The 41,467-nt window shown below is 38.5% G+C and carries 38 protein-coding genes, 3 tRNA genes and 1 pseudogene; 24 read left to right on the top strand and 18 right to left on the bottom strand.

What is annotated here, in order from left to right; genetic code table 11:
• Window positions 1-142 precede the first annotated feature (142 nt).
• The 3 genes from I6F42_RS18500 to I6F42_RS18510 all read left to right on the top strand — a co-directional run bounded on the left by I6F42_RS18500 (window position 143) and on the right by I6F42_RS18510 (window position 4,047).
• Entirely contained in the window at window positions 143-418 is a 276-nt protein-coding gene (locus I6F42_RS18500) for a hypothetical protein (RefSeq protein ID WP_197153016.1), read from the top strand.
• Between the two features lie 211 nt (window positions 419-629).
• The gene (locus tag I6F42_RS18505; protein ID WP_197153017.1) at window positions 630-2,372 is read left to right on the top strand and encodes a hypothetical protein; all 1,743 of its coding nucleotides are present in this window, start codon (window positions 630-632) and stop codon (window positions 2,370-2,372) included.
• On the top strand, window positions 2,356-4,047 hold the full coding sequence (locus I6F42_RS18510) for a hypothetical protein (RefSeq protein ID WP_138489630.1): 1,692 nt from the start codon (window positions 2,356-2,358) through the stop codon (window positions 4,045-4,047). Before I6F42_RS18505 ends, I6F42_RS18510 begins: the two co-directional genes overlap by 17 nt.
• A 93-nt stretch (window positions 4,048-4,140) precedes the next feature.
• On the opposite strand, the pseudogene I6F42_RS18515 reads toward I6F42_RS18510, so the two are convergent.
• The 3 genes and pseudogenes from I6F42_RS18515 to I6F42_RS18525 all read right to left on the bottom strand — a co-directional run.
• Window positions 4,141-4,761: pseudogene (locus I6F42_RS18515) on the bottom strand (hypothetical protein); the annotation flags it as partial.
• Complete coding sequence (locus tag I6F42_RS18520) at window positions 4,748-5,356, bottom strand: sigma-70 family RNA polymerase sigma factor (protein WP_231616402.1); 609 nt, start codon at window positions 5,354-5,356, stop codon at window positions 4,748-4,750. The pseudogene I6F42_RS18515 and the gene I6F42_RS18520, both read right to left, overlap by 14 nt.
• 14 nt (window positions 5,357-5,370) lie before the next feature.
• Entirely contained in the window at window positions 5,371-6,006 is a 636-nt protein-coding gene (locus I6F42_RS18525) for an energy transducer TonB (protein WP_197153018.1), read from the bottom strand.
• A 156-nt stretch (window positions 6,007-6,162) separates the two neighbouring features.
• Here I6F42_RS18525 and I6F42_RS18530 point away from each other — a divergent pair, with 156 nt between their 5' ends.
• The 3 genes from I6F42_RS18530 (at window position 6,163) to I6F42_RS18540 (ending at window position 7,773) form a co-directional block, all read left to right on the top strand.
• Window positions 6,163-6,669, top strand: coding sequence for a DUF3087 domain-containing protein (locus tag I6F42_RS18530; protein ID WP_010555494.1), 507 nt, complete (start codon window positions 6,163-6,165; stop codon window positions 6,667-6,669).
• A gap of 45 nt (window positions 6,670-6,714) precedes the next feature.
• Entirely contained in the window at window positions 6,715-7,164 is a 450-nt protein-coding gene (locus tag I6F42_RS18535; RefSeq protein ID WP_010555493.1) for a low molecular weight protein-tyrosine-phosphatase, read from the top strand.
• 99 nt (window positions 7,165-7,263) lie between these two features.
• Complete coding sequence (locus I6F42_RS18540; protein ID WP_010555492.1) at window positions 7,264-7,773, top strand: hypothetical protein; 510 nt, start codon at window positions 7,264-7,266, stop codon at window positions 7,771-7,773.
• 65 nt (window positions 7,774-7,838) lie between these two features.
• Here the strand turns inward: I6F42_RS18540 and I6F42_RS18545 are convergent, their stop codons facing one another.
• Together I6F42_RS18545 and I6F42_RS18550 are read right to left on the bottom strand one after the other, a co-directional pair.
• Window positions 7,839-8,954 (bottom strand): TonB family protein, encoded by a 1,116-nt coding sequence (locus I6F42_RS18545; RefSeq protein ID WP_197153019.1) that lies wholly within the window; start codon window positions 8,952-8,954, stop codon window positions 7,839-7,841.
• 94 nt (window positions 8,955-9,048) lie between these two features.
• Window positions 9,049-10,161, bottom strand: coding sequence for a TonB family protein (locus tag I6F42_RS18550; protein WP_197153020.1), 1,113 nt, complete (start codon window positions 10,159-10,161; stop codon window positions 9,049-9,051).
• 251 nt (window positions 10,162-10,412) lie between these two features.
• On the opposite strand from I6F42_RS18550, the gene ribA reads away from it, so the two are divergent.
• From ribA to csrA, 6 genes are all read left to right on the top strand, one after another.
• The gene (gene ribA, locus I6F42_RS18555) at window positions 10,413-11,036 is read left to right on the top strand and encodes a GTP cyclohydrolase II (protein ID WP_007583803.1); all 624 of its coding nucleotides are present in this window, start codon (window positions 10,413-10,415) and stop codon (window positions 11,034-11,036) included.
• A gap of 81 nt (window positions 11,037-11,117) precedes the next feature.
• The gene (locus tag I6F42_RS18560; RefSeq protein ID WP_007378958.1) at window positions 11,118-11,906 is read left to right on the top strand and encodes a BPSS1780 family membrane protein; all 789 of its coding nucleotides are present in this window, start codon (window positions 11,118-11,120) and stop codon (window positions 11,904-11,906) included.
• Window positions 11,906-12,358 carry a regulatory protein RecX gene (locus tag I6F42_RS18565; protein WP_007583805.1) on the top strand — a complete coding sequence of 151 codons (453 nt, stop codon included), beginning with the start codon at window positions 11,906-11,908 and terminating at the stop codon, window positions 12,356-12,358. Before I6F42_RS18560 ends, I6F42_RS18565 begins: the two co-directional genes overlap by 1 nt.
• A gap of 19 nt (window positions 12,359-12,377) precedes the next feature.
• Window positions 12,378-14,978, top strand: a complete 2,601-nt coding sequence (gene alaS, locus I6F42_RS18570) for an alanine--tRNA ligase (protein WP_197153022.1) — start codon at window positions 12,378-12,380, stop codon at window positions 14,976-14,978.
• 6 nt (window positions 14,979-14,984) lie between these two features.
• Window positions 14,985-16,202: an aspartate kinase gene (locus I6F42_RS18575; protein ID WP_197153024.1), complete on the top strand. Its 1,218-nt coding sequence runs from the start codon at window positions 14,985-14,987 to the stop codon at window positions 16,200-16,202.
• A 91-nt stretch (window positions 16,203-16,293) separates the two neighbouring features.
• A complete protein-coding gene (csrA, locus tag I6F42_RS18580) occupies window positions 16,294-16,485 on the top strand; it encodes a carbon storage regulator CsrA (RefSeq protein ID WP_004587515.1) in 192 nt (63 codons plus the stop codon).
• A gap of 50 nt (window positions 16,486-16,535) precedes the next feature.
• On the opposite strand, the gene I6F42_RS18585 is transcribed toward csrA, so the two are convergent.
• The 3 genes from I6F42_RS18585 to I6F42_RS18595 form a co-directional block, all read right to left on the bottom strand.
• Window positions 16,536-17,003 (bottom strand): YcxB family protein, encoded by a 468-nt coding sequence (locus I6F42_RS18585; RefSeq protein WP_024608368.1) that lies wholly within the window; start codon window positions 17,001-17,003, stop codon window positions 16,536-16,538.
• Window positions 17,004-17,135: 132 nt separating this feature from the next.
• The gene (locus I6F42_RS18590; RefSeq protein ID WP_007378921.1) at window positions 17,136-17,327 is read right to left on the bottom strand and encodes a hypothetical protein; all 192 of its coding nucleotides are present in this window, start codon (window positions 17,325-17,327) and stop codon (window positions 17,136-17,138) included.
• Between the two features lie 58 nt (window positions 17,328-17,385).
• Window positions 17,386-17,559, bottom strand: a complete 174-nt coding sequence (locus tag I6F42_RS18595; protein ID WP_002961939.1) for a DUF1328 domain-containing protein — start codon at window positions 17,557-17,559, stop codon at window positions 17,386-17,388.
• 519 nt (window positions 17,560-18,078) lie between these two features.
• Here I6F42_RS18595 and I6F42_RS18600 point away from each other — a divergent pair.
• From I6F42_RS18600 to I6F42_RS18620, 5 genes are all read left to right on the top strand, one after another.
• Complete coding sequence (locus I6F42_RS18600; RefSeq protein WP_007583814.1) at window positions 18,079-18,321, top strand: OadG family protein; 243 nt, start codon at window positions 18,079-18,081, stop codon at window positions 18,319-18,321.
• Window positions 18,322-18,332: 11 nt separating this feature from the next.
• Window positions 18,333-20,114, top strand: coding sequence for a sodium-extruding oxaloacetate decarboxylase subunit alpha (gene oadA, locus I6F42_RS18605; RefSeq protein ID WP_024594514.1), 1,782 nt, complete (start codon window positions 18,333-18,335; stop codon window positions 20,112-20,114).
• Between the two features lie 13 nt (window positions 20,115-20,127).
• Window positions 20,128-21,258 carry a sodium ion-translocating decarboxylase subunit beta gene (locus I6F42_RS18610; RefSeq protein ID WP_197153026.1) on the top strand — a complete coding sequence of 377 codons (1,131 nt, stop codon included), beginning with the start codon at window positions 20,128-20,130 and terminating at the stop codon, window positions 21,256-21,258.
• A gap of 142 nt (window positions 21,259-21,400) precedes the next feature.
• A complete protein-coding gene (locus I6F42_RS18615; protein ID WP_197153028.1) occupies window positions 21,401-22,372 on the top strand; it encodes an aldo/keto reductase family oxidoreductase in 972 nt (323 codons plus the stop codon).
• A 13-nt stretch (window positions 22,373-22,385) separates the two neighbouring features.
• On the top strand, window positions 22,386-22,562 hold the full coding sequence (locus tag I6F42_RS18620) for a hypothetical protein (protein ID WP_007583822.1): 177 nt from the start codon (window positions 22,386-22,388) through the stop codon (window positions 22,560-22,562).
• Window positions 22,563-22,644: 82 nt separating this feature from the next.
• Here I6F42_RS18620 and I6F42_RS18625 read toward each other — a convergent pair whose 3' ends face one another.
• Window positions 22,645-23,958, bottom strand: coding sequence for a peptidoglycan DD-metalloendopeptidase family protein (locus tag I6F42_RS18625; protein ID WP_007585425.1), 1,314 nt, complete (start codon window positions 23,956-23,958; stop codon window positions 22,645-22,647).
• Window positions 23,959-24,280: 322 nt separating this feature from the next.
• Between I6F42_RS18625 and tyrS the strand changes: the two genes are divergently transcribed.
• The gene (tyrS, locus tag I6F42_RS18630) at window positions 24,281-25,480 is read left to right on the top strand and encodes a tyrosine--tRNA ligase (protein WP_007585427.1); all 1,200 of its coding nucleotides are present in this window, start codon (window positions 24,281-24,283) and stop codon (window positions 25,478-25,480) included.
• Window positions 25,481-25,575: 95 nt separating this feature from the next.
• On the opposite strand, the gene I6F42_RS18635 is transcribed toward tyrS, so the two are convergent.
• From I6F42_RS18635 to folE2, 4 genes are all read right to left on the bottom strand, one after another.
• Window positions 25,576-26,520: a regulatory signaling modulator protein AmpE gene (locus I6F42_RS18635; RefSeq protein WP_024594516.1), complete on the bottom strand. Its 945-nt coding sequence runs from the start codon at window positions 26,518-26,520 to the stop codon at window positions 25,576-25,578.
• A complete protein-coding gene (gene mtnN / locus I6F42_RS18640; RefSeq protein ID WP_197153030.1) occupies window positions 26,521-27,228 on the bottom strand; it encodes a 5'-methylthioadenosine/S-adenosylhomocysteine nucleosidase in 708 nt (235 codons plus the stop codon).
• 122 nt (window positions 27,229-27,350) lie between these two features.
• Complete coding sequence (locus tag I6F42_RS18645; RefSeq protein ID WP_007582968.1) at window positions 27,351-27,947, bottom strand: DUF2726 domain-containing protein; 597 nt, start codon at window positions 27,945-27,947, stop codon at window positions 27,351-27,353.
• A gap of 116 nt (window positions 27,948-28,063) precedes the next feature.
• Window positions 28,064-28,984, bottom strand: coding sequence for a GTP cyclohydrolase FolE2 (folE2, locus tag I6F42_RS18650; protein ID WP_024589695.1), 921 nt, complete (start codon window positions 28,982-28,984; stop codon window positions 28,064-28,066).
• Between the two features lie 232 nt (window positions 28,985-29,216).
• On the opposite strand from folE2, the gene arcB reads away from it, so the two are divergent.
• A complete protein-coding gene (arcB, locus tag I6F42_RS18655) occupies window positions 29,217-31,535 on the top strand; it encodes an aerobic respiration two-component sensor histidine kinase ArcB (protein ID WP_197153031.1) in 2,319 nt (772 codons plus the stop codon).
• Window positions 31,536-31,551: 16 nt separating this feature from the next.
• Here arcB and arcA read toward each other — a convergent pair whose 3' ends face one another.
• From arcA to trmB, 4 genes are all read right to left on the bottom strand, one after another.
• A complete protein-coding gene (arcA, locus tag I6F42_RS18660) occupies window positions 31,552-32,268 on the bottom strand; it encodes a two-component system response regulator ArcA (protein WP_002962549.1) in 717 nt (238 codons plus the stop codon).
• 490 nt (window positions 32,269-32,758) lie between these two features.
• Window positions 32,759-34,363 carry a sensor histidine kinase gene (locus I6F42_RS18665; protein WP_010554907.1) on the bottom strand — a complete coding sequence of 535 codons (1,605 nt, stop codon included), beginning with the start codon at window positions 34,361-34,363 and terminating at the stop codon, window positions 32,759-32,761.
• Between the two features lie 151 nt (window positions 34,364-34,514).
• The gene (locus I6F42_RS18670) at window positions 34,515-35,540 is read right to left on the bottom strand and encodes a methyltransferase (protein WP_165722087.1); all 1,026 of its coding nucleotides are present in this window, start codon (window positions 35,538-35,540) and stop codon (window positions 34,515-34,517) included.
• 66 nt (window positions 35,541-35,606) lie between these two features.
• Window positions 35,607-36,332: a tRNA (guanosine(46)-N7)-methyltransferase TrmB gene (gene trmB / locus I6F42_RS18675; protein WP_007582957.1), complete on the bottom strand. Its 726-nt coding sequence runs from the start codon at window positions 36,330-36,332 to the stop codon at window positions 35,607-35,609.
• Window positions 36,333-36,493: 161 nt separating this feature from the next.
• Between trmB and mutY the strand changes: the two genes are divergently transcribed.
• Complete coding sequence (gene mutY, locus I6F42_RS18680; RefSeq protein WP_101217454.1) at window positions 36,494-37,555, top strand: A/G-specific adenine glycosylase; 1,062 nt, start codon at window positions 36,494-36,496, stop codon at window positions 37,553-37,555.
• A 35-nt stretch (window positions 37,556-37,590) separates the two neighbouring features.
• The gene (locus tag I6F42_RS18685; protein WP_007582954.1) at window positions 37,591-37,863 is read left to right on the top strand and encodes an oxidative damage protection protein; all 273 of its coding nucleotides are present in this window, start codon (window positions 37,591-37,593) and stop codon (window positions 37,861-37,863) included.
• A gap of 52 nt (window positions 37,864-37,915) precedes the next feature.
• On the opposite strand, the gene I6F42_RS18690 is transcribed toward I6F42_RS18685, so the two are convergent.
• On the bottom strand, window positions 37,916-40,693 hold the full coding sequence (locus I6F42_RS18690) for an ATP-binding protein (protein WP_197153032.1): 2,778 nt from the start codon (window positions 40,691-40,693) through the stop codon (window positions 37,916-37,918).
• A gap of 339 nt (window positions 40,694-41,032) precedes the next feature.
• Between I6F42_RS18690 and I6F42_RS18695 the strand changes: the two genes are divergently transcribed.
• The 3 genes from I6F42_RS18695 to I6F42_RS18705 all read left to right on the top strand — a co-directional run bounded on the left by I6F42_RS18695 (window position 41,033) and on the right by I6F42_RS18705 (window position 41,382).
• Window positions 41,033-41,108, top strand: a tRNA-Phe gene (locus I6F42_RS18695).
• 71 nt (window positions 41,109-41,179) lie between these two features.
• Window positions 41,180-41,255, top strand: a tRNA-Thr gene (locus I6F42_RS18700).
• 51 nt (window positions 41,256-41,306) lie between these two features.
• Window positions 41,307-41,382: transfer RNA gene (locus I6F42_RS18705), tRNA-Phe, on the top strand.
• Window positions 41,383-41,467: the final 85 nt, after the last annotated feature.

Consider the following 41,467-nt stretch of genomic DNA (forward strand, 5'->3'; position numbering starts at 1 on the left):
GGTTGGGTACGAGCTCACTGTCTTCCCGATGTGACAAGTGCTAGCTAAACACTCATCAAGAAGAGATACAAGGTTGGGTTGAGTGACACGAAACCCAACTGTTCGCCAATGCAATGAGCACACCAAAAGCTAGTTATATGTAGTGTTTATTGTAGGCGAACAGCTTGCTGGCGCGCCGGGCGGTAGCCTGAAAGTTAAATACAACATAAAACCTCATTCAGGTTTTTATCGTGCTGGCGACAGCGGCAAAGGTATACTGACGCTTATATCCCCTGAGCTTTCCCTGTACCACCGAGCATCACATTACTCCCTTCAAATATTGATAGATGTGAAAGTAAATGGTGAAGATAAGATACCAATGCGTGAAATTACTCATCAACTACCTATTTTCATGTCGCGATGTCGGGAAAATTGTTAAACGTGAAATTTATGTTTTAGTTTGGCAAGAAATAAGACCTGACTCTGAGGGATGGGATGCAAAATCTAGCCCAGCAGGTTTTGCAAATTAAATAAATAAGCGCTAACTCAGAAGCTTAGTTTAGAATGATGATATTTCTCCTCAATTGACTTGTGGTATCTGTCAATTTAAAGTGGGATTAAATACTATCCCTTAATTCAAAGGTTCTGCAATGGAACAGGCGGAAATAAAAGCGACTCTAGAGGATGCGGTAAAAAACGATACCTTACTTAAGGTTTTAAATGACTTGGATTTCAGAGATATTCGTAATAAAGATAGTTTAATAGCTGAAGAGTTGGCGTATCTCCACAATAATCAAATCTTGGATCTGAATGAGCAATTACTAAAGCTAACAAATCAAGAAAATAATTATAACTCTTCAAGTCTGACATTTGCCTATTGTTCTGTATTGCCCAAACTTGATACTACTGTGATTGATGTTGTTAATGTATTCGTTCACTTAAAAGATGAAGAATTAGTTTATGGCGATTATGAACAAGCCTATTTTTTGTTTTGCCAGCAAAATTTAGATCGTTGTAAAGCTGGTTTAAGTTTTATATTAGAGCAACCGGAAAATAGTTATCCTTTATTAGCTAATACAATAATGGCTGCTGCGAAACTCGACTCTTCATGGGTAATAGAACAACTTTCGACGTTGATCAAGCACGAAAGTGCGGGTATACGATTACAGATATATTCGGCTATAGGTCGGGTCTCATTGAATGATTTAGATATGCCATCAGTTCGTCTAAAGCTATTAGAAAGCGCTTTAAATATTGAAACAGGTAGTTCTGAAAAATCTGAAATTTTTCGCTCAGCTTTTCTTATTGCGAAACAAACTCCCATATTATGGCCTCAAGCCCAGTTATTGTTTGAACAATGTCTTCAGAAATATGAACACTTGGTAATACAAGAAGCTTCATACCTAGCAGCTTTTAATGGACAAGATCTTCCTGATAACGTCGTTACATTTCTAATACCTTATTTCAAAAATACAACGCCAGCTCAATCTAAAACACTAGATCACTTGTCCTATTTTATTAGAAATGAAATTAATGGTGAGAAATGTTCTTTAGTAGAAGATTTACTTGAAACCCTACTTATAAAAAATAATGAGCTTAAAGTTAGTGATTTTCAGCACCTAGATCATGAGCTTGTGAATGAGCGAAATTCAGATTTTTTAAATAGAATAGTTACAAAATGGCTTTTAATAGGAGATGTTCAACTGTGTTGTGCGTTGCATGATGTAATTACTAAAGGTGATAGATACTTGATTGAACTCTCAATTGATGAATCAGTTTTACCGCTTACAGATAGTGAGTTTTTATTTATGATTAAAAAAGCTGTTGGCTGGCTTTTTTATAGTCCAATCGCTGTTGTCAGCTTTTTACTCTCAATTATTTCCCATACGACGGCGGATACAAAAAAACAAATAATTAGATTGATTTATGATCCATTACTTCTAAGTTATACGGAAAAAGTAAAAGAATTTCTGACAAAAATACAAGAGAGTGCGGACAGCGATATTTTGGTTGTTATCGACCAACTTTTATCTGAATTAGATAGCTATAATGCAAATTTTAAAGGCATAAATAAGATCAAAGAATTAAAAGCGCCTCAAAAAGAAGTTCACCTTTACTGGCGAGATTTTGAAGTGAAAATGTCTCAAAGTATGAATGAAGCACGGAAAGGTTCTATAGTTAATTTAATTGCTACAACACAAACTATTTTATATGGTAATGACGTAGTCACACCTTCAATTTTAGGAAGTAAAAGTCAACGAATGAAGAATACGCTGCACTCGTTTTCGCAAAAAATAGACATTCCCAAAATGACTGTAGTTGATCCTGAAGGTTTAGAAATGATGCTAAGGGTGTTTCGTTATGAGAGGTTCATAAATGAAAAAGATGCTTAAGGAGTATTTAGCTTCATTAAAGGAAAGAGATGAACTTGATGTTATTTTACCTGATTTGTTGAGTCAGATGGGTTTAAATGTATTTATAAAGCCTTCTCGAGGGTTCAAAGAATACGGCGTAGATATCGCTGCTGTAGGTAGTATAAATGGTGACGTTGATAAAGTTTATCTATTCTCAGTTAAAGAAAAAAACCTAACACGCAGTACTTGGATAGGTGATTCACCGCAATCGCTGCGTTGGTCACTAGATGAAATACAAGACTCGTTTATAGAAAGCCGAATTCCTCTTGAACACAAGGCTAAGCCTGTTGTTATTTGCTTGTGCTTTGGTGGTCATATCATTACAGGTGTAAGGCAGGACGTTACAGGTTATATTAGAAAACATACAAATGAAGATCTATCTTTTGAAGAATGGAATGGCGATAAGTTATCAAGCCTAATTCTTGAATATATGTTCACTGAAGCACTCCTCCCCGTTGGTTGGCAGCCTTTACTTCATAAGTCAATTGCGCTTATTGATGAACCAGTAGAATCTAGAAAATACTTCAGTATATTACTGCAATTTATTTTTGATAAAGATAAGAAACAAGCCTCCACTATTAAATCCATCAATCAAGTGAATTTAGCTTTGTGGTTGATATTTAGTCAACATAGAGAACAAGATAGCTTAGAGGCTTCTTATCAACTAGCAGAATACTCTTTACTTGTCACATGGGACTCAATTAAAGATAACCTTAATCAAAAGTCCATCCGTAATGCATTTGAAGGGCTTTTACATACCTATCATACGATCACCGAGGCGTATTTTGAAAAAGTGATATTTCCATTTGTAGATAAAAGACATGCAATATCACATTTAATCTCTGCACCATGTTCAATAAGCATTAATCTAAAATTATTTGATATTTTAGGTCGCTTAGCTCTTAGGGGGCAATGGTTGTTATTTAATCTGACGGAATTGTATAAAAAAGATATCTCGAAAAAATACGAGAGTGAAGAATTTGAAATACTGCAAAACAAACTAAGTAAAGTAAAAAGAGCAATAAATCATTTAGTTGTTAATAACCCTTTATTGCTTTCACCCTATAAAGATGATCAGGCGATAGACTTGGTATTAGCTCTTCACCTTTTATACCAAAGCAGTCAAGATGATGTCTTCGCAAAAAGTTGGTTGGATGCCATCATTGATCGTGTTACTTACTCTTATGAGTTTAATGGTATGTATCCCACAAACCTGCATGCATATGAGCAATTACTAGAGCATCGTAATAAAGAAAAAATGGATATTGTTTATAAAGAGTCAATGACAAAAGCGAGTATTCTTTATCCCGCTTTAACTTTGTTCTGCAATTTGTACGATATGCCTGACTTAGCAGAAATATTAGAAGAGTTTTGCAATAAAAGCTTGAAGCACTGTACTCTTCAATATTGGTATCCAAATGAAACTTCTGAGGAGTATTTTTTTTCAGGTACTAACCAGCATGGAGTGGCAACGACTAACTTTCCAATAAATGGTGTGGCTGCTGTAAAGCACGTAAAAGAAGAGTGTAAGCATTCTAATTTTTTTTGGGAGCTTTCAGCCGTAAAGCAGGGCTATACACCATTGGCTTTAGTCGCTTGTCGACATTATCGCTACCCTACGCCATTTAATTTATTATTTCCTGAGATGAAATAAATCTACATTTGCGAGCCTCTTCTGTATAGCGTGAATTCTCTTTAAGCTAGGTGATAATTTACTATTTAAATTATCACCATCCCAAACCACCCAAGCCCCACACTGTCTAACCCCAGCACCCGCATGTTTAAGTGCAATAATCTGCCCTTTGCCGTTATGCGCCATAGCGAGCATATCACCCGTATTTATATTACTTTCAACCGCGTGTTTACCTTTTAAATCATTCAACAGTGACTGCTTAATTTGCACGAGCATTTCATCATTACAGCTGGCTATGTACCAGTCGTTATCTACCTTCACTAGAGTGCCGTATTCTATGTGGCGTTGTTGGTGGCGGCGTAAATCGTTAGCTAATTGACTATCAAGTGCGTGTTTTTGCTCGTTTATGGAGCTTGCGTAGCTACCTGCTTGATTTATTTCGTGTGTTTTTATAAATGAATAGTCGTGAATGTCTATAGTGTTAAATACGCTGTTAAGCACGGTTTTAGGCGTGGTATTTATGCTGTTGTTATTATCAAACACAATAAAGGCGAACACACCCAGTGCGCAGGCAAGGCTGGTTAGCTGTAGCGTAAAGCCGAACTTTTTAGGCTTTGTGTGCGTGGCTTTATTAAGTAGCGCTTTTTGCTGATCGCTTGTAAGTGTTGTGCGCGCTTTTCGCTCTTTGTAGTGTTGTGTGAGCTTTTGATCAAACGGCTCATCAGGCTTGTTCATTGTTTGCTCCTAATAAACGTTTAAGGTTTTGCTTGGCATAGCGCAGCCTTGTTTTAATGGTCTCAAGGCTGCTTTGCGTTATAAGTTCTATGTCGGTGAGCGAAAAGCCTTCTTGTTGTAATGTAATGGCTTCGCGCTGTACAAAGCTGAGTTGTTTTAGGGCGGCGTCGAACGCTTTATAACTTATGTTTGAGCTGCCTATATTCAAGTTATCTATATGCGAGTTTCCACTAGTTAAGTCGTTTTCGCTTTTATCATTTTGTGCTGCTAAATGCGTGTTTTCGTCAAGCTCTACAAAGTGCTGTTGCCTGCGGTATTCGTCAATGAGTGTGTTGCGGGCAAGTTTAAATAACCACGCTTTGGGTGTGGTTTGCGCTTGGTAAAGGTGGCGTTTTTCGATTACTTTTAGCCATGTTTGTTGGCTTACGTCGTATGCTAAATGGGTATTAGATTGCGTAACAAGGTAGTGGTATAAGTCGTTACTGTAGAGGGCAATAAGCTGCTCTAAGTAACGATTGTCGCCACTTTTTGCATAACTTGCCATGCAGTCCTTGCTTGGCGTTTCAAATAACCATGACTTAATACTTAGTAGCATAGGCGTTTAGTCCGTTAAATAGAGTTATCTAATTTAAAATCGAGCTGTACAGTTTGACCTGTTTGTAATTGTGCCACACCTTCAATTACTTTGGGGCGATATTTCCAGCGTTTAATTGCTCTTATTGCTTCGCGATCAAAGGTACGTTTTGGCTCGGCGTTAATAACTACTGGGTCGATTACTTCCCCCGTTGGCGAAATACTAAAGCTTAGTTGCACCCAACCTTCAATACCATCGCGCGCTGCTGTGGTTGGGTATTTAGGGTTAATGCGCACTATGGGTGTTGCATCCCCTGTTGGGCGATTAATGGTGTTGTTAATGTCGCCACCAAAATCGTCAATTGTAATCGGCGTAAAGTCGCTAATTGCCAACACAGGATCGGCTGATGTATCAAGCGGTGGAGCTTTTTGCGGCACTTTAGGGATTGGCGGTGGCGGCTGTATTTTTTGTATATGCCTTAGCTTTGAATCCTCAGGGAGGTGAAAAATCTCTACTATAATATCGTCCCCTGGTTTAACCGGTGCGCGTTGCTCGCCACTTATTAAGTATTGCATAAACGCAAAAGCTGCAAAGGTCATTGCGGCGCCGCCGATAACGGCAGTCGATGTTTTAATAAATACTGGGTTGTTAGGTACTTCAAGTGTGTGCATAAGCCGCTCCAAGTTTTATTGACCACTACAATTAGGGTGTTTCCAAAGCTATAACGGGTGGCAAATCAAAAAGGGGTGAAATAATTTTATAAAAAATGTGGGGTTTAGTTACAATAGCCATTCGCATTCTTTTACTTATTAACTTTTTAGGCTGTTATGCAACTCATTGAAATAAATAAAGCACGTTACCGTAAACATTTAAACCGTGTTATTGCAGGATGTGGTATTGGTTTGGCGGTAGGCAGCTTGGCTATATCGCAAACGCTGATTGCTTTATTTCCTGATGAAAGTGGTAGCCACTTTCATTGGAACTTAATAGGCGTTGCTATTACTAGCGTTGGGCTTGCGTGGTTACTTCATAAATATCGTACACATACGTTTATGACAGAAGTTGTTTATGTGTGGGAGCTTAAAAAAGCACTTAATAAAATAACCCGTAAAATGGCTAAGTTAAAAGCCGCTGGCCGTGAAGGTAATGCCGATGCGTTATTAGCGATTCATTATAGCTACGCGGGCTCTCGGTTATTGTGGCAGTTAGACGATAACCTAATCACTATGGACGATTTAGCCATTAAACAAGCTGAGCTTGAATCTGTTGCAGCGCAACATAACGTAACGCTTAACGTTGAAGATTACGAAGAAAGTATTTTAAAACAGTTTTAAAACAGTTTTAAAACATAGGTTTTTAAATTAGTTAGAGGAGCCTTAATGAAAAAAGTACTCATAGTTTGTTTAGGTAATATTTGCCGCTCGCCAACTGCAGAGGCGGTATTAAAAGCCCGTGCTAAAAAGCTAGGCGTTAACGTTAAAGTGGATTCGGCAGGGACTATTGGTTACCACGAAGGTAAAACGCCTGATAGTCGCTCAATGGCTGCAGGCGAAAAACGTGGTTATAGCTTTAAAGGTATTTATTCGCGTAAAGTACGTACAAGCGACTTTACTGAGTTTGATTTAATTTTAGCGGCCGATACGCAAAATTTAGCTGATTTAACAGCGCAATGCCCTGAGCATTTACGCTATAAGCTGGCGCTATTTTTAGAATATGGCGAGCAAGCCCAAAGCGCTATTCCCGATCCTTATTACGGCGGCGATGATGGCTTTGAAAATGTGCTCGATTTAATAGAAGCGGCTAGCGATAAAATACTCGCTAAAATTTAATCCCTATTTTATTACTAAAGCTAAATTTAACGAGCTTTTTGTCGTATTGCATGATGTTCCTAAAGTAAGTACATTTTATGCTTACTCAAAGGGAACTTTATGAAAATAAAAATATTACTACTCACTTTATCTATCGCTTCTTGTTCTACTTTTGCTAACGATGTTAGTTTTTCGATTGGGGGTGGCTACCCTTACTTAGTTATTCCTGAAGTGTCTTTGTCGGCTAACGACGACACACAACGCTGGTATGCAAACTATAAACTAGGCCTTGATGATGGATTTTCTGCCGGTTTTGAACAAGCAGTAAGCGATAATAAAAAGCATGCATTTGGCGTACTTGTGGGCGCTATTGGTGCAAGAGATACAGACCAAGAGTGTGAAAGTTCAACTAATGATGTAGCAACTGACTTTGCGAATACGCTAGGTTGTGTAATTGGCGGTATTTTTGATGAAGAAACAACAAACGGCATAGGGCTTACGTACAGTTATAACTTTAACGGGTTGAACAGTGCTGGTTTTAGATTAGAGCTAGATGTGGGCTATGGCAAAACAAGCGACAGCAACGAAGAAAGAGCTGATGGCGGTATTAGCGTAAGTTATGAATTTTAACTACGTGAGTTTTGTATTAGTTAGTTTTAAAAAAGGCGCAAAGCGCCTTTTTTAATGAGCCGCTTTTAGTGACGGTTAATTTTAAAGTCGAGTTGTACCTGAGAAATAGCGCTAACGGGTTTACCATTTTCGAACTTTGGTGCGTAACGCCATTGCTCAACAGCTGCTTGGGCTGACTTTTCAAATGCGTTGCCACCTTCAGAACTAAGCACTTTTAGGTTTTTTACAAAGCCTGCGGTGTCTACCTCAAACTCCATAACAACGCTACCATCGGTACTAAATCGGGCTTTATGCGCTGGATATTTAGGATTAACACGATAGAGTGGTGTTTGCTCTTGTGATTCTTTCCATGGCACCATTTGAGCGATAGCTAGGCAATGTTTAGTTGCTTCTTCGCTTTTACCTTGTTTTTCGTACAGACCTACAAGTTTTGAGTGAGCAGTTAGCTCAGCACTGTGATCAAAGCTTAAGTTATCGTCAAATGCCGTAACTATATTATTTAAGCGCTCAATTGCTCGGTTATATTTTTTGCTACCTTCGGCAAATGAGGCTATTAAAAAATTGGCTTTAATTTGCTCTACCGAGCTACTCGGAATATTTTCACGGTAGTATTCGTCGGCTTCTTCTAGGTAGTTTTTAGCTTCACGGTATTTTTTGTGGCTATGCTTTTTAGCCAATAGCGTTGCCGCTTCTAGTTTCATGTCGGCTACAAACTTAGGATTATTTTGTGTTTTAGCTATTTCAATTACTTGTTCTAAAAAGTTAGCTGCTTGATATGCCGATGTTGTGTAGTTAGCTTGGCCGAGCAGTGCATCTACTGTTTCTATTGATTGTTTGCCGTGGTTTGCAGCTAAAATAGTATGGGCTTCGTTATAAAGGGTATAAAGCTGCTCGTTTAGCTCATCGCCGTAGCCTTTAATGGCTTTTGCGTAGTTAATAGCTAAGTTAGCGGTGTTATCTGAGCTTTCGCCATAAACAGTTTTACCCGATGTGTAAGCAAGCTTGGCAGTTTGTTGTACGTTTTTGTTTGCTTTAACTGCTGCTAAATAGCTTTGATATGCCTGGCTAAATACTGTTTGAGGATCGTTTACTTGGCTTGCAAGTGCTGTAGTGCTTAAAGTTGTTGCGCTTAAAACAGACAAACTTAAGCCTGTAAATAAAGCGAGTTGCTGACGTTTCATAATAATCCCTATTAACTTTTAAATTGAAACTAGGTTGACGTAATTACAATCGTTTTCTTATTAATTATAATTTTTGACTGAATGGTAAAACTACTTAAAGGCGTTCAAAATACAGTTCAGCTTGAGTTGTTGCATTTACAGGTTTTCCATTTTTAAACTTTGGAGCGTAACGCCATTGTTTAACAGCGGCTATCGCTGATTTTTCAAACGCTTTAGAACCTTCAGAACTAATAACCTTAGGATTTTTCACAAAGCCATGGGTATCAACAGTAATCTCTAATATAACTATTACATGACTTTTATATTCTCCGCGAGGGTATATAGGATCGATTATATAGAGTGGATTTTGCTCTGAGGTATTTTCCCACTGCGTATTTTTAGCAAAGGCTAAGGCGTGTTTAGTCGCTTTATCGCTTTCATCTTGTTTTTCATATAGCTGAACTAAGCCTACATGCGCATTAAGCTCAAAGCTTTGATCTAAATTTTTATATTTATCAAATAAGCCAACTATACGGTTTAGCCTTTTAGTTGCTTTGTCGTAATCTTTACGGCCACTCTCAAATGAAACCATTAAAAGGTCAGACTTTATACGCTCTACTGCATTATCAGGTAGCTGGGCTTGGTAATATTTATCTGCATCTTGAGCGTATATTTTCGCTAAAGAGTATTCGCTATGGCTAAACCTATAAAGTAATGTTTCTGCAGCTTCAAATTGCATGTTGGCGACAAGGCCTGGGTTATTTTGTAATTCAGCGATTTTAATGAGTTGCTTAAAGTTTTTGACTGCGATGTGTGATTTATTGGTATGAGTGGCTTTGGCTAGTAGCGTATCCATAGTCTCTATTGAGTTTTCACCATAGTTTTTAACTAAAATACGGTGGGCCTGTGAATACAAATCAAACCGTTTCTCTTCATTGCCATTCCCTATAACCATAATGTTCTTTGAAGTATAATTATTGATGGCTTCGGCGTAGTTAATAGCAAGCTTTGCTGTTTCATTGCTATTTTCTCCATATAGAGCGAGCCCTTTTTGATAGGCAAGTTGTGCTTCTTTTTCAGCTTGTTCTTTGGCTGCAACAAATGCTGAGTCAGTTTCTTCGGCGTTTGCAGATACAACTTGAATGCTATTTACTTGGTTTGCGAAAGTGGAGTTAGCAAAGGCTAATAAGCTTAATCCTATCGATATGGCGAGCTGTTGGTGCTTCATAATAATCCCTATTATTTATTAGCCCATAAAATTACCAAAACTATCAAGGCCTGTCATTATTTTAGGTAAATTAAAGTAAACAAGCGAGGTTGTAATATTCGGGTTATTAATTGCTTAACAATCATTGAAAATAACGCCTGTCGTCGCCATATAATTGCCATAAACAGTCTTGTACTACGGTGTATTTATCCTATTTTGTGATATTATCACTTTATTGTCGTGTCGTAGTTATTTAAATATTTGGATTTGTCGTGGCGCAAGTAAGAGCAAGAGTCCAGCTTAATGTTGGCAGAAATAGTGATATCCCTGCAGAAATAATCTCATTTACTGATTTAAAAGATGGTAAAGAACATATTGCTATGGTGTTTAACAACGCTGATACAGAGCAAGATGTACCGCTTATTCGTATGCATTCTGAGTGTTTAACAGGCGATGTATTTTACTCATCGCGTTGTGATTGCGGCGAGCAGCTAAATGAATGTATTGAAATGATGCACGAGCAAGGCGGTATTTTATTGTATTTACGCCAAGAAGGTCGTGGCATTGGTTTATACAACAAAATTGATGCTTACGTATTGCAATCGCAAGGTATGAACACCTACGAAGCTAATAATCATTTAGGCTTTGCTGATGATTTACGTGATTTTTCGGATGCGGTGTTAATGCTTAATGCGCTTAATTTAAGCCACGTTAAATTAATGACCAATAATCCTAAAAAGCTTAACGCATTAAAAGATGCCGGTATTAATGTTGACTCGGTTGTGGGCACGCATGCGCACATTAAAGCGGGTGTTGCGGGTAATAAATCGTACCTAGAAACAAAAATTAAGCATGGCGCGCATATGTTAGATATTAAGAAAATTAAAAAACCTTAATCATTTAATTACGTTTCGTCTATTAATACCCCCTCACGCCAAGTTATACTTGGCGTGTTTCGTTTTAAATTAAGAGCAAGTATGTCTACACAATTACGAATTTTTAAAGCCGATGCAGGGCTAAAGTGGTTAAAAGCTGGATGGCTTATTTTTAAAACCCAGCCAGCAACCTTTATTTTTATGCATTTATTTATTGGTATTGTAGGGCTGCTGTCTTTATTTTTACCGCTGCTGCAAGTAGTAGCAGCACTAGCTACGCCATTTTTAACCGCAGGGTTTTACCAAGCGGTGCTTAGTAAGCAGCAGGGCGGAAAAATTATGCTAGCCGATATTCTCAAGCCATTTACGGCTAAGGGAAATCGTTTAGGGTTATTGCGTTTAGCACTTTATCAGATGGGTGCGGGCATTTTAATGGCGTTACTTGCTAATGGCTTATTTGCCGATGCAGTAGCTGTTATGAGCCAACCAGGACTTGATCCAAATGTAGCACTTGAACAAATGCTTGAGAGTATTTCGGGCGCGAATGTCATTTTGTTTTTTATGGCAATGCTAATTTATTTAACGGCGTTTGCTTACGCTGTACCGCTTGTTTATTTTAGTAAAGAAACACGTATTTTAACGGCGCTTAAAAAATCGTTAATGGTGTTTTATCATAACATTTTGCCACTTGGCGTTTTTGGCCTTATTTGCGCATTATTTATGGCGCTTTCGATGTTCTTATCGTTCTTACCACTGTTGATTTTAATGCCGATTTGCTACATTAGCTTTTTTGTATCTTATCAAGCCATTTTTATGCCTGTTGTACCACCAAGTGACGACATTAATGTTAAGCCACTTAGCAGTGAAACAAGCGGGCGTTTTGACGCTTAATGGATGATAAATTAAAGCAAAAACTAAAAAACTATGTACTTTGGTTACTAGGGCGCCAAGAATATTCGCGTCGAGAGTTAACGCTCAAATTACAGCAAAAAGAAGCGACAGAAGAGTTTATTGAAACGCTGCTTGATTGGTGCGAAAAGCATAATTTTATTAACGAGCAGCGATACTGTGAAGGCTTTGTAAGAAAACACATATTTAAATGCCACGGGCTTAAGCGAATACAAAGCGAAGCTATGGGCAAAGGGATTGATCGTTCGCTACTTGAATTGGTAGTTGAAGAGCTTGAAGTAGATTGGTTTGAGCTTGCGCAGGATGCGTACAATAAAAAATATTCGAATACACCGGCCGATCTCGATTACAAAGATAAAGCTAAGCGCGTGCGCTACTTAATGTATCGGGGTTTTAGCTACGATGAAATTAATTTTGCAATGCAAGCACAGTAAATACAGGTGAGACTTTCAAATGCAGCACATGACTACCGCACAAATTAGGCAACAGTTTTTAGACTTTTTTGCCAGCAAGCAACATCAAATAGTACCTTCTAGCTCGCTTATACCGGGTAACGATGCCACGTTGTTATTTAACAATGCCGGCATGGTGCAATTTAAAGATGTATTTTTAGGCGCAGAAAGCCGCCCTTATACACGTGCGACAAGCTCGCAGCGCTGTGTACGTGCTGGCGGTAAGCATAACGATTTAGAAAACGTAGGCTACACTGCTCGCCACCATACATTTTTTGAAATGTTAGGTAACTTCAGCTTTGGTGATTACTTTAAGCAAGACGCGATTAAGTTTGCATGGGAGTTTTTAACTGAGGTAGTAAGCCTACCTAAAGAGAAACTTTTAGTAACTATTTATCACGATGATGAAGAAGCGTTTGGTTACTGGGCTAACGAAATTGGCTTGCCAGAGGATCGTATTATTCGTATTGCGACCTCAGACAACTTTTGGTCTATGGGTGATACTGGTCCGTGTGGTCCGTGTTCTGAAATATTTTATGATCACGGCGAGCATATTTGGGGCGGTCCTCCGGGTTCTCCTGAGGAAGACGGCGACCGTTTCATCGAAATTTGGAACCTTGTATTTATGCAATACAACCGTCAAAGCGACGGTACAATGTTGCCTCTACCTAAGCAATCTGTTGATACGGGAATGGGCCTTGAGCGTATTTCTGCTATTTTGCAGGGCGTGCATTCAAACTACGAAATCGATTTATTCCAAGGCTTAATTGCTGCTGCTGCAAGTGTTACTAATGCACAAGACATGGACGATAAGTCACTACGCGTAGTGGCCGATCATATTCGTTCGTGTGCGTTTTTAATCTCAGACGGTGTTATGCCATCTAACGAAGGTCGTGGTTATGTACTGCGCCGTATTATTCGTCGTGCTGTGCGCCACGGTAACAAGTTAGGTGCACAAGGTTCGTTTTTCTATAAATTAGTTGCTGCGCTAATTGAGCAAATGGGTCAAGCGTACCCTGAGCTTGCTAAGCAACAAGAAATTATTGAAAAAGTATTACGCATTGAAGAAGAACAGTTTGGTAAAACACTTGAACGTGGCTTAGCTATTTTAGAAGAAAGCTTAAGCGACCTTAAAGGCGATATTATACCGGGCGACTTAGTATTTAAACTTTATGATACGTATGGTTTCCCAGCTGATTTAACGGCCGATGTTGCGCGTGAGCGCGAGATGACGATTGATCATCAGGGCTTTGAAGAATGTATGGCTGTACAACGTAAAACAGCGCAACAAGCGGGTAAGTTTGGTGCAGATTACAATGACCAATTAAAATCAGATAAACACACTGACTTTAAAGGTTACGACAGCACACATTATAGCGCGACCGTTATTGAAATTTTTGCCGGTGGCGAAGCTGTTCAGTTATTAGAAGATGGTCAACAAGGTATTGTAGTACTAGACCGCACACCGTTTTACGCTGAATCAGGCGGCCAAACGGGTGACACGGGTACTATTACAGTTGCTGGTGGCGAATTTAATGTTACTAATACCACTAAGCTTGGTAATGCTTTTGCTCACCACGGTACTGTACAAGGCCGTATTGGTGTTAATGACAAAGTTGACGCAACAATTGATGATACGCGCCGCGACAGCATTAAGAAAAACCACACAGCTACGCATATTTTACACGAAGCACTACGCCAATTATTAGGCGACCATGTAGGCCAAAAAGGCTCACTTGTTCAGCCAGATCGTTTACGTTTTGACTTTTCGCATTTTGAAGCAGTTACTAAAGATGAGCTACGTGAAATTGAGCGTGTAGTTAATGACGAAATTCGTCGTAACTTTGCACTTAATACTGAGCTTATGGCTATTGATGATGCTAAAGCGAAAGGTGCTATGGCATTGTTTGGCGAAAAGTACGATGACGAAGTACGTGTAGTTACTATTGGCGACTACTCTATTGAGCTTTGTGGTGGTACTCACGTTGAGCGCGCTGGCGATATTGGTTTATTCAAAATTGTATCTGAAAGCGGTATTGCCGCAGGTGTTCGCCGTATTGAGGCCGTAACTGGTGCAGATGCTGTAGCGTACGTTAGCGAGCAAGAGCAACAACTTAGCGATGTTGCAGCTTTAGTTAAAGGCGATAGCGCATCGGTACTTGAAAAAGTAACTGCGTTGCTTGAAAAATCTAAAGGCCTTGAAAAGCAAATTGCACAACTTAGCGATAAGCTCGCAAGTGCAGCGGGCGCGTCTTTACTTGATTCGATTGTTGAAATTAATGGCGTTAAGCTACTTGTAGCAAACGTTGAAGGTACTGAATCTAAAGCGCTTCGCGGTATGGTTGATGACCTTAAAAACAAGATTGGCTCAGGTGTTATTGCACTGGGTGTTGCCAGTGGCGACAAAGTAAGCCTAATTGCCGGTGTAACTAAAGACTTAACAGGTAAAGTAAAAGCCGGTGAGTTAGTTAACCACATGGCAGGCCAAGTAGGTGGTAAAGGCGGTGGTCGTCCAGATATGGCACAAGCCGGTGGTAGTGAGCCACAAAACCTTGCTGCTGCACTAGATAGCGTTACAGCTTGGTTAACTGAGCGTACTTAAGCCTAAGTGGCGCTTATTGTTCAAAAATTCGGTGGCACTTCGGTCGGCTCAATAGAGCGAATTGAAGCAGTCGCCGACCTTGTTGTTAAAACCAGACAACAAGGACATCAAGTGGTTGTGGTTCTCTCTGCTATGTCGGGAGAAACCAACCGCTTAATTAACCTCGCCAAACAAATTGATACTCGCCCGAGTAGCCGTGAACTAGACGTACTTATTAGCACCGGAGAGCAGGTTTCTGTATCACTGCTTGCTATGGCTATTATCAAACGTGGTCATTCAGCTGTAAGCTTATTAGCTGATCAAGTCAATATTCTAACCGACAACATGTTTGGTAAAGCTCGTATTGCTGAGGTTGCTGCTACGCGCTTAAAGCATGAGCTTGAGCATAATCGTATTGCTATTATTGCTGGGTTTCAGGGACGTGATATTGAGGGCAATATTACAACGCTTGGACGCGGCGGCACCGATACATCGGCTGTAGAAATAGCAGCGGCTATAAATGCCGACGAATGCCAGATCTATACAGACGTTGACGGCGTATATACTACAGATCCTCGTGTTGAACCTAACGCGCGCAGAATGAGCCAAGTTACTTTTGCCGAAATGCTGGAGCTGGCAAGTTTAGGCGCAAAAGTTTTGCATATTCGCTCGGTAGAAGCTGCAGGTAGACACAATGTGCCACTTAGGGTGCTTTCTAGTTTTAATCCTGATGAAGGCACATTAATAAGTTTTGAGGAGAACGATATGCCAAGCAAGGTGGTATCGGGGATTGCGTTTAATCGTGACGAATGTTTAATTAAAGTAGATGGTGTGCCAAGCGGTACGCAATATCTTTCAAAAATATTGAAACTTTTTGCTGATAATGGCATCGAAATAGATATGATTAATCAAGTTAATCATATCTTTGAAAAAATAGACTATGCTTTTACTGTGCACTCGAATGATTATCTGCAAGCACTTGAATTATTGAGCGAAGATCAAGCTCAACTCAGTGCTCAAAATATAAGCGGATTACCAACAGTCGCTAAAGTTTCTGCTGTTGGAATGGGTATGAAATCGCATTCTGGTGTAGCAAGTTTATTTTTTGATGCATTAGCGCAGGAAAATATTAATGTGGTTTTAGTCTCGACTTCTGAGATCAAAATTTCAGTTTTAATAGATGAAAAGTACCTAGAGTTGGCAGTTCGTGCATTACACAAAGCATTTTTAACAGAAAATGGATAGATTGAGAGTTTTTACTTACTTTTCAGTCTAATTTTCATTAGTATGTTTAAGCGGAATCTTATAATTTTTATTGGAACATGGGAGCAAGAGAATGCTAATACTAACTCGTAGAGTAGGTGAAACCCTAATGATTGGTGACGAAGTAACAGTTACTGTTCTAGGTGTTAAAGGAAATCAAGTTCGAATCGGTGTTAATGCACCAAAAGACGTATCAGTGCATCGTGAAGAGATTTACATGCGCATACAAGCTGAAAAGTCGAACCCTAATCCGGGCAATGCTTAATCAACACGTATACGTAGTTGAGTAATTAACTCAACTAGTCAAAAAGCCACTCACTGAGTGGCTTTTTTGTTTATAAAGGCGAGTATTTCTGGGGTTAGTATTTGTTTTGAAATGTACTGCATTCCGCTTTTATTTTTAATAATAATACCTTGCTGAGTATCTATTACTTCGCTTATGTCTTGCCAAGTTAGCTGAAAGCTTTTGTAATGATTAGCCGATTTAATGCCTTCCTCATCAAAGGTAAGTGTTACCTCAGAGCCTGACGCTCTGCTGAGCATTTGTCTGGTTACCCACCAAGGTCTGCGATAGTAAAAAGCGACGCACTCTAGTACACCTAGCATGATCATAAACGATCCTAAGTAATGATCGTTTAAAACATAAATGCCAAATAAACCAAGCGCAACGAGGAGTACAAGTAAAAAGTACTTAGGTTTGGCGCGCTTACTGTAGGGGAGTGACTCATCAAAGCACTCGTAAAAGTAAGGTTTATCTAGTGTGTAGGTTGTTGTAAATGCCATATTGCCTTGCTTTAAATATCGTTTTTTTTATTTTAACAAGCTAACCGCTAAATGAGCAGCTTTATAGTCAGTGATTTTATTACAGACACAAAAAAACGGCCCTAAGGCCGTTTTTTAGCGATACAAGAAGAATTAACAGTTAGTTTCTTCAGCGTTTACGCCTTCTTTAACATTTTCACATGCATCTTCTACTTTGTTTTGCACGTCAGTTACTGCTTCGTCAATACGTTCGCCTGCGTCTTCTGCATGATTGTCTTCACAACCCATGATGAAGAAACTTGCGAATAGACCGATTAGTGCTGCTTTTACAGTTGTTGAATTCATAATGTAATTCCTTGTAAGTATTAATTAAATTTTAGTGTTTGTTAGTTGAATGCTTTATCTACCTGGGTGATTTACCACGTAGTGCACCTGAAACTAATGAGATCACTAAAAGTACTAAAAATATAAAAAATATAATTTTTGCTATACCAGCTGCGGCACCTGCGATGCCACCAAAACCTAACACTGCAGCGATTAAAGCAATAACTAAAAATGTAATTGTCCAGCGTAACATTGTTTTCTCCTTGGTTATCAAATTTGCTCACAATAACTAATGCCAGTTATATGCCAAAGTTTATTTTTGTTTTATATCAGATAGTTATGGTTTTTAACTGTGTTTTTAGTTATTAGTTAGTTAGTAATTTTTACGCTTTGTTATGTAAGTTATTCACACTGTTACAAGTTACCGGTAAATATTCACTAAAAATAATGTTTTTGGTAAGACCAATTAACAATTGATGTGTGTTTTTGTACTTATTATAAAATTTGGCGGTTATTTTTATTAAGTTGAATAGTTAATTAACAACTTCCATATAACTATTAGCTATAGTCGTTATTTTCTGTATGTATTGTAGGGCGCATGATTGCTGGGTTATGGCATGTAAATTTGTTGAGTGTTATGTTGTTTATAGTTTAATTGGTTTTACCAATTTACAAGATGTAGACAAAGCGACTAGTTTTGTTATTATCCAGTGAATAAATATTTAATTAAATCGATTTTTTATTTTCGATATGGGTTTCAAGGGGGAGAAAAATGGATATAGGTGCTCTACTCACAACGGCTGGTAGCTTAATGCTAACTGGTATGGTTGGGGTGTTTGTATTTCTGTCGATATTAATTGGTGCAGTAACGCTTATGTCTAATTTGGTGACGCGCTATAGCGAACCAGAGGCATCACCAGCTAAATCACCGTCTTTTAAATCTCAAGGTGTGCCTAATGAGCACATCGCTGCTATTAGTGCTGCCATTGCTCAGTACAAATCAAATAATAAATAAGGGGCACACACATGGCTAAATTAAAATTAACAGAATTGGTATTACGCGATGCGCACCAATCATTGCTCGCAACACGTATGCGCCTAGACGATATGCTACCTATTGCTAGCAAGCTAGATGATGCAGGTTATTGGTCTATTGAATCGTGGGGCGGTGCTACATTTGATTCGTGTATTCGTTATTTAGGCGAAGATCCTTGGGAGCGTATTCGTGCGCTTAAAAAAGCGATGCCTAATACTAAACAGCAAATGCTATTACGCGGTCAAAACCTATTAGGCTACCGCCATTACGCTGATGACGTAGTTGAAAAGTTTGTAGAACGCGCACATAAAAATGGCGTTGACGTATTTCGTATATTTGATGCAATGAACGATGTACGTAACCTAGAAACAGCGATTAAAGCGGCTATAAAAGTAGGCGCGCATGCTCAAGGTACTATTTCGTACACGGTAAGTCCTGTTCATACGCTTGATATGTGGCTGACTCTTGCTAAGCAATTAGAAGATTTAGGCTGTCACTCAATTTGTATTAAAGACATGGCGGGTTTATTAAAGCCGTACGATGCTGAAAAACTAATTAAAGCACTTAAAGAAACCGTATCGGTTCCTATTGCTATGCAGTGCCACGCTACAACAGGTTTAAGTACTGCGACTTATCAAAAAGCGATTGATGCAGGCATTGATATGCTTGATACCGCTATTTCATCAATGAGTATGACTTACGGACACACAGCAACTGAAACTATTGTATCGATAGTTGAAGGAACTGAGCGCGATACTGACCTTGATTTAAACCATCTAGAAGAAATTGCTGCTTACTTTAGAGATGTACGTAAAAAATATGCGGCATTTGAAGGTAGCTTAAAAGGGGTTGATGGTCGTATTTTACTAGCTCAAGTACCTGGTGGTATGCTTACAAACATGGAAAACCAACTTAAAGAGCAAGGCGCGGCAGATAAGCTTAATGAAGTTTTACTTGAGATCCCACGTGTACGTGAAGATCTTGGCTTTTTACCTTTAGTAACACCCACGTCGCAAATTGTAGGTACTCAAGCAGTACTTAACGTGCTAACGGGTGAGCGCTATAAAACAATTACTAAAGAAACTGCTGGCGTATTAAAAGGTGAATATGGCTTAACACCAGCACCAATGAATAAAGAGCTACAAGAGCGTGTGCTTGATGGAGCAGAGGTTATTACTTGTCGCCCTGCAGATAACATTGCACCAGAGCTTGCAACGCTTGAAGCTGAATTATTAAAAGAAGCGCAAGAGCAAGGTTTAACACTTGCTGATGAGCAAATTGATGACGTACTAACTTATGCATTATTTCCGCAGGTTGGTTTGAAATTTATTAAAAATCGTAATAACCCTGATGCATTTGAGCCTATTCCTACCGTTGAAGATAAGAGCAATAAGGCAGCACCAAAATCGGGATCAAATAATAACAGCGTTAAAGCTGAGCAATACAGCGTAAAAGTAGATGGTAAAGTTTACGACGTAGTAGTGGCGCAAGGTGGTGAGCTAAAAGAGGTAACATTAAAAGACTCTGAGCACATTCCTCAGTCTGCTTCAGTTGCATCAGGTGAAACCCTTAACGCACCTTTAGCCGGTAATATTTTTAAGATTAAGGTAAAAGCTGGGCAAGTTGTTAACGAAGGTGATGTAGTGATTATTATGGAAGCCATGAAAATGGAAACTGAAATACGCGCTACGCATACCGGAACAATTGCTGAAGTGTTAGTTGGTGAAGGCGATGCTGTAACTACCGGCGACGCTATGATTGCATTAGCTTAGGAGTAAATAGAGGATGGAAGGTATTTTAAACCTCTGGAATGCTACTGGCATTGCTAACTTTACAATCCCATCGTTAATTATGATTGCGGTAGGGTGTTTATTACTGTTTTTAGCGATAGCTAAAGGCTTTGAACCACTATTATTATTACCAATTGGTTTTGGTGCAATTTTAACAAATGTACCAGTGGCAGGTTTGTCAGACCCAGGTGGGCTTTTGTATTACGTTTATTACGTGGGTATTGATACGGGGATTTTTCCGTTATTAATATTTATGGGAGTAGGGGCGCTGACCGACTTTAGCGCGCTTATTGCAAACCCACGTATGTTGTTATTAGGTGCGGCTGCACAGTTTGGTATTTTTGCTACATTGTTTGGCGCTATATTACTTAACTATGTGCCAGGTTTTGAGTTTACTTTACAGGATGCATCGGCTATTGCGATTATAGGTGGAGCAGATGGACCGACTGCAATATTTTTAGCGTCAAAACTGGCACCTGATTTACTTGGTGCAATAGCGGTAGCCGCATACTCATACATGGCATTAGTACCAATTATTCAGCCGCCAATTATGCGTGCGTTAACAACCCCAGAAGAACGTAAAATTAAGATGCCAGAGCTTCGCAAAGTATCTAAAAAGGAAAAGATTATTTTCCCTCTTATGGTGCTTAGTTTAACGGCTATGTTTTTACCGGCTGCTATACCGCTTGTAGGTATGTTTTGTTTAGGTAACTTAATGCGAGAGTCGGGTGTTGTTGATAGATTAAGTAACAGTGCTCAAAACGAAATCATCAATATTACAACTATATTTTTAGGTTTAGCTGTAGGTTCAAAGCTTGCTGCAGATAAGTTTTTAACTGTTGAGACGATTGGTATTTTAGTGCTTGGCGCACTGGCTTTTGCAATTGGTACGGCATCTGGCGTATTTATGGCAAAAGGACTTAACCGCATATCTAAAACACCTATAAACCCATTAATTGGGGCAGCAGGTGTATCGGCTGTGCCAATGGCGGCACGAGTAGTTAATAAAGTTGGCCTTGAAAGCAACCCACATAACTTTTTACTTATGCATGCTATGGGACCCAACGTAGCGGGTGTACTTGGTAGTGCAGTTGCTGCGGGTATTTTATTAGCACTTGTTGGCTAATAATTAACGTGGTAGTTAATAAATTATTTAGCGCAGTTTACTGCGCTTTTTTTTGTTCTTAATTTGTTCACCGCTAAATGGTTTCTTGTTCAGCGCTTTTTGTTTACAGTAACAGCTCTTCAAAATTTTAAGGATAGTTATCATGCTTCACACACCTTTAGCAAAGCACTTACCTCATGTTAGTAAACTTGTATTCGGATGCATGGGTCTGGGAGGCGGTTGGAATAAAGACGCAATCACTGATGCACATGTTAAGCAAACTCATGAATGCATAGATAACGCTATTGAAGGTGGCATTAACTTTTTTGACCATGCTGATATTTATACTTTTGGTAAAGCGGAGCAGGTTTTTGGTAAAGCATTAAGCGAGCGACCAGAGCTTAGAGAGCACATGTATATTCAATCTAAGTGTGGGATTCGTTTTGAAGATGACTTAGGGCCAAAGCGCTATGATTTTTCATCAAAGTGGATTGAGCAATCAGTTGAAGCATCCTTGAAGCGATTAAATACAGACTATTTAGACGTACTTATGCTACATCGTCCTGATCCACTCATGGAAGTTAACGAAATTGCTCGTATATTTAGTTGCTTAAAAGAAAGCGGTAAAGTGCGCAATTTTGCAGTATCGAATATGCAGCAACATCAAATGAATTTTTTACAGCATGCACTTGATATGCCGATTGTGGCTAATCAAATTGAGGCTAGTTTACAAAAGCATCAGTTTGTTGATGAAGGTGTATATGCCGGTAACAGTGACGGTAAGGATCTTAATTTTACGCCCGGTAGTATTGAGTACTGTCGCCATTTTGAAATTCAAATTCAAAGCTGGGGCAGTTTATGCCAAGGATTATACAGTGGCAGTGATTTATCAAACGCATCGCAGGCTGATATAAACACCAGTCTTTTAGTTAATAAGCTGGCTGCACTTTATAATACATCTGCTGAGGCTGTTGTCATTGCATGGTTACTGCGCCATCCCGCATCTATTCAGCCGATTATTGGAACAACTAATGCCAAGCGTATTAAAGCCTCTTGTGATGCTGTAAACGTACAGCTAACTCGTGAGCATTGGTATGCACTTTATGTAAGCGCTAAAGGCCATGAGTTACCATAAGTAGGGCATTGATATGAATATATTCGTTATTTTAATTGGTTTGTTTGTCGCGCTAGCGATACTTATTCCATTGCTTGAAAAATATCAAAGTAAAATAGGGCTCAACGGTGCAACCAAATACAGCAAATATATTTGGCCATTAGTGATGGTGTCTTTAGTGATTCAGCTCATTTATGTATTAATGTATTAATGTATTAATGGTTTTTAGCGTATACAAAAAAGCCTTTGCAGGTTTAACCTGCAAAGGCTTTTTTAATGTTTATTAATAAACTTTATTTAAGTGCTAACTGTAGCTCGCGATTGCGCTCAAGTTGGGCAATAAAGTTATCTGCAATCGGTTTAAACTTAGCAAGTTCTGAGCGAGGTAGTGGCTCTGACTTAGGAAGTTTTACTGTTTTAGGATTACGGTGAACGCCATTTACTAAAAATTCATAGTGTAAATGCGCGCCAGTAACACGACCCGTAGAACCTACAGTACCAATTTGTTGGCCCTGTTTAACTTTTTGGCCCGTTTTAACTAGTTTCTTATTTAGGTGTAAGTACTTAGTTACATATTGTGTGCCATGGCTAATAAATACGTAGTTACCGTTGTACTTGCTGTAACCCGCTTTAACTACCTTACCGTTACCTGATGCAACCACCGGTGTGCCAGTGCGTGCCGCAAAGTCGATACCACGGTGCGCTCTAACTTGCCCAGTAACTGGGTGTAAGCGACGAGGATTAAAGCTCGAACTAATATACTTAAAGCTTACAGGTGCACGTAAAAATGCTTTTTTCATGCTACGCCCTTCAGGCGTATAAAAATTGCCGTCGGTATGGCGAATCGCTGCAAAGCGCTGACCTTGGTTTACAAATTCAGCGGCAATAATTTTACCGGTACCAATAAACTCGCCATCAACATAATGAGACTCGTAAATTAAGCCAAACACATCGCCTTTACGAATGTCGTTTGCAAAATCAACATCCCAACCAAATATGTCAGCAAAGTTCATTATTTGACGTTCGCTTAAACCAGCCGCTATTGCTGAGGTCCAAAAGTTGTTAGATATTTCGCCGCCAGCGGTTTTGGTTAGCGTTTCAATTTCTTTACTATCAATAGCTGTATCGTAGTTACCTTCTTCATTTAAGGTAACAAATAAAGTATCGGTTTTTGAAATTACATAGCGCAGTTGAGCCAAAGAGCCATCTTCAGCTGTCGCAAAGCTAAGTATTTCACCGGGGTGAATTTTAGTTAGCTTGCGCGTTTCTGCGTTAGTGTTAATTAGTTTATGGAGCGTTTGAGCTGAAAAACCAGCACGTTTGAAGATAATTGCTAAATTGTCGCCATTTTTAACTTTATGATCGACAAAGTCGTATTCTGGTAACTTTTCTGCTGCTTGCTCTGAATTTAACTCAGTTAATTTTTCGTTGTCATCAACTTTAACTTGTAACTCATAGCGCTTGCCTATCTCTAATGCATCTGCATTATTGTCTTTAGAAGCAGTCGCTTTTTCAGAAGGAAGAAATGCCAAGCCGGCAATAGCAGAAACTAAACCTAAAATAAGCAATTTGTGTTTTTTTGGGAGAGTGTTAACCACGTGAACCATAACGTGCCTTTTTCTGCTGTCAAGATAATAAATACATAATATTGCAGGATATACTTAATAATGTACGAATACTAGTGCTTTGTAGATTTAAACTAACCTTAAACTACGCTAAAATCAGGGTTAAGAAGCCTTTTTTAACGTCCTATCTAACTAAGACTCAATTCATTTTGTTTAGTTGCATTAATAACTTAAAAAGTTATTTTAATTAGGTAGAAATTTGTTATGTTAGCTACATATATATATTCGGTTTAAACCTATATTAAACCGTGATTACAAGTAACTAGTCCGCCCCTTCGTAGGCAGAATTTTGGAGTAACACAAAGTGGATTTACAAACCGCTCTAGCAGAGATAAAACGCGGTGCAGAAGAAATATTAATTGAAGACGAACTAGTTGAAAAACTAAAGTCGGGCAAAAAGCTAAAAATAAAAGCTGGCTTTGATCCTACAGCCCCTGATTTACATTTAGGGCACACTGTACTCATTAATAAAATGAAAACCTTTCAGGATTTAGGTCATGAGGTTATTTTCTTAATTGGTGACTTTACTGGCATGATTGGTGACCCAACAGGTAAAAACGTAACGCGTAAACCACTTACTCGCGAAGACGTACTAGCCAATGCCGAAACATATAAAGAACAAGTATTCAAAATTCTAGATCCTGCTAAAACCACTGTTGCATTTAACTCTACTTGGATGGAAAAGTTAGGCGCTGCAGGCATGATTAAACTTGCTGCAAACCAAACTGTAGCGCGCATGCTTGAACGAGATGACTTTAAAAAGCGTTACGGCAGCGGTCAACCAATTGCAATTCACGAGTTTTTATATCCACTGGTACAAGGTTGGGATTCGGTTGCACTAGAGTCAGATGTTGAACTGGGCGGTACTGATCAGCGCTTTAACTTGTTAATGGGCCGTGAGCTACAAAAAGTTGAAGGTCAAAAGCCGCAAACAGTATTAATGATGCCATTACTTGAAGGTACTGACGGCGTTCAAAAAATGTCTAAGTCGCTTGGTAACTACATTGGTATTACTGATGCGCCAAACGATATGTTTGGTAAAATAATGTCAATTAGTGATGTGCTAATGTGGCGTTATTACGATTTATTAAGCGCGCTTTCTATTGAAGAAATTGCAGCTCAAAAAGAACGTGTTGAGCAAGGTACTAACCCGCGCGATATTAAAATAGAACTAGCTAAAGAGTTAATTGCTCGTTTTCATAGTGAAGCTGATGCACAAGGTGCACATGATGATTTTATTCAGCGTTTTCAGAAAAAAGCGTTACCAGATGAAATCCCAGAGCTGACAATCACTATTGCAGAAGATACTATTTTAATTGCTAACTTGCTTAAAGAAGCAAATTTAGTAGTAAGTACATCAGAAGCAATGCGTATGATTAAGCAAGGTGCAGTTAAACTTAACGGTGAAGATAAAATCACTGACACCAAACTTGAAATAGCAAAAGGCACAACAGCTATTTACCAAGTAGGTAAACGTAAGTTTGCAAACATCACTGTAGCTTAAATACCGTTTGAAAACTAAAAAACCAGCCTAGGCTGGTTTTTTTGTGCTCGTATTTTGGCTGAAAAATTAGTTACGAGGTAGTCACTAAATAGTCACTAAATCACTTTTAATATTTCAATACTTACAATTACTAACAACCAAAATACACGCGCCTGATTTAATCTATTAATTATTACAGGTACATCCTCGGGTGTAGGTAGTCTATCAGTACCAATACGCATTTTATTAAAGCGAGTACCTAAATAAACTGCAGGCCCGCCCAGCTGCACACCAAGTGATGCAGAGCATGTGCTTAGTAGCCAACCTGTATTTGTTTGATAAAAATGTCTGCCATAATGCTTTATGTAATGCATGCTTTGTTTGCTCGCTCTACTTGCTGCAATAGTTAAAGCGAGTAAGCGCATTGGAATATACTCAATAATAAACAACAGAGTTTTAAGCGGTTTTAAAAAGTAGCTATTTGGGGATATGTCACTACGCCAGGCTTGTTGTATTAAAGTAAGTAATCGATAGGCGAGGGCCGCAATAGGGCCAAAGGCTAAAAATATAAATATAACTACGAAATAGTATCGAGCAGTGCGCAGTATTAAGCTTTCAATTAATGCTTTGATAATACCAGGAGATGAAAGCCTATTAACTTCACGGGCAAGCAGTGGTTTTAGTAATTCGCGTGCTGTCGATTTTTGATTTTGTTTAGTTAGCTTTGCAATGCGAAGTGCTTTTTTATCAATACTCTTACTTTCTAAGCATAAGTATAAAATAAGGCCAGCGAGTAATTCAGGATAAAAAGCAAACTCGAGTAGTAGCACTACAATAATGAGAATGACACTTAAAATGAGCGTGCTTGCGAGTATAGCTGCCAAATATTGATAGCTTTTAGGTTCTTTGCTTTTGTATATGCGCTTGCCAATAGCACTAAAAACAGCATTTAACGCTGTATTAGGATGATACCAGCTAATAAGGGGAATAAAGCGCTCAGCAAGGAGCGCTAGTATGAAGGCAATAAAGTCCAAGTGGTTTTGAACAATATTGCTAAGCATTTACAGAGACACTGCAGTTAGCTTTTCTAAAAGTGCGACAACCATTTTAGATGAGTTGATTGATGCTGTTTCTAGGTATTCTTCAAATGATTGTGGTGACTCTTTACCTGCAATATCAGACATTGAGCGAATTACAACAAATGGTGTGTTAAGCGTAAAACACGTTTGTGCAATCGAAGCGCCTTCCATTTCAACGGCAAGCATTGTAGGAAAATCACTGCGTGCTTTATCGATACGCACAGGGTCACACATAAATGTGTCACCAGTACAAATTAAGCCAACAAGTGTTTTAACATCACTGATTTGTTCGATTGTTTGTTGTGCTGCTTCAACTAATTTAGGGTGAGCTGCAAAGCCTGCTGGCATTTGTGGTACTTGGCCAATTTCGTAGCCAAAAGCAGTAACATCTACATCGTGATGACGTACTTCTGACGAAATTACTACGTCGCCAACACTTAGAGAAGGATCGAATCCACCGGCAGAGCCTGTGTTAATTACGCAATCAGGTTCGAAGTTATCAATCAGTAAGGTAGTTGCAATTGTTGATGCTACTTTACCAATACCAGATTGAACAAGTGTTACTGTGTTACCAGCCAATTCACCAGTATAAAAAGTGAAACCTGCTTTAGTTAAAATTTGTGGGTTTTGCATCGATTCACGTAAAATTTTAACTTCTGGCTCCATTGCGCCAATAATACCAACATTCATAATGTTTAATTCCTGAGTTTGAATCACTTGATTATACGTGAAGTTAGCAATAAAAAACAAAAAAGCGAGCTTGTTTATGAGCTCGCTTTAAATACTTTTTAGGAGAGTATTTAATTTGGTTTTTAAATTTCAGCTAAAGCAGTTGTTTGTGCTTTGGCTTGAGAAGGTGAAAGTACCGCTGGCTTATGTGAGCGATTACGAACAGGGCGCTGCGTTTGTGTTGCTGCAGGCTTACCAAGTTTAAACATAATTGCATCGCGTACTTCAGAAGGACGGTAGCCCGATTTAACTTTCATACGAATATGTGGAATGCCCGCAGACTCTAGTGCACCGTTTACAAACCAGTCGCGTTGAGCTTTGTGGCCATCTTTATTGGCATTGTTAACTAGGTCAACGGCCGCAACAATAGTTAGTTTTTCTTTATCGATTAATACAAAGTCGAGTTGCTTATTTTTAGCTTTAGCTAAAGCAGCACGTTTAGATTTAATAGAAAGACCTTGTTTGCAGTCAATAACGTCAATTAACTTAACGCGACTAACAATTTTATATTGATCGCCTACAGCACGCTCGAGAAGATTTAAAAAAGCGCCTTCAACCTGCGTAAAAACAGTTTGCTTGCGGGTAAAAGGATACGGGTTTCCGCCATCGTCATTAAATTTTGACGCAACAACAGAAGCCCCGACAACTAATACTAGAATTAATAATAAAGCGAATTCCATACGGTAACTCCATAACAACAAATTGACACTGCTCAAATAAAGCAATTTACGTGCCTAAAAAGTATGAGTTATAAAATAATTACCAACTGTTTATAAAAGCTAAAACGATGTAGCTATTAAGCTTTGTATCCACCTTCAATACCTTTAACCGCAATAGCTACAGCATCGTGTGCATGGAGTGATTCATAATGATTTATTTGCAGCCAGTAATCGCTGTAATTATCTGTTTCTAATAAAGCTTTAATTTTACGCGCTGCGTCTTCACAAAACATAAGGTTTTGACCATTTAAACGAGCAAATTCTTGCTCGTCTTCGCGCTTTACTGCCGCTTGTACCGGTGTTTTAAGTTCAGCTTCGAGGGTGTTTATTAGAGTCACTACGTCAAATTCTTGAATATTGCTATCAAGCTTTACTTTTACGTTGGCAATAGAGCGCTGCGAGTGAGGTGTAGCAACTATGCCTTGTGTAGTGCCTAGCCATTCGTGCACATCTTTTTGGCTTAAGGTTTCTTGGTTAAATTTTTCGTTAAACGCGTTTTGTATAAGCTGGCGTGCAAGTGCTGCAGAGCAAGGGCATGTTGAAGAATAGGTAACATCTACGGTTAGCTCGTAGCTAATAATGTTATTTTCAATTGTACTGGTAAGTACAACTGGGTAGCTTTTCCAGCCCGCTTTACCACTTAATAGTGATTTACGGCGTAGCGGTAGTTCAAATTTAAATTCAATTTGTGCTTTATCGCTCAGCCCTTCGTGGCTAGTTATAAAGGTATCGAGTGCTTGCGCTATTGTTTGCGGATTGACTTGCTGCTCAGTTGAAAGCAGGTCAAGTGCTAAAAATAGACGTGACATATGAATGCCTTTGGCATCTTCTTTATGCAAATTTACAAATGCACGAGCTTTGGCATTTACTGTAACTGGAGATAAGTCTCGTGACTCAAAAATAAATGGCAGTTCGATTTCGCCCATGCCAACCCAGTCTAATTTACCTGTTTGTAAAGCGGGTGCAGTGTCTGCTATATCTGGCATATTGGTTTGCATGTGCGCTACTCGTATTTTGGAGATAATAAAGCGGGGCATTTTACACTAAATAATTTATTGCTGAAATGATGAGTTTAAGAGATGAGCAAAATCAAACATGAAAAATTCTGTTTTTATCGCACAACATGGGTAGTGGTAGGAGAAAAATGCTAAAATCTGGGAAAATGGTATGTTTATACATGCGCATTGCCTTCTTTATATTTAAGCACACAGCTAAGAGATAAAATTACGTATGACCGATTATTCTTTGAGCCCTTGGGCTCGGGTACTTTCCAGCTCAATAACGCGATTTGGTGAATTTAAAACCGCAGCTATTTGTTACACTTTATTTTTAACTGTATCTCTTATTTTATCGAGCATGTTTTATTATGTTGCGATAGGCGAATTACACCTTGTTGATATTTTGGCTGTGGTATTTTTTACGGCTGTAGTTTCTCCTTTAATTATAAGTGTATTACTTAATTCAATTCGTCAATTAGATGCCTCGTATGCTTATTTAGATAGCGCAACCAAACAGGAAAAACTCTTAAACCAAACCCTAAAAGACAACATTAGCCGTTTAAATATTGAAATTGATGAGCGTAAAATGGCATTTCATGCCAAGCATCGCGCTATTGAAGAGCTGCGCCGAGAAATTGCTGAGCGTAAAAAAACACAACAAGAACTTGCCCAACAAAGTATGTTGCAACGCTCAATCGTTGATTCATCTCCCGATTTATTTTATTACCGTGATAACAACGGTGTATTTGCCGGCTGTAATAAAATGTTTGAAGAGGTAATGGGAAAATCAAGTAGTGAGCTAATAGGAAAAACGGTTGAGCAGATATTCCCGAGTCATTTTTTAGCTGAGGTTTTAGCAACCGATAAAGAAGTAGAGCAAAGCCATAAAGCGCTGACTATCGATGTAGGTTATGAAGTAAATGGTGAAACACGTTGGTTTGAGCTGCGTAAATTACCTTTTATAAATGATGACGGTGACTACATTGGTTTACTGGGTTTTGGTCGTGATATCACTAGCCGTAAAGAGGCAGCACAAGCACTCGAAACTGCCTATAAAGACAAAGGTAAGTTTATTGCTACGCTGAGCCATGAACTACGTACTCCTTTAAATGGCATTGTTGGTTTAACGCGTATGTTATTAGATACAGAGCTTAATAAGCAGCAGCGTAGTTGGGGCAATACTATTTTTTCGAGTGCTGAAACACTCGGTAATATTTTTAACGATATTATAGATTTAGATAAAATAGATAGAGATCAGCTCGATATAGCAACCAATTCTATTAATGTGTCAGACTTTATAAACGATGTAGTTAATTTTGCAGGCTTAATAGCAGAGCAAAAAGAGCTTGAGTTTGATATTAAGCGCAATGGCATACTTGATGTTTACGCGCAGCTCGATCCGACTCGATTACGCCAAGTTGTTTGGAACTTAATTAACAACGCCGTTAAGTTTACTCAGCAAGGTAAAGTAACACTCGAATGCAGCAGAGAAAATCGCGTAGAAGGCCCATGGTTAGTTATTAAGGTACTAGATACAGGTCAAGGTATTCCACCAGAGCAACTTGCCCATATATTTGATATGTATTACAAAGCGCCGGATTTAAAAGGCACTAACGCAATAGGTTCAGGTATTGGTTTAGCTGTAACCAAGGCACTTGTAAGTGCAATGAAAGGGATAATTACGGTAAATAGTACTGAAGGCGAAGGAAGTTGTTTTACAGTGCAAATACCGCTTAGTTTATGTGTTGCACCAACAGAACAAAGTTATGTTGGCCGTGGTTTGTATATTCTACTAGTAGAAGATGTGCCTCTTAACGCCGAAATTGCTACAAACCTATTAGAGCAACGCGGCCATGAAGTGTTATGGGCTGAAACCGGTGAAGATGCACTCTCGTTTGTCGAAACCGAAGATGACTTAGATTTAGTACTACTTGATATGCAATTGCCAGATATAAACGGTGATGTGGTTGCTAAGCAAATACGTTCAGATAGCCACTTTGATAAATTACCTATTGTTGCTTTAACTGCCAATGTACGCAGTGCTGAAAAAGAGCTTGAAGGTATATCAATACAAGGTGCGTTGGCTAAGCCAATTAACACAGTTAAGCTTGATAAAATGCTGGCTGACTTATTTGGCATTAAGCAAAGTGAATGCACAGAGCCACAGCTAAAAGTAAGTGAAGAAGCGCTAGAGGGCATTGATGCACACTTATTAGATATTGAAACAATAGAAGACTTTGTAAATTCGATGGGCTTGGTTGTATTTAGACGCAGTAGTCAGTTATTTGAAAAGCTAAGTCCACAATATCAGCAAGAATTACTTACTTCATTAAATGCCGGCGATAGAGAAGAGTATGAATCAGTAGCGCATAAACTTAAAGGTGCGGCTGGATCGGTAGGTTTAAATGATGTGCAGCTTCATGCCAAAATAATGGAGCATGGTGCGATTGATGAGCCTGATGAAGTGTTAAAGCAGTGGTTAGATGTTTTAGCAGATAAAATAAATGAAGGACAAAAAGCCCTTCATTTATTTTTACAGCAATTAGAGTAAAACTAATTAGCTCTAATTAAGCGTCAATTTTACCAATGAAACGGTAACCTTCACCATGGATGGTGCTGATTAACTCTGACGTTGAGTTATCACTTTCAAAATGCTTACGAATGCGACGAATAGTAACATCAACAGTACGGTCATTTGCACGAAGCTCACGGCCTGTCATGTGCTTGATTAATTGCTCACGACTAAAAATACGACCTGGAGAATCAAGCATTAAACGAAGTGCTCTGTACTCACCTTTTGGTAAACGTTTAGCGTCGCCATTTGGAGAAGTAAGACAACGGCTATTTTCATCAAGTTCCCAACCGTTAAACGTAATAACACCATTTGTTTCTAGTGCTGACTCTTCACCGCCTAAAGCAGTACGAGTAATAAGGTTGCGAGCTCTAATAGTTAATTCACGCGGGTTGAATGGCTTAGTAACATAGTCATCTGCGCCAATTTCAAGACCTAAAATACGGTCAACATCGTTGTCACGACCCGTTAGGAATATAAGACCTACTTTACGCTTTTGGCGTAATTCACGGGCTAAAATAAGACCGTTTTTACCAGGAAGGTTGATATCCATAACTACAAGATTAACGTCATCGTTATTTGTAAGCTTGTCATGCATATCATCGCCATCAATGGCTTCAATAACTTTGTACCCTTCAGCTTCAAATAAACTAACTAGGTTCAGTCGAGTTACGTCTTCATCTTCTACGATTAGAATGACTGGCGTTTGCATTATTAATTAACCTTTTGGAATATTTTATTTATAAAAAACCGGTGATGAACTTATAACCGATTACTAGAGATTATAGGATTATACCCATTTGTTAACAAGGAAAAAACAAATTGGATAAAAATAAAACAGCAGGGTGTCCAAAGTCTACTAAAAAGGGCAGTGCAAAAACTACTGTTTAATTGATATATACGTAGATGTAGTCATTTGAATCATAAAGTCGAAGCCATTTTCCTTTAATAATTGATACATCATTCAATCAAACAAGGTATTTAAAATAATCAGACTAATTCAAAGCAAAACTATATCACTTTCTAACTTTTCATCAATATATGTGATACAGCAAAGATAAAAAAGTTCATAAATCGCTTAGTAATATTTATTTAAGGTAATTAAATAATGTTACGCGCTTATCACATGCCTCATTAATGAGGTCATTAAATGCTAATTCAAGGATAAATTTTAAATATATGCACTTTTTAGTGATCTTTATTTAAGGAATAGTAATTATAAAGCGAGCACCGTGTTTTTCTTCAAGATCAAACATAACTCTTCCGCCAAGTGCTTGTGTTACTAGGTTGTAGACCAAGTGCATGCCTAAGCCGCTTGCGCCTTGTCCGCGCTTTGAAGTTACAAACGGGTCAAAAATTCTATTTTTAATGTTTTTATCAACGCCTTGACCATTGTCAGAATAAACTATTGTTAATTTTTTCCCTATCAGTTCTACGTCAAAGCGAATTTCATTATTTTCTTTACCTATAAATCCATGAATCACAGAGTTCATAAGCAACTGCTGAAATACTTGTTGCAGAGGTTCAGACTTACTATGAATAGCCAAGTCGGTCGGACAGTTAATAATAACGACAGGCTTTTTAGGCAGTAGTTCAGATTGAATCGATGTTAAAACATCACTTATTAATTTATGTACATTAATATAGGTATTAACACCGTCATCTTGAATAACGGCCACTTTTTTAAAATTAGATATCAGGTCTGCGGCACGATTTAGATTACGATAAATTAAGTCTAAGTTTTCAATACCTTCATCTATAAAGCGTTTTAGATGGCTTGAGGTAAGTTTTTTATCGTCAAAGCTTTGCTGTATATCTGCCAGTTTATCTCGAAGTAATGTAGAGCCTGTAATACCTAGCCCTATTGGTGTATTCACTTCATGGGCAACCCCAGCAACCATTTGCCCAAGCGATGCCATTTTTTCGTTTTCAACAATTTGCGTTTGGTACTGATGCATTCGCTCAAGGGTTGATAAAAGCTCTTGATTTGCTTCTCTGAGAGCGATTGTTCGCTGGTTTACTTTTTCTTCAAGGCTCTGGTTTAGTTGTTTTATTTCTTGTTTATCTTTTTCGTGGCGCTCAAGTTGCTTTTTGGTACGTGTAAGCATGATATTTAAACTATTTGAAAGAGCGGTTATTTCTTTTACATCGGTTATTGGCGCGCGTGCATCATAGTTATGATTTTTAGATACATCCTGCAATAGCATGCTTAACTGTTCTATTGGCTTGGCTATACGTCGTTGAACTTTTATAGCAATAAAGTAAACAACGATTAAAATTAATAGAGTTAATAGCACGTCTATTAATATTTTTCTCTCAATATAAGTCTCTAAACTTTCGAGGCTCCCTCGCATATACACATAACCTACTACTTGTTCGTTATCGTAAATAGGGCGGGCTAGCTCAATATGGTCACTCGTAATTCGTGGTGTTTTTAGCTCATCAACACTGTCTATTCTCAGTGGCACAGGAGGTGTTTTTTTTGCATTAAAGCTAATAAAGAAAACAGGCTTTTGGGATGCTTTTTCTATTGAGTAAATATGTATGTTTTTTACAAGGGGGATATTTTCAAATGACTTGAGGCGTTTTTCTTCTGTTTTTCTATCATCTTCAACTACTGATTTACCAGCATCAAAAGCTACAATTTCAGAAAGTATGACGAGTTTATTAATGATTAATTGCTTTTGCTCTTTTACGCTTAAATAAGTAGATATCGAAATAGATAGCGACAAGCAAATAGCTGTAATAAGCATAATTAAATTTATGAGTGCTTTGCGAATGCTACTTTGATGAACTTTTTTAGGCATTATTTCGTTATCGCCTGAATTAATTTTGATTATTTAGAGTTTTAGTTTAGCAAAGACGGGAGAAAATGAAGGAAAAAAGCTAAATTAATTCTTATATTTATGCGAAGGTTAGCTTGAGCGCGTTTGCACTCAAGCATTTTTAAAAATAATACTAGCTGCTATATACGGCAAACTTGTTATTTTTAAATACCGTTTGGTAGCTTTCAAATTGCGTTTCTAAAATAGGCGGGTATTTTAAAAAGCTATTAGCAACAATATTCAGCTTTCCTACTTTAGTTAAATGCTGTTTTGCATTTGCTAAAAATGTTTCTGCTACTGTGTAGTCGGTTGCAATACCTGTATGAAAAGGTGGATTGCTAATAATTAAATCAAACTTACCGGTAATGCTTTTAAGGCCGTCACTTAATATCGCTTCGCCTTTGATGCTGTTAAGCTTTAGAGTTTGCTGTGTTGCGTAAGTTGCCAGCGCACTTACATCACTACACACAAACTCAAGTGCTGGATTATGCAGCCCTAAAAAGGTTGCTATTAAACCTGCGCCACAACCAAAGTCGAGAACCCTACCTTGCTTAATTGTCGGTGCGTTTTCGAGTAGAACTTTCGTTCCCATATCTAAACTACCGTGATTAAACACCCCTGGGACACTAATAGCTGTAAACTCGGTGTCGGCAACATTAACAACAAACTTTTTATGGTAGGTCGTAATATCAAAGTCAGGGTGCTGGGTAATCTCAGCAAATGAGTAAAGAACGCAGTGCTTAGCTGAATCAATTTTGTTACTAAACTCAGCTTTACCAGCTAATTGCTTTTCAATTGATTTAACACCACTTTTATTTTCACCTACCACCAATAGTTCGGCATCATCAGTAATAGCAGATCGAATATTATCAAGCGCCATTAATAACTCAGGTTTTGATTTAGGATAGTAAAGAATAACTAAATCGTAGCCGTTACCAGGTATTGTGTGATTTACACAAATCTCAACGTCTTTGGTGTTTTTAGCAAACTCACCGTTAGCATGGTTGTAGCTAAATGCAGTTACCTTGCTTTGCGGGTTAAGTTTTTTAAGCTCTGTTAAAAAGCCATCTTGAACAAAGTTGACCACCAAGATAGATTTGCCCGTTAGTGCCTCGCTATTACGAAGTAACAGTAAACTTGGGTTGGTTAGTACGCTCATAAATGGCTTTGCCTTACAGTATGTTTAGTTTTATCAAAAATAAAAGTGAGTGCTTAAAGTTACAAATTACTCAGTACGTTCAAACATTAAATCCCACACGCCATGACCTAGGCGATGTCCGCGCTGCTCAAACTTAGTAAGCGGGCGCAAATCTGGACGTGGAACATAATCGTTTGTTTCTGATTGGTTTTTAAAACCAGGAGCTACATTCATTACTTCGAGCATATGCTCTGCATAGTTTTCCCAATCTGTTGCCATATGAAAAACGCCACCCATTTTCAGTTGGGCTCTTAGTTTTTCAACAAACTCAGTTTGTACGATACGGCGTTTATGATGACGCTTTTTATGCCAAGGATCAGGGAAAAATAACTGCAGTGTTGTTAAGCTTTCATTAGGTATACAGTCTGCAAGTACTTCAACTGCATCGTGTTCAAAAATACGTAAGTTAGTAATGCCTGCTTCATCGGCATCCATTAAACAAGCACCAACGCCTGGGCGGTGTACTTCAATACCAATAAAGTTTAGGTGAGGGGCATTTGTTGCCATTTCGACAAGCGATTTACCCATACCAAAACCAATTTCTACTACTACATCGTTGTTGTTGCCAAAAACTTCGCTTAAATCAAGCATACCGTTTTTATGCTCTAGGCCCATTGTTGGCCAGCATTTTTCGATTGCAGCGGCTTGGCCTTTGGTTAATCGACCTTCTCGTTTTACAAAACTGCGAATGGTGCGGATGTATTTACCTTCTTGCTTAGCTTGCTCAAGGTTAGTGTTGCTTGATTCACTCATATTATTGGCCTGACAAAAACAATGTGTTTAAAAATGGTTGCATATTATCCCTGACCGAGCCCGCAATCACAAGTATTAGCTGGTTTTACACGCCCTATAGCTTGATCTTTTTATTAACTACAATAGACTGAGCCGCCATTGAGCATCAGTAAAAGTACAATATGTTGGATTTAAATAAAGAACAGTCTAATTCGTTTTCTAATCAAGTCGTTGATTGGTATCACCTTCATGGGCGTAAAACACTTCCATGGCAGTTGGGTAAAACACCTTATAAAGTGTGGGTGTCTGAGGTGATGCTCCAGCAAACTCAAGTTATTACTGTTATCCCATATTTTGAAAAATTTATGCAAAGCTTTCCAGATATTATTGCTTTAGCCGATGCTGATGAAGATTTAGTACTGCATCACTGGACCGGCTTAGGGTATTACGCTCGTGCGCGTAACTTACATAAAACAGCTAAAATAGTACGTGACAAGTACCAAGGCGAATTTCCGCAAACGCTTGATGAAGTAATGGATTTACCGGGAATAGGGCGCTCTACTGCCGGGGCTGTTTTATCATTGTCGCTTGGACAGCATCATCCAATTTTAGATGGGAATGTTAAGCGAGTCTTAGCGCGCTACTTTATGATAGAAGGTTGGTACGGTGTAAAAAAAGTCGAAAACCAGCTTTGGCATTTATCAGAGCAATTAACACCTAAAAATAATGTCACCGAATTTAATCAAGCTATGATGGATTTAGGTGCGAGTGTTTGCTCACGCAGCCGGTTTGATTGCGAGGCTTGCCCATTAAATTCAGGTTGTGGTGCTTTTAATGCAGGTAAAGTAAAAGAGTTTCCACATTCTAAACCTAAAAAAGCAGTGCCGAAGAAGAGTTGTCATCAGTTAATTGTTCAGTGTGGCGATAAAGTGCTTATGGAAAAACGCCCTAACAGCGGTATTTGGGGAGGACTATTTGGCTTTTTTGAATTTAATGAGTACGAGGAGCTTCAAATGTTTTTAGCTCAGCAAGGATTAGAAGCCGACTTAGTAGAGCTTGAAGCGTTTATTCATGTGTTTTCACATTTTGAGCTGAAGATTAATCCGCATGTGCTCAATGTTAAGAAAATTCCTGATGTAGTAAATGACAAACAATTAGTGTGGTATCCGCTTGATCAATCAATAGAGGTTGGCCTAGCAGCGCCAACTAAAAAGTTGGTTAAACAAATTACAGCAATAGTATAGAATAGCCCCATATTTAGCGTTAGAGAGAATCAATCATGGCACGTACAGTATTTTGTCAAAAGTTACAAAAAGAAGCCGAAGGGCTTGGCTTTCAGTTATACCCTGGTGAAGTTGGTGAAAAGATTTTTAATAACATCTCTAAAGAAGCGTGGGGTCAGTGGCAGCATAAGCAAACAATGCTTATTAACGAAAAGCATTTAAATATGATGGACCCAGAGCACCGCACATTTTTAGAAGAGCAAATGGTTGGCTTTTTGTTTGAAAACAAAGATGTGGAAATTGAAGGTTATCGACCGCCTGAAAAATAATATTTTGAACATTAAAAAAGGGCTAAATAGCCCTTTTTTTGTGTGCGATTATTTAATCACTTAACTCATCTTCTTGCTCAGAGATTTTAATTTGTTCTTTTAAAAATTGAGCTGCCTTAGAGTATTCAATTTCTAACTTATCTCTTAAGTCTATTAATTCATCGGTAGTGAGTTCACCTTTTTTACATTTATCTTCAAATGCACTTGAAAGTTCAGCCACCGTTAGGGCACCAATCGTTTTGGAGATCGATTTTAATTGATGACACCCTTCAATAATCTCATCTAAATCGTTAACCATAACGCCTGAATTAATCCCCTTAATTAGCCCTTGGCTTTGTTCTAAATACATTTTGAAAAAGCGTAACTGTTTAGCTTCGTCACCATTTACATATTTAGCAACCGCTTCCATATCAATAGGTAGCGCCATGGTTTGATGAATAACTACATTTGGGTTTTGGCTTTGCTTATCGCTCCAGCGTTTTAAGGTGTCCTCTAACGCGTTTAGCTCTATAGGTTTGGTAATGAAGTCGTTTATACCTACGGCTAAACAACGCTCTTTTTCGCCTTTAAGTGCGTTTGCTGTTACAGCAATAATGTAAGGCTGTGCATCAATTGATTCTAATAGCTCTGCTTCGTTACGGATTTTTTCGACCATATCGTAACCCGACATTTTAGGCATGTGTAAGTCGGTTAAAATAAGTGAGTAATCACCTTTTCTCCACATATCTAAGCCTTCTTCACCGTTGTTTGCTATCTCAACGCCAAAACCTAGTATGTGTAATTGATCGGTCAGCACTTGTTGGTTTAGAAGGTTATCTTCAACAAGTAAAACCAATTTGTTTGATTTACGAGCTTGCTCAACATTTAAATAGTTATTAAGTGTTTTGGTTTTTTTAATTTGTTTAGGTGTATGCAAACCTGCAGCGACTAAAATAGACAGCATAAAGTTAGACTTACATAAAGGAGAGGCATTAATATAAAAAATATTATTATGATTTATAGCCGCTTCATCAAGCTTGCTTAGTACAACAACTTGTTGGTTATAATCCTCTAATGAATAAAATAAACGTCTTAGCAGCGCGTTTGTTTTATCCATATTGTCTATGCCATCAGCCACCCAAATAATATCTTGCGCATGCTGATATTCTTCAGCTTCTTCTTCAGTATGTACATAAGTAATTTTAGCGCCCATAAACGATAAGTAGCGGTACATTACTTTTTCACGTTCTAGATGATTACTAACTACAATAATCCTCTTACCATTTAATGAACCTTTGTGTGCGTACTTAATTTTTCCCGATGTACTAAATGGTAATTCAACAGTAAATTCACTGCCAATTCCTGTATGACTAGTTACATGAATAGTACCTAGCATAAGCTCAGTTAAGCTTTTACAAATAGAAAGACCTAAACCTGTCCCTCCATATTCTCGGGTAATCGAATTTTCGGCTTGAATAAACGGGTTAAATATTTCGCGTAGTTGTGCTTGCGACATACCTTTACCATTATCAGTTACACAAAAGCGTAAAGTAAAGTGATCGGTCGTATTATGTACCACCTCTACTGATATTTTTACATGGCCTTGAGTTTTTTCATCAGTGCTCGTAAATTTAATTGCGTTGCTACATAGGTTATAAAGAACCTGACGTACACGTACACTATCACCGGTAAGGTTTATAGGAATATCTGGCGCTATTGCTAGCTCTAAATCAAGCTCACGTTTTTTAGCAACAGATGAGAGCACACGAGCAACTTCTTCAATAGTATCAGTTACCGAAAACGGGATAGGGTCAATATTTAGCTTTCCAGCCTCAATTTTAGAGAAGTCTAAAATATCGTCCAAAATGCTCAATAGCGAAAATGCTGATTCACGAATAATCGTACTTAAGCGATGCTGGGCGCCATCAAGTTCGGTCTGGCGCAGTAAATCAATAGTCCCTATAACCCCGTTCATCGGCGTTCTTATTTCATGACTCATTGTTGCGAGGAAGGTTGTTTTAGTTTCGCTTGCTCGTTCAGCTTTCAATGTGGCTTGCTCAAGCGCTAAAGTACGATTTTGTACTTCGCCTTCTAGACTATTTTGTAACTTATAAAGCTCTTTTTGTGCAGCATCACTCTCACTCATTGCACTTTGTACTTTTTGCAATAATAGATTGATGTGTTTTGCAACTACACCTAAGCCAATATCGAGTTGCTCGTCAACATTACTATTGTAATTAGCATCGTCGGTGATTGCCTGCAGCTCTTGCGTAAGAATGTCAGTACTTTTACGTAAGCGAGTATTAACGTACATATTAAACATTAAAGTAAGTATAAATAATGCAGCAACACACGCTATAGCAATTATATAAGCAATTACTTGAGAATCTTGAGTGCTTAAAGGTGTGGCAGGTAAATTTTGCTTAATGATAAGCTCGCCAATGGGCTGATCGTTTAACAATAGTAGGTGATGCAGGATACCTTCTTCTACTAAGTGCCTTTCAGTTTTAATAGAAGCGGTGGCTGGTTTACTGCTGCTATATACCAACTGAGTATCTGATGTAGCATTGAAGCGATATAGAGTATATTCAAAATCAGCGTCTAATAAGGAGGTTAAATCAAGTAACTGTTTTACTTTACCTTGACCATACATAGTTAATGCATCAACCATAGGCAAATCTAATCTATCGGCGAGCGTTACGATATTAACAGGTGGTTTGGGTTGCGCTGTGCTAACTTCAGTTTGCGCGTAGAATGAATGGGCAACAATAGCAAGTGCTGTTACAGCAATATTAATGATCAAAAAAAGAGGCAGTAGGCCTTTTACCGGTGAAGAGAATTTACTCTGCATTTAACGTTCCCTGGTTGGTATATTTAAATACAATAAGTCTTTATTGTATTATTGCAGTAATCGTAACATTTACGAAAAATAATTCACTACGTTTTTAGTCTGATTTAGTTATATTTATTTATAGCTATAGTCTGCTTTGTGGTAAAAATGAACGTTATTAATAAAAAACGTACTGAGTTGTCTGAAAACCGTTCAAACAGTTATAAAGAAGAAAAAAAAAGTTGACTTGTAAGGGCAAAACTCGTTTAATACGCCGCACGCCCAGATAGCTCAGTCGCTAGAGATGAGTGGGGATTGCATTAAAAATCCTTTAAGATTTTTAATTAGCACTGTTTAAGTGCCTCGATAGCTCAGTTGGTAGAGCAGAGGATTGAAAATCCTCGTGTCCCTGGTTCGATTCCGGGTCGAGGCACCATTTATTAAAGTAGTGGTGTTTAATCAACAGTTTAAACATTATTACGCGTGCCTTAGCACACAGTTTTGTGTGCCGACTTAGCTCAGCTGGTAGAGCAACTGACTTGTAATCAGTAGGTCAACCGTTCGACTCGGTTAGTCGGCACCATTTATTTAAAGTTAATTGTAAAGTATAACAATTAATTAGCACAGTTTATGTGCCTCGATAGCTCAGTCGGTAGAGCAGAGGATTGAAAATCCTCGTGTCCGTGGTTCGATTCCGCGTCGAGGCACCATTTACTTTAAGTTCTCAATCTTTAAAATTGAACGTGCCTTAGCACACAGTTTTGTGTGCCGACTTAGCTCAGCTGGTAGAGCAAC

Origin of the sequence: Pseudoalteromonas sp. SWYJZ12 (genome assembly GCF_015864395.1) — a bacterium.
GTDB lineage: Bacteria > Pseudomonadota > Gammaproteobacteria > Enterobacterales > Alteromonadaceae > Pseudoalteromonas > Pseudoalteromonas arctica.

What these genes read in the sequence shown, in the direction of transcription:
- I6F42_RS18505 (WP_197153017.1), top strand. Translation starts at nt 630, where the DNA reads ATGGAACAGGCGGAAATAAAAGCGACTCTAGAGGATGCGGTAAAAAAC.
- I6F42_RS18510 (WP_138489630.1), top strand. Translation starts at nt 2,356, where the DNA reads ATGAAAAAGATGCTTAAGGAGTATTTAGCTTCATTAAAGGAAAGAGAT.
- I6F42_RS18520 (WP_231616402.1), bottom strand. Translation starts at nt 5,356, where the DNA reads ATGCTACTAAGTATTAAGTCATGGTTATTTGAAACGCCAAGCAAGGAC.
- I6F42_RS18525 (WP_197153018.1), bottom strand. Translation starts at nt 6,006, where the DNA reads ATGCACACACTTGAAGTACCTAACAACCCAGTATTTATTAAAACATCG.
- I6F42_RS18530 (WP_010555494.1), top strand. Translation starts at nt 6,163, where the DNA reads ATGCAACTCATTGAAATAAATAAAGCACGTTACCGTAAACATTTAAAC.
- I6F42_RS18535 (WP_010555493.1), top strand. Translation starts at nt 6,715, where the DNA reads ATGAAAAAAGTACTCATAGTTTGTTTAGGTAATATTTGCCGCTCGCCA.
- I6F42_RS18540 (WP_010555492.1), top strand. Translation starts at nt 7,264, where the DNA reads ATGAAAATAAAAATATTACTACTCACTTTATCTATCGCTTCTTGTTCT.
- I6F42_RS18545 (WP_197153019.1), bottom strand. Translation starts at nt 8,954, where the DNA reads ATGAAACGTCAGCAACTCGCTTTATTTACAGGCTTAAGTTTGTCTGTT.
- I6F42_RS18550 (WP_197153020.1), bottom strand. Translation starts at nt 10,161, where the DNA reads ATGAAGCACCAACAGCTCGCCATATCGATAGGATTAAGCTTATTAGCC.
- I6F42_RS18560 (WP_007378958.1), top strand. Translation starts at nt 11,118, where the DNA reads ATGTCTACACAATTACGAATTTTTAAAGCCGATGCAGGGCTAAAGTGG.
- I6F42_RS18565 (WP_007583805.1), top strand. Translation starts at nt 11,906, where the DNA reads ATGGATGATAAATTAAAGCAAAAACTAAAAAACTATGTACTTTGGTTA.
- alaS (WP_197153022.1), top strand. Translation starts at nt 12,378, where the DNA reads ATGCAGCACATGACTACCGCACAAATTAGGCAACAGTTTTTAGACTTT.
- csrA (WP_004587515.1), top strand. Translation starts at nt 16,294, where the DNA reads ATGCTAATACTAACTCGTAGAGTAGGTGAAACCCTAATGATTGGTGAC.
- I6F42_RS18585 (WP_024608368.1), bottom strand. Translation starts at nt 17,003, where the DNA reads ATGGCATTTACAACAACCTACACACTAGATAAACCTTACTTTTACGAG.
- I6F42_RS18590 (WP_007378921.1), bottom strand. Translation starts at nt 17,327, where the DNA reads ATGAATTCAACAACTGTAAAAGCAGCACTAATCGGTCTATTCGCAAGT.
- I6F42_RS18595 (WP_002961939.1), bottom strand. Translation starts at nt 17,559, where the DNA reads ATGTTACGCTGGACAATTACATTTTTAGTTATTGCTTTAATCGCTGCA.
- I6F42_RS18600 (WP_007583814.1), top strand. Translation starts at nt 18,079, where the DNA reads ATGGATATAGGTGCTCTACTCACAACGGCTGGTAGCTTAATGCTAACT.
- oadA (WP_024594514.1), top strand. Translation starts at nt 18,333, where the DNA reads ATGGCTAAATTAAAATTAACAGAATTGGTATTACGCGATGCGCACCAA.
- I6F42_RS18610 (WP_197153026.1), top strand. Translation starts at nt 20,128, where the DNA reads ATGGAAGGTATTTTAAACCTCTGGAATGCTACTGGCATTGCTAACTTT.
- I6F42_RS18615 (WP_197153028.1), top strand. Translation starts at nt 21,401, where the DNA reads ATGCTTCACACACCTTTAGCAAAGCACTTACCTCATGTTAGTAAACTT.
- I6F42_RS18620 (WP_007583822.1), top strand. Translation starts at nt 22,386, where the DNA reads ATGAATATATTCGTTATTTTAATTGGTTTGTTTGTCGCGCTAGCGATA.
- I6F42_RS18625 (WP_007585425.1), bottom strand. Translation starts at nt 23,958, where the DNA reads ATGGTTCACGTGGTTAACACTCTCCCAAAAAAACACAAATTGCTTATT.
- I6F42_RS18635 (WP_024594516.1), bottom strand. Translation starts at nt 26,520, where the DNA reads ATGCTTAGCAATATTGTTCAAAACCACTTGGACTTTATTGCCTTCATA.
- mtnN (WP_197153030.1), bottom strand. Translation starts at nt 27,228, where the DNA reads ATGAATGTTGGTATTATTGGCGCAATGGAGCCAGAAGTTAAAATTTTA.
- I6F42_RS18645 (WP_007582968.1), bottom strand. Translation starts at nt 27,947, where the DNA reads ATGGAATTCGCTTTATTATTAATTCTAGTATTAGTTGTCGGGGCTTCT.
- folE2 (WP_024589695.1), bottom strand. Translation starts at nt 28,984, where the DNA reads ATGCAAACCAATATGCCAGATATAGCAGACACTGCACCCGCTTTACAA.
- arcB (WP_197153031.1), top strand. Translation starts at nt 29,217, where the DNA reads ATGACCGATTATTCTTTGAGCCCTTGGGCTCGGGTACTTTCCAGCTCA.
- arcA (WP_002962549.1), bottom strand. Translation starts at nt 32,268, where the DNA reads ATGCAAACGCCAGTCATTCTAATCGTAGAAGATGAAGACGTAACTCGA.
- I6F42_RS18665 (WP_010554907.1), bottom strand. Translation starts at nt 34,363, where the DNA reads ATGCCTAAAAAAGTTCATCAAAGTAGCATTCGCAAAGCACTCATAAAT.
- I6F42_RS18670 (WP_165722087.1), bottom strand. Translation starts at nt 35,540, where the DNA reads ATGAGCGTACTAACCAACCCAAGTTTACTGTTACTTCGTAATAGCGAG.
- trmB (WP_007582957.1), bottom strand. Translation starts at nt 36,332, where the DNA reads ATGAGTGAATCAAGCAACACTAACCTTGAGCAAGCTAAGCAAGAAGGT.
- mutY (WP_101217454.1), top strand. Translation starts at nt 36,494, where the DNA reads ATGTTGGATTTAAATAAAGAACAGTCTAATTCGTTTTCTAATCAAGTC.
- I6F42_RS18685 (WP_007582954.1), top strand. Translation starts at nt 37,591, where the DNA reads ATGGCACGTACAGTATTTTGTCAAAAGTTACAAAAAGAAGCCGAAGGG.
- I6F42_RS18690 (WP_197153032.1), bottom strand. Translation starts at nt 40,693, where the DNA reads ATGCAGAGTAAATTCTCTTCACCGGTAAAAGGCCTACTGCCTCTTTTT.